This window comes from Paraburkholderia sp. IMGN_8, from assembly GCF_038050405.1.
Taxonomy (GTDB): domain Bacteria; phylum Pseudomonadota; class Gammaproteobacteria; order Burkholderiales; family Burkholderiaceae; genus Paraburkholderia.
Genome location: NZ_CP150901.1, coordinates 2,703,084 through 2,759,233 on the forward strand (window position 1 = coordinate 2,703,084; position 56,150 = coordinate 2,759,233).

Annotated in this window: 54 protein-coding genes and 2 pseudogenes (2 of these 56 cut by a window edge); 28 read left to right on the forward strand and 28 right to left on the reverse strand. The window is 61.9% G+C overall.

Annotated features, from left to right (window positions below):
* From WN982_RS33285 to WN982_RS33295, 3 genes are all read left to right on the forward strand, one after another.
* On the forward strand, positions 1-774 hold the 3' portion of the coding sequence (locus tag WN982_RS33285; protein WP_341316269.1) for a molybdopterin-dependent oxidoreductase. 468 nt of this gene lie to the left of the window's left edge; the window shows 774 of its 1,242 coding nt (coding positions 469-1,242); the start codon falls outside the window, past its left edge; the stop codon is at positions 772-774.
* Positions 775-789: 15 nt separating this feature from the next.
* Positions 790-1,224, forward strand: a complete 435-nt coding sequence (locus tag WN982_RS33290) for a cytochrome c (protein WP_341316270.1) — start codon at positions 790-792, stop codon at positions 1,222-1,224.
* A 67-nt stretch (positions 1,225-1,291) separates the two neighbouring features.
* Positions 1,292-1,726: a hypothetical protein gene (locus WN982_RS33295; protein WP_341316271.1), complete on the forward strand. Its 435-nt coding sequence runs from the start codon at positions 1,292-1,294 to the stop codon at positions 1,724-1,726.
* A 68-nt stretch (positions 1,727-1,794) separates the two neighbouring features.
* On the opposite strand, the gene WN982_RS33300 is transcribed toward WN982_RS33295, so the two are convergent.
* On the reverse strand, positions 1,795-2,691 hold the full coding sequence (locus WN982_RS33300; protein ID WP_341316272.1) for a LysR family transcriptional regulator: 897 nt from the start codon (positions 2,689-2,691) through the stop codon (positions 1,795-1,797).
* A gap of 107 nt (positions 2,692-2,798) precedes the next feature.
* On the opposite strand from WN982_RS33300, the gene WN982_RS33305 reads away from it, so the two are divergent.
* Positions 2,799-3,932 carry a TDT family transporter gene (locus WN982_RS33305; protein ID WP_341316273.1) on the forward strand — a complete coding sequence of 378 codons (1,134 nt, stop codon included), beginning with the start codon at positions 2,799-2,801 and terminating at the stop codon, positions 3,930-3,932.
* 203 nt (positions 3,933-4,135) lie between these two features.
* Here the strand turns inward: WN982_RS33305 and WN982_RS33310 are convergent, their stop codons facing one another.
* Entirely contained in the window at positions 4,136-4,426 is a 291-nt protein-coding gene (locus WN982_RS33310) for a hypothetical protein (protein ID WP_341319496.1), read from the reverse strand.
* 335 nt (positions 4,427-4,761) lie between these two features.
* Between WN982_RS33310 and WN982_RS33315 the strand changes: the two genes are divergently transcribed.
* The gene (locus tag WN982_RS33315) at positions 4,762-5,076 is read left to right on the forward strand and encodes a DUF1275 family protein (RefSeq protein ID WP_341319497.1); all 315 of its coding nucleotides are present in this window, start codon (positions 4,762-4,764) and stop codon (positions 5,074-5,076) included.
* Positions 5,077-5,179: 103 nt separating this feature from the next.
* Here WN982_RS33315 and WN982_RS33320 read toward each other — a convergent pair whose 3' ends face one another.
* On the reverse strand, positions 5,180-5,935 hold the full coding sequence (locus WN982_RS33320) for an SDR family NAD(P)-dependent oxidoreductase (RefSeq protein ID WP_341316274.1): 756 nt from the start codon (positions 5,933-5,935) through the stop codon (positions 5,180-5,182).
* A 43-nt stretch (positions 5,936-5,978) separates the two neighbouring features.
* Complete coding sequence (locus tag WN982_RS33325) at positions 5,979-6,380, reverse strand: ester cyclase (protein ID WP_341316275.1); 402 nt, start codon at positions 6,378-6,380, stop codon at positions 5,979-5,981.
* A 228-nt stretch (positions 6,381-6,608) separates the two neighbouring features.
* On the opposite strand from WN982_RS33325, the gene WN982_RS33330 reads away from it, so the two are divergent.
* Complete coding sequence (locus WN982_RS33330) at positions 6,609-7,247, forward strand: TetR/AcrR family transcriptional regulator (RefSeq protein ID WP_341316276.1); 639 nt, start codon at positions 6,609-6,611, stop codon at positions 7,245-7,247.
* 49 nt (positions 7,248-7,296) lie between these two features.
* On the opposite strand, the gene WN982_RS33335 is transcribed toward WN982_RS33330, so the two are convergent.
* Together WN982_RS33335 and WN982_RS33340 are read right to left on the reverse strand one after the other, a co-directional pair.
* Positions 7,297-8,028 (reverse strand): isochorismatase family cysteine hydrolase, encoded by a 732-nt coding sequence (locus WN982_RS33335; protein ID WP_341316277.1) that lies wholly within the window; start codon positions 8,026-8,028, stop codon positions 7,297-7,299.
* 325 nt (positions 8,029-8,353) lie between these two features.
* Positions 8,354-9,619, reverse strand: a complete 1,266-nt coding sequence (locus WN982_RS33340) for an MFS transporter (protein ID WP_341316278.1) — start codon at positions 9,617-9,619, stop codon at positions 8,354-8,356.
* Between the two features lie 97 nt (positions 9,620-9,716).
* Here WN982_RS33340 and WN982_RS33345 point away from each other — a divergent pair, with 97 nt between their 5' ends.
* Positions 9,717-10,667, forward strand: coding sequence for a LysR family transcriptional regulator (locus WN982_RS33345; RefSeq protein WP_341316279.1), 951 nt, complete (start codon positions 9,717-9,719; stop codon positions 10,665-10,667).
* A gap of 168 nt (positions 10,668-10,835) precedes the next feature.
* Positions 10,836-11,600 (forward strand): hypothetical protein, encoded by a 765-nt coding sequence (locus WN982_RS33350; RefSeq protein WP_341316280.1) that lies wholly within the window; start codon positions 10,836-10,838, stop codon positions 11,598-11,600.
* 208 nt (positions 11,601-11,808) lie between these two features.
* On the opposite strand, the gene WN982_RS33355 is transcribed toward WN982_RS33350, so the two are convergent.
* On the reverse strand, positions 11,809-12,264 hold the full coding sequence (locus tag WN982_RS33355; protein ID WP_341316281.1) for an Ohr family peroxiredoxin: 456 nt from the start codon (positions 12,262-12,264) through the stop codon (positions 11,809-11,811).
* A 371-nt stretch (positions 12,265-12,635) separates the two neighbouring features.
* On the opposite strand from WN982_RS33355, the gene WN982_RS33360 reads away from it, so the two are divergent.
* From WN982_RS33360 to WN982_RS33375, 4 genes are all read left to right on the forward strand, one after another.
* Positions 12,636-12,959, forward strand: coding sequence for a hypothetical protein (locus WN982_RS33360; protein WP_341316282.1), 324 nt, complete (start codon positions 12,636-12,638; stop codon positions 12,957-12,959).
* A gap of 234 nt (positions 12,960-13,193) precedes the next feature.
* Entirely contained in the window at positions 13,194-13,769 is a 576-nt protein-coding gene (locus tag WN982_RS33365) for a sigma-70 family RNA polymerase sigma factor (RefSeq protein ID WP_341316283.1), read from the forward strand.
* A gap of 12 nt (positions 13,770-13,781) precedes the next feature.
* Positions 13,782-14,096, forward strand: coding sequence for a hypothetical protein (locus WN982_RS33370; RefSeq protein ID WP_341316284.1), 315 nt, complete (start codon positions 13,782-13,784; stop codon positions 14,094-14,096).
* Positions 14,093-14,395 (forward strand): ferredoxin family protein, encoded by a 303-nt coding sequence (locus WN982_RS33375; RefSeq protein WP_341316285.1) that lies wholly within the window; start codon positions 14,093-14,095, stop codon positions 14,393-14,395. The genes WN982_RS33370 and WN982_RS33375 overlap by 4 nt, the downstream gene beginning before the upstream one ends.
* Before the next feature lie 106 nt (positions 14,396-14,501).
* On the opposite strand, the gene bla is transcribed toward WN982_RS33375, so the two are convergent.
* Positions 14,502-15,551 carry a class A beta-lactamase gene (gene bla, locus WN982_RS33380; protein WP_341316286.1) on the reverse strand — a complete coding sequence of 350 codons (1,050 nt, stop codon included), beginning with the start codon at positions 15,549-15,551 and terminating at the stop codon, positions 14,502-14,504.
* Between the two features lie 358 nt (positions 15,552-15,909).
* Between bla and WN982_RS33385 the strand changes: the two genes are divergently transcribed.
* Positions 15,910-16,311 carry a hypothetical protein gene (locus tag WN982_RS33385; protein WP_341316287.1) on the forward strand — a complete coding sequence of 134 codons (402 nt, stop codon included), beginning with the start codon at positions 15,910-15,912 and terminating at the stop codon, positions 16,309-16,311.
* Positions 16,312-16,719: 408 nt separating this feature from the next.
* On the forward strand, positions 16,720-17,895 hold the full coding sequence (locus WN982_RS33390; RefSeq protein ID WP_341316288.1) for a hypothetical protein: 1,176 nt from the start codon (positions 16,720-16,722) through the stop codon (positions 17,893-17,895).
* Positions 17,896-18,065: 170 nt separating this feature from the next.
* Here WN982_RS33390 and WN982_RS33395 read toward each other — a convergent pair whose 3' ends face one another.
* The 5 genes from WN982_RS33395 to WN982_RS33415 all read right to left on the reverse strand — a co-directional run bounded on the left by WN982_RS33395 (position 18,066) and on the right by WN982_RS33415 (position 24,812).
* On the reverse strand, positions 18,066-19,553 hold the full coding sequence (locus WN982_RS33395; protein ID WP_341316289.1) for an MdtP family multidrug efflux transporter outer membrane subunit: 1,488 nt from the start codon (positions 19,551-19,553) through the stop codon (positions 18,066-18,068).
* Complete coding sequence (locus WN982_RS33400; protein ID WP_341316290.1) at positions 19,546-21,642, reverse strand: FUSC family protein; 2,097 nt, start codon at positions 21,640-21,642, stop codon at positions 19,546-19,548. Before WN982_RS33400 ends, WN982_RS33395 begins: the two co-directional genes overlap by 8 nt.
* Before the next feature lie 9 nt (positions 21,643-21,651).
* Positions 21,652-22,710 carry a multidrug transporter subunit MdtN gene (gene mdtN / locus WN982_RS33405; protein ID WP_341316291.1) on the reverse strand — a complete coding sequence of 353 codons (1,059 nt, stop codon included), beginning with the start codon at positions 22,708-22,710 and terminating at the stop codon, positions 21,652-21,654.
* 21 nt (positions 22,711-22,731) lie between these two features.
* On the reverse strand, positions 22,732-22,983 hold the full coding sequence (locus WN982_RS33410; RefSeq protein WP_341316292.1) for a YtcA family lipoprotein: 252 nt from the start codon (positions 22,981-22,983) through the stop codon (positions 22,732-22,734).
* A 116-nt stretch (positions 22,984-23,099) separates the two neighbouring features.
* Positions 23,100-24,812 (reverse strand): thiamine pyrophosphate-dependent enzyme, encoded by a 1,713-nt coding sequence (locus WN982_RS33415; protein WP_341316293.1) that lies wholly within the window; start codon positions 24,810-24,812, stop codon positions 23,100-23,102.
* 424 nt (positions 24,813-25,236) lie between these two features.
* On the opposite strand from WN982_RS33415, the pseudogene WN982_RS33420 reads away from it, so the two are divergent.
* Together WN982_RS33420 and WN982_RS33425 are read left to right on the forward strand one after the other, a co-directional pair.
* Positions 25,237-25,338: pseudogene (locus WN982_RS33420) on the forward strand (cytochrome BD ubiquinol oxidase subunit II); the annotation flags it as partial.
* A 68-nt stretch (positions 25,339-25,406) separates the two neighbouring features.
* Positions 25,407-25,853: a hypothetical protein gene (locus WN982_RS33425; RefSeq protein WP_341316294.1), complete on the forward strand. Its 447-nt coding sequence runs from the start codon at positions 25,407-25,409 to the stop codon at positions 25,851-25,853.
* Positions 25,854-26,106: 253 nt separating this feature from the next.
* Here the strand turns inward: WN982_RS33425 and WN982_RS33430 are convergent, their stop codons facing one another.
* The 3 genes from WN982_RS33430 to WN982_RS33440 all read right to left on the reverse strand — a co-directional run bounded on the left by WN982_RS33430 (position 26,107) and on the right by WN982_RS33440 (position 31,934).
* Positions 26,107-28,707: a 2-oxoglutarate dehydrogenase E1 component gene (locus WN982_RS33430; RefSeq protein WP_341316295.1), complete on the reverse strand. Its 2,601-nt coding sequence runs from the start codon at positions 28,705-28,707 to the stop codon at positions 26,107-26,109.
* A gap of 230 nt (positions 28,708-28,937) precedes the next feature.
* On the reverse strand, positions 28,938-30,590 hold the full coding sequence (locus WN982_RS33435; RefSeq protein ID WP_341316296.1) for a methyl-accepting chemotaxis protein: 1,653 nt from the start codon (positions 30,588-30,590) through the stop codon (positions 28,938-28,940).
* A 432-nt stretch (positions 30,591-31,022) separates the two neighbouring features.
* Positions 31,023-31,934: a LysR family transcriptional regulator gene (locus WN982_RS33440; RefSeq protein WP_341316297.1), complete on the reverse strand. Its 912-nt coding sequence runs from the start codon at positions 31,932-31,934 to the stop codon at positions 31,023-31,025.
* A 179-nt stretch (positions 31,935-32,113) separates the two neighbouring features.
* On the opposite strand from WN982_RS33440, the gene WN982_RS33445 reads away from it, so the two are divergent.
* The gene (locus WN982_RS33445) at positions 32,114-33,112 is read left to right on the forward strand and encodes an alkene reductase (protein ID WP_341319498.1); all 999 of its coding nucleotides are present in this window, start codon (positions 32,114-32,116) and stop codon (positions 33,110-33,112) included.
* A gap of 513 nt (positions 33,113-33,625) precedes the next feature.
* Complete coding sequence (locus WN982_RS33450) at positions 33,626-33,973, forward strand: LysR family transcriptional regulator (RefSeq protein WP_341316298.1); 348 nt, start codon at positions 33,626-33,628, stop codon at positions 33,971-33,973.
* A gap of 458 nt (positions 33,974-34,431) precedes the next feature.
* Here the strand turns inward: WN982_RS33450 and WN982_RS33455 are convergent, their stop codons facing one another.
* From WN982_RS33455 to WN982_RS33475, 5 genes are all read right to left on the reverse strand, one after another.
* Positions 34,432-35,628 (reverse strand): porin, encoded by a 1,197-nt coding sequence (locus WN982_RS33455; RefSeq protein ID WP_341316299.1) that lies wholly within the window; start codon positions 35,626-35,628, stop codon positions 34,432-34,434.
* 88 nt (positions 35,629-35,716) lie between these two features.
* Positions 35,717-36,385, reverse strand: a complete 669-nt coding sequence (locus tag WN982_RS33460; protein WP_341316300.1) for a YoaK family protein — start codon at positions 36,383-36,385, stop codon at positions 35,717-35,719.
* A gap of 127 nt (positions 36,386-36,512) precedes the next feature.
* Complete coding sequence (locus WN982_RS33465; protein ID WP_341316301.1) at positions 36,513-36,989, reverse strand: DoxX family protein; 477 nt, start codon at positions 36,987-36,989, stop codon at positions 36,513-36,515.
* Between the two features lies 1 nt (position 36,990).
* Positions 36,991-38,880 carry an amidohydrolase gene (locus WN982_RS33470; RefSeq protein ID WP_341316302.1) on the reverse strand — a complete coding sequence of 630 codons (1,890 nt, stop codon included), beginning with the start codon at positions 38,878-38,880 and terminating at the stop codon, positions 36,991-36,993.
* Positions 38,877-39,167 carry a XapX domain-containing protein gene (locus WN982_RS33475; protein ID WP_341316303.1) on the reverse strand — a complete coding sequence of 97 codons (291 nt, stop codon included), beginning with the start codon at positions 39,165-39,167 and terminating at the stop codon, positions 38,877-38,879. The genes WN982_RS33470 and WN982_RS33475 overlap by 4 nt, the downstream gene beginning before the upstream one ends.
* Before the next feature lie 459 nt (positions 39,168-39,626).
* Here WN982_RS33475 and WN982_RS33480 point away from each other — a divergent pair, with 459 nt between their 5' ends.
* Together WN982_RS33480 and WN982_RS33485 are read left to right on the forward strand one after the other, a co-directional pair.
* Positions 39,627-40,313: a hydrolase gene (locus WN982_RS33480; RefSeq protein WP_341316304.1), complete on the forward strand. Its 687-nt coding sequence runs from the start codon at positions 39,627-39,629 to the stop codon at positions 40,311-40,313.
* 117 nt (positions 40,314-40,430) lie between these two features.
* Positions 40,431-40,625 (forward strand): annotated as a pseudogene (locus WN982_RS33485) (OsmC family peroxiredoxin); the annotation flags it as partial.
* Positions 40,626-41,002: 377 nt separating this feature from the next.
* Here WN982_RS33485 and WN982_RS33490 read toward each other — a convergent pair.
* The 4 genes from WN982_RS33490 to WN982_RS33505 form a co-directional block, all read right to left on the reverse strand.
* A complete protein-coding gene (locus WN982_RS33490; protein WP_341316305.1) occupies positions 41,003-42,223 on the reverse strand; it encodes a hypothetical protein in 1,221 nt (406 codons plus the stop codon).
* A 684-nt stretch (positions 42,224-42,907) separates the two neighbouring features.
* Positions 42,908-43,291, reverse strand: a complete 384-nt coding sequence (locus tag WN982_RS33495) for a hypothetical protein (RefSeq protein WP_341316306.1) — start codon at positions 43,289-43,291, stop codon at positions 42,908-42,910.
* Between the two features lie 288 nt (positions 43,292-43,579).
* The gene (locus tag WN982_RS33500) at positions 43,580-44,410 is read right to left on the reverse strand and encodes an MFS transporter (protein ID WP_341316307.1); all 831 of its coding nucleotides are present in this window, start codon (positions 44,408-44,410) and stop codon (positions 43,580-43,582) included.
* The gene (locus tag WN982_RS33505) at positions 44,410-45,261 is read right to left on the reverse strand and encodes a class I SAM-dependent methyltransferase (protein WP_341316308.1); all 852 of its coding nucleotides are present in this window, start codon (positions 45,259-45,261) and stop codon (positions 44,410-44,412) included. The genes WN982_RS33500 and WN982_RS33505 overlap by 1 nt, the downstream gene beginning before the upstream one ends.
* 131 nt (positions 45,262-45,392) lie before the next feature.
* Between WN982_RS33505 and WN982_RS33510 the strand changes: the two genes are divergently transcribed.
* Positions 45,393-46,331, forward strand: a complete 939-nt coding sequence (locus WN982_RS33510) for a LysR family transcriptional regulator (RefSeq protein ID WP_341316309.1) — start codon at positions 45,393-45,395, stop codon at positions 46,329-46,331.
* A 115-nt stretch (positions 46,332-46,446) separates the two neighbouring features.
* Here WN982_RS33510 and WN982_RS33515 read toward each other — a convergent pair whose 3' ends face one another.
* Both WN982_RS33515 and WN982_RS33520 read right to left on the reverse strand, forming a co-directional pair.
* Positions 46,447-47,331, reverse strand: coding sequence for a methyltransferase domain-containing protein (locus tag WN982_RS33515; RefSeq protein ID WP_341316310.1), 885 nt, complete (start codon positions 47,329-47,331; stop codon positions 46,447-46,449).
* A gap of 694 nt (positions 47,332-48,025) precedes the next feature.
* Complete coding sequence (locus WN982_RS33520; protein WP_341316311.1) at positions 48,026-48,985, reverse strand: GlxA family transcriptional regulator; 960 nt, start codon at positions 48,983-48,985, stop codon at positions 48,026-48,028.
* A gap of 144 nt (positions 48,986-49,129) precedes the next feature.
* Here WN982_RS33520 and WN982_RS33525 point away from each other — a divergent pair, with 144 nt between their 5' ends.
* From WN982_RS33525 to WN982_RS33555, 7 genes are all read left to right on the forward strand, one after another.
* The gene (locus WN982_RS33525; protein WP_341316312.1) at positions 49,130-49,942 is read left to right on the forward strand and encodes an SDR family oxidoreductase; all 813 of its coding nucleotides are present in this window, start codon (positions 49,130-49,132) and stop codon (positions 49,940-49,942) included.
* Positions 49,943-50,052: 110 nt separating this feature from the next.
* Positions 50,053-51,396, forward strand: coding sequence for an epoxide hydrolase family protein (locus WN982_RS33530; RefSeq protein ID WP_341316313.1), 1,344 nt, complete (start codon positions 50,053-50,055; stop codon positions 51,394-51,396).
* A gap of 301 nt (positions 51,397-51,697) precedes the next feature.
* Positions 51,698-51,922, forward strand: a complete 225-nt coding sequence (locus WN982_RS33535; protein WP_341316314.1) for a DUF4148 domain-containing protein — start codon at positions 51,698-51,700, stop codon at positions 51,920-51,922.
* Between the two features lie 35 nt (positions 51,923-51,957).
* Positions 51,958-52,233: a hypothetical protein gene (locus WN982_RS33540; protein ID WP_341316315.1), complete on the forward strand. Its 276-nt coding sequence runs from the start codon at positions 51,958-51,960 to the stop codon at positions 52,231-52,233.
* A gap of 24 nt (positions 52,234-52,257) precedes the next feature.
* Positions 52,258-52,674 carry an organic hydroperoxide resistance protein gene (locus tag WN982_RS33545; protein WP_341316316.1) on the forward strand — a complete coding sequence of 139 codons (417 nt, stop codon included), beginning with the start codon at positions 52,258-52,260 and terminating at the stop codon, positions 52,672-52,674.
* A gap of 186 nt (positions 52,675-52,860) precedes the next feature.
* The gene (locus WN982_RS33550) at positions 52,861-53,910 is read left to right on the forward strand and encodes an alpha/beta hydrolase (RefSeq protein ID WP_341316317.1); all 1,050 of its coding nucleotides are present in this window, start codon (positions 52,861-52,863) and stop codon (positions 53,908-53,910) included.
* 145 nt (positions 53,911-54,055) lie between these two features.
* Positions 54,056-54,835: an alpha/beta hydrolase gene (locus WN982_RS33555; RefSeq protein ID WP_341316318.1), complete on the forward strand. Its 780-nt coding sequence runs from the start codon at positions 54,056-54,058 to the stop codon at positions 54,833-54,835.
* Between the two features lie 421 nt (positions 54,836-55,256).
* Here the strand turns inward: WN982_RS33555 and WN982_RS33560 are convergent, their stop codons facing one another.
* Positions 55,257-56,150: the 3' portion of an AraC family transcriptional regulator gene (locus tag WN982_RS33560; protein ID WP_341319499.1), read on the reverse strand. The gene runs 15 nt beyond the window's last position; the window shows 894 of its 909 coding nt (coding positions 16-909); its start codon lies off the right edge, out of view — the gene reads right to left on this strand; the stop codon is at positions 55,257-55,259.

Genomic DNA, 56,150 nt, shown 5'->3' on the forward strand with positions numbered 1-56,150 from the left:
GGTCAATGGGCGAACGGTGCGATGGGCAACGCTCGATGGACGGGCGTGCGGCTGAAGGATTTGCTGACACATGCCGGTGTCGGCGCAAACGCGGTACAGGTACGCTTGAACGGCCTCGAAACCGGCGTAATTCCGCAGACGCCGAAATTCATGAAGTCGCTCGCGATCGACCACGCGCTCGACGGCGAAGTAATGGTCGCCTATGCGATGAACGGAGAGCCGCTGCCGCTGCTCAACGGCTATCCGTTGCGGCTTGTCGTGCCCGGCTGGTATGCAACCTATTGGATCAAGATGCTGCACGATATCGAGGTGCTGGACAAGCCCGACGATAACTTCTGGACCGCCAAGGCCTACCTCGTCCCCGATAACCATTTTGCCAACGTGCATCCCGGCGACAAGGACTTCAAGCAGGTGCCCATCAATACCATGCTGCCCCGGTCGTTCTTCACCAATCTGCGCTCTGCGGGCACGGTACAGCGCGGTCAGCCAATGCTCGTACGCGGCATTGCGTTCGGCGGTCTCAACGCGCTCGCGAAGGTGCAGTTTTCGTCCGACGGCGGCCGCAACTGGACCGATGCCGCGATGGGCCGCGATTACGGCCGCTACAGTTTCCGGCAGTGGCAGACGACGGTCAGCTTCCCGCAAACGGGCAGCCGGACACTGATGGTCCGCGCGATCGACTCGACCGGACAGGCGCAGCCGGATACACCGAACTGGAACGGCGCGGGCTTCATGCGCAACGTCATTGAATCCGTCGATATCAACGTAGTCTGACACGAGGCGAAAACCATGAACTTGAAGCTGGCTCGTATCGCGGCGGTCTGGGCCGTTCCTGTCGCCGTCGGTGCCATTGCCGCGCTGACCGGCAGTCACTACCTGCCTGAATCGATCGCCGGACAGGCGCAGCGGCAGGCCGCCGTGGTGCCTCCGGTGCATTTCGCCCCGCTCGACGTTTCTTTGCCGGCAGGCAGCACGCTCTTTCCACCCGGCGAAGGCGCAGCGATCGCGAACGCCAATTGCGTGATGTGTCATTCGACCGGAATGGTGCTGCGCCAGCCACCGCTGACCGCTCCCGAGTGGAAGACCGAGATCATGAAGATGCGCAACGGCTTTGGCGCACCGATTCCTCTCGATCAGGTCGACCAGCTTGCCCACTATCTTGGCCTTATCAACGGGAAGAAGAATGAAACGGGCCCCTCCGGTGTCGACAACCAGGCCAGCTGACGCACAAGCATCGCACCTGGGAACGCGCGGCTGCGACTGTGTTCCTGCCCAGGGACTCGACGCTTGCATGCCGCCAATCCGCATGCGGCCTGGTATCGAGACAGCCGCACGATTCGCCGCCGTCGGGTTGCAGATCTTCGCACCGAAATGCGCGCTTTGCTGGACCACCTACGCTGGCCTCTTTAACGCAGGCTGGTTCGTCGCAACGAACATTCATCCGATCTGGGCGTCGCTTGCAGCGCTGTCCTCGACGCTTGCCGTGTGCATCAGCCTGCTCGCGGCGAGGCGAACGCGCCGCTATCGAGCCTGGTTGTGGACGGCAGCTTCGTGGTCGTTCCTCATTGCCGGCTGGTTGCTGGACTGTTTGCCCGTCAGGTGCCTGGGATTCGGTTTGCTCGCAGCCGGCTTTGCCTACGATGGGCTTACCCGCAGCGTACGCGCCCGTACGTCAACGGGGTCGGTGCCCGGTTCGCTGGAAGCGGCCCCGGCGCGATCCGGCTAGCAGCCTGCCGACGGACGCCAAGTAACCGTTACGTCGAAGCGAGGCGCCACGATGACGCCCCTCGCCCGCTAGACGATCACGTGTTCGAACATCTGATCGGCGAGCGTGCGAAAGGCGCTCGCGCTCGGGCTCAACGCACGCGCCTTGCGCCAGATCATGTTCAGGTCCCGCTCGATCTTCAGGTCGTGCACCCGCAACTGCACCAGAACGCCTGCGGCGAGTTCGTCGGCGACCGTTTGGCGCGACACCCACGCGACCGCATTGCCAAGGCGCAGCATCCGTTTGATCGCCTCCGGGCTGGCCACCGACAGCTTCGGCGACAGCTCATAGCCGTGCCGGGCATACGCGTCCTCGATCACCATGCGTGTGCCGGACCCGGGTTCGCGCATCACGAGTTCGGCAATGCCGACCTCTGCTGCGCTGACGCGGCGCTTACGCGTCAGCGGGTGGCTGGCGCCGGCGACCGCAATCAGTTCGTCACGACCAATGACGGCCGCGTCGAACACCGATGCGTCGTACGGTCCTTCGACCAGCCCAAGCTGCCGCTCATGCGCCAGCACCGTCTCCTCGACGTGTTCGGTGTTCGACACCGCGAGGTCGATCGTGATGCCTGGATATAACCGCCGGAACTCGTCCAGAACGGGAGGCAGCAGATAAACGCCAATCGTGCGGCTTGAGGCGAGCCCAAGGTGCCCGCGCGTCAAACCCGCGAACTCGCCGATCGCGGTTTCGGCTGCGTCCGCCAGCGAGAAAATCTGCGCGGCGTAATCGGCAAGCAGACGGCCTGCCTCGGTAGGCTGCATGCCGCGCGGGAGCCGGTCGAACAACGGCACGCCGACCCGTTCCTCCAGTTCGCGGATCTCGCGCGTGAGCGCCGGCTGGCTAACGTGAAGCCGCTCCGACGCGGCGGTGACGCTGCCGGTCTCCACGACAGAAAAAAACGCTGCGAGATGGGTGAAGTTCATGGTCTTATGTATATCAAATAGGCATCGACTCCATATTAAGGATGTATTTTCAATATGGATAGCAAATCCGCACAATCAGTTCATCCCGATTCCCTGTGGAGACGACCATGTCCAGCCAGTTTGGTGCACGCGAGGCAACATCCTTGCAGCACTTCTCCGACAAGATTCGCCAGTTCACGCCGAACTGGTTCGCGATGACGATGGGCAACGGCATCGTGTCGCTCGTGCTCGCCGCGTTGCCCCAGAGCATTCCGGGCCAGCACGCACTCGCCGTTTCGTTGTGGTGCGTGGATATCGTGCTCTATGCGGTGTTCACGGCGATGTTCGCCGCGCGCTGGATCTTCTATCCAGAAACGATCAAACCCCTGCTGCATCACCCGCTTCAATCGATGTTCCTGGGCACCTTGCCTATGGGTCTCGCGCCGATCATCAACGGCATCGTGCTGTTCGCGGGACCGCATTTCGGCGCAAGTGCCTACTCGCTTGCGTATGCGTTGTGGTGCTGTGACGCACTGCTGGCCGTCGTTGTCGCGGTGGGCGTGCCGTACCTGATGTTCACCGAGCAAAGCCATGCCTTCGAGCGCGTTACAGCCGTGCTGCTGCTGCCGATTGTGGCGCCCGAAGTGGCGGCGTCAAGCGCCGCGACGCTTGCCCCGCACCTGGTCGAACGAACCGCGCAGCTCGTCGTCGGCGCAGGCTATCTGCTGTGGGCGATTTCGGTGCCGCTCGCCTTCTCGGTGCTGACCGTCGTCTTCTTCCGGCTGGTCATACATAAGCTACCGCATCGTGATCTGGGCCCATCCGGCTGGCTAACTCTCGGCCCGATCGGCACTGGCGCGTTGGGACTGCTTACGCTCGGCCAGGCTGCGCCCGGCGCATTCGCCGGCACTACACTCGCGAGCGTTGCCGCTATCGCACGCGACTTCGGCCTGATCGGCTCGCTGATCCTGTGGGGTGCGGGCCTGTGGTGGTTTGCGGTCGCGCTTCTCTTCACATTGCGCTACCGCCGCGAAGGCTTGCCGTTCAACCTCGGCTGGTGGGGCTTCACGTTCCCGCTCGGCGTCTACACTACGGCAACGCTGAGCCTGTATCGGGTGACCGGGTTCGAGGCGTTCGCCGTGGCCGGCGTGCTGTTCGCAATTCTGCTGGGCGGACTCTGGAGCGTCGTGCTGTCGCGGACGTTGCGGGAAGTGGCGCGCGGTCACCTGTTCTACGCACCTTGCCTTGCCAATGCGCGCTAGTTGTCAATTTTCGGCCGGCGGCCCCGCTTCTACGGGCCGCCGCATCGAGGACCGTCACTGCATAGTTTCGTGACACGGCAGGCGATAAACGCATGCTCGAAAGCGGGCTCTGGAACGTCGGCTTTCGGCGGTACGCGACCCGCTCCGGCCGGTCAGTTCTCTCCGAAGCAGCCGTGCAACGTTTGGCAAGTCGCAAGGCAAAGTTACTTCAGGTGAATGAGGACTGATCCCTCCGATATCTCCGGCGCGCCCACGCCCGTGCTTCCGGCGTTTTTCGCGATCCAGTCCTTCGCCTTCTGCACGCTTTCGTCAGTGCCTGTCTTGTCCTGGCAAACAGTCACCGAGAATCCGCCATCGCCGCTGCGTGCGAGGGTATAGCTGACAAAGCCTTTGACCGAACGCATCAGTTCTTCGACGTCAGCCGTGCGCTTCTCCAGCAGATCGAACAACTCCTTTGCCCCCTTTCCGGAAAATCTCCTTATAACAGTTTGCATGATTGCATCCTCCTGTTTGACCAGCGAAACGAGCATGCCGCACGAACAATGTGTGCAGCGTGTAACGGCTCTTTCCGACAGCGTGTAGTGCGTGGAAGTAATCGAGAAGGCCACGCACCTGACCTCCGCGACCCATACCAAGTGTAGTAACTGTACCGCCGTAGTAAACCTGAGAAGCGGTGCAAAATCCGGGTGCCGTCAGTCGCCGCCCGCAACAGCCGTCATTCAATCTCAGCGTCCGCAAAATCGGCACTAGCCTAGGGTCTGTTCACATATGAAACGTGCCTGCAAACGATGTTCTTTATGCAATCCGGAACGGTGACCTATACGTTGTGATGACCACCGGCAATTTGCGGCGGAGCGTCCAGCTATTTTTCGAATCGACGATACCGAAACGCGACCCCGCCGCGTTACACGACGCGGCCGTGCTGGGTGCGATCAGCCTCAGTTTCGCGCTCGGTGCGGTGGTGGGCGGCTTGACCACACGCCGTCTGCACGATGCCGCGTTAGGCGTGCCGGCCATCTTTCTTTTCACAGCGTTGCTCGACATCTGCCGGCGGGTCTTATCAAGCCGTTTGTCAGGCACCACAGCAGATGACCGCGGCACCGCATCCGCGCCTCGCGGCCAAATTTCAAACCGCGATCGTTGATCCCGGTTACTTCAACATCTCGACACGAGGGGCGGCGAGAGGGGGTTTCGTGTCGAGACCTGCCTTGAAGTAGTTCGCCCGCCCCTATCGGGCACACAGCAATTCACCCACCCAGCACTTCCAGCATCTGTGCATTCAAGCCATTGACGAAAGCGTGCTCACCGGGTCCCGGGTTCTCGCGGAACTGCTTCGCACCTTCAACCAGAACCTCATCCACATCCGTTCCGAGGACAGCGATCGTTTCGTCGATGAAGGCGTCAAGCGGCATCGCCTGTTCGGCCTCGCGGCTGTTCATGAGGTCCGTGCGCACCCAGGGCGGTGCGATCTCGAGTACGCGAACCTTCGTGTCCCACAGCATGAAGCGTTGCGACAGAATGTACGAATGCAGCGCCGCCTTGGTCGACGAATACACTGCCGTCATGGCCAGCGGAACGAAAGCCAGCACCGAGCTGGTATAGGCGACGACGGCGTCGTTCCTGGTCTTGAGGTGATCGATCAGTGCAGACGTCATACGGATCGGCCCCATGAGGTTGGTCGTGATGGTGGACACCATCAGCGCGTCGTCGATGTGGCCGCCCGCCTGATCAGGCTGCATGATTCCTGCGTTGTTGATCAGCACGTTGAGATCGGGATAGTCCGCGATCAGCTGCGCCGCCACCCTGCTAATGCTGGCCGGGTCGGCAATGTCGAGCTCGATGGCAGCCATACCGGGATTCGCCGCCACCACCTCGTCGAGATGGCTGCGCCGTCGGCCGCTGATGATGACCTTGTTGCCGCGCTTGTGGAGTGCCTCGGCTAGACCGCGGCCAATGCCCGAACCGCCGCCCGTGATGAAGATCGTGTTTCCGGTGAGTTTCATGATCGTTTTCCTGTTGATGTTGCCGTAGTTGGGGTTTGCGTGCTCAGGCAGGGAACCGGTCGCCGAACATCGGCAGGCCGCTCGCGGATTCGGCCCTGGTCGCTTCGTCCTGAAGGACGTCCCAGTGCTCGGCAAGCTTGCCGTCTTCAAAGCGGACGACGTCGGCTGCAATCCACGCTGCGGGCCTCCCGATCCCACTGAAGCGCCCATGCGCAATGACATAGTCGCCCTCGGCCACGATCAGCTGGTTCTCGTAGCGCGCGGTGTCAGGCAGCGCGCGAACCAGCCCGAACAGGCCGTCGCGTCCCGGCGCAATATGGGCGCTATGCTGAATGTAGCGGTCGGACCAGAAGCGCTCGGCTGCAGCGTAGTCGCGCTTGTTGAACAGGGTCTCGAATGCTTCCAGCACGAGCGCCTTGTTCTGTTCAGGAGTTGTCTTCGTCATGTTGAGGTCCTCTTTGGAGATTCAGGTGACGACGCGCTCAGGCGTCAGATGGCCGTTGTGCCCCCTGCTGCCTGAACGTTCAGGTAAAGAAGGCTATACTTAAGACAATGGTGAATGACATTGTCAGTGCAGCAGATTGTGGGCACATGCCCTACCAATGTCAATGGTGATCGACATTGTATTTTTCGATGGGTCTTATTGGGTCGTTGTCGGCCGAAGAGAGGGGGAATGGGTGTTTCCAGGCAGCAGGCGGTTGAAAACCGGCGCGCAATCGTGGCAGCCGCCGAGAAGCTGTTTCGCGAGCGCGGCGTCGACGCAGTCGGGCTCGCCGAGCTGATGAAGGCGGCGGGCTTTACGCAGGGCGGTTTCTACAACCACTTCAAATCAAAAGACGCGCTGGTCGCCGCCGTGATGGAAAAGGCCATGGAAGATGGTGGAGAAGCTTTTGTCTCCATAATCGAAAACGCCAGGTCGGCTGGTGCCGACCCGGTCAGGCAAAACATTCAGTGGTACCTGTCCCCCGAGCATCGCGGGAATATCGATGCGGGTTGCCCGTGGTCGGGTTTTGTAGGCGACGCCCGCCGGCTTGGTGATGTGGCGCGCGACTCTTACGCAGAAGGTCTCGCGGTGAACCTCGAGCGATTCGCCAAGGTCATCGAAGAGACGGAGGGGATCGGTGAAGGCAGCCGCAGGAAGGCGATCACTTTGTTCAGCCAGATGGTCGGTACGCTGCTGCTTTCGCGTGCTGTTGCAGACATTGACCCGGCGCTCGCCGATGAAATTCTTGACGAGGGCCGCCAGCATCTCCTCACCGCCGTCGACACGCAACCCGGAATTCAATCACGCGGACACTCGCGCCGACGGTAGCCCGACGTCCTTTTGATCGCCGTTGGCGACGCATCTGCGGACACGGCGATCAACTCAATGCGCCCTTCCCGGACAACGTCCTGACGAGGTCATCCGCAGTGGGCACAATCTTGCCGAAGTAAAGCCCGAAGTTCGACAGCGCAGCGTCATGCATGACCGGATCGCAGTCGGCACATGCGTCCGAAACCAGCATGCAGCCGAAGCCCCGGTCAGCAGCATCCCGTGCTGTCGTCTCGACGCAGCAACTCGTCACAACCCCGGCGAATACCAGGTTTTTGATCCCCATACGATCCAGCACGTTCTGAATCTCGCTACCGTTAAACGCGCCTTGCGTTGTCTTGCGAATCACCGTTTCTCCATCCAGGGGGGCGACCTCCTCACGGAACGCGTAATCCGGATTTCCCGTCCACCATAAGTCCTCGATGCCGCAAGACCTTTCCAGCATGCGCGACCATTCGCGAAACCTGACCGGGCAATCGCGCATATCCCGGTACGCCGAACCAATTGCCAGGTGAATGACCGGTCTTCCTGTAGAGCGGAACACATCGAGCAATGTGCGAATGGCGGGGATGGTCGTGCGCTCGAGCCTTTCGAGGTAGTAACGCATCGAGCCGGGCTCGATCGTTTCGCATGCCTTGACCCAGCCACGATCGGGCGCAGCATCGCTGTACTGAACGTCGACCACGACTAGCGCCGTGGCCGCGCGGTCCGTGAAGTCGATGGCCGGAATCGTCAATGACAGGCTTTCAAACGCGGCCTGCGCGGGTGCATGCTCGTGCATCTTGGAGTCCTCGATTCAGGTTGAACGCACCGCCACCTGACGAGGCAGTACGCGTTTGGCCGTCCATGCGGGACACTTGGCCATCGCTGCCATTGTGGATATGTCAGTTGACGCAGGCATGTGTAAAAGCGACGGCCAATTACGTTGCAGCGACGCCTGCATCGGCCGGTTTTGATGATCGATTACGTCATCCCCGCGTTGCGGCACGAACTGGAGGTGAGCCGACAAAGCCGGGGCGTGTCCGGCACCAGTGCGGACCCGACCGACACGCCGCGTATTTGAACGAAGAGTGGCGGACGTTTCGCGACACATCGGGGCGTGCAGGTCAGACGTCGGAACCGTCAGCCAGCTTCATCAGCCTGAGAACAACAGCGAGGCCGGTGAACGCGAATCCCACTGCACAGACACCGCTCCAGCCTGCCAACGCCCACGCAACGCCCGAAAGCACCGCACCCAACGCGCCGCCGACGAAAAACACCCCGACGAACAGGCCGTTCAGCCTTCCGCGCGCGGCAGGATTCATCAGGTTGATCGCACGCCGGCCGAGTGTCTGGTCGGTGACGACGCCGGCGTCGAGTGCGCCTGCTCCCGCGACGAGCATCGCAACCGCAAGGACCGGATGGGCGCTCGCCGAAAAGCCTCCCCAGCCAGCACCCGCCACGCCGATTGCCACAAGCGCGACGAGCATCGTCAGGTGGCCGGCGAACAGCGCCGTGCGACCGGCCCCACGATCGCCTGCGCGACCGGCGAGCGGCGTCACGATCGCACCCGCCGCGCCGGCAAGCGCGAACAGCGCGATGCCATTCATACCGAAGCTGAACGGGGCCTGCACGAGCCGCAGGCCGATCGCGGTCCAGAACGCGCTGAACGCGCCCATCACCAACGCAGCCGATGCGGCGTTCCGTTGCAACACGCGCTCGGTGCGCAGCAGGGACCACAGCGAGCCCAGCAGCGCCGGATAGCGCGTCGTGACGGACGGCTGACGCGCGGGCAGCTTCATGTAGAGGACAGCGGCGAGTAGCGCGTCTATCAGCGCCGCAACGCCGTAAAAAGCACGCCAGCCGACCGACCCGGCAATGACGCTCGCAGCCGGACGCGACAACAGGATGCCGAGCATCAGACCGCTCATCACGTTGCCGACTGCACGTCCGCGGTGACTCTCCGGTGCCATCGAAGCCGCCATCGGCACCAGCATCTGGATCACGCTGGATGCCGCACCGGCCAGAAACACAGCGACCAGAAACACTTCCCGTGAATCGGTGAGCATCGCGATCGCGAGAAAACCAGCGCAGCACACCAGTGTGCGCACGATCAACCGGCGGTTCTCCAGTAGATCGCACAATGGCACCAGCAGCATCAGGCCGGCCGCGTAGCCGAGTTGCGGAAGCATAGCTACGAGGCCCGCGAATTCAGGGGCGAGATACAGACTGCGGCTGATCGCCCCGGTCAGCGGTTGCGCGGCAAACAGATTCATCACAATCACGCCGACTGCCGTCGCGAAGAAGACAGTCATCAGCGCGGTGAGTCTGTGCGGGGTCTCGGCCTCGCGCGCCGTGATGGCGCTGGCGGGACCTTCGGCGGATGGATTCATCGAACGGGCTCTCACGACGGTATCGGAGAAGCCATCCTAATGACGCGCCCAATATGCGACAATTGAAATATGTTGATAATGATTATGCGAGATAAATTTGAATACGCGTGATCTACAGGCGTTCGTTGCGGTCGTCGAAAGCGGCTCGATGGTGCGCGCCGCAGAACGACTCCACCTCACGCAGCCTGGCCTGACCCGGCGCGTGCAAAACCTTGAAACCACGCTGGGTGTCGAATTGCTCGATCGCCAGGGCAAGCCGCTCAAGCCTACCGCTGCGGGCAATGAGGTCTACGCGCTCGCGCGCACTGTGTTGCGTGCGGTTGACGATTTATTGTCGGTGGCGTCCCCCGACAGCGAGCCGGCCGGCGAGCTGAGAATCGGCATGCCGCCTTTTCTGGCCGACGTTGCGCTGGAAAAGCCAGTCGACCTCCTGCGCAGTGTTTTTCCGCGCCTGACGCTGCGAGTCACGGCGGGTTGGTCGCCAGGTCTCCTGCAAAGCGTCGAGCAGGCGGCGCTCGACGCGTCGATCGTGCTGATGCCGTCCGGGTTCGCACCACCCGAGACGTTGCACGCTACACCCCTCGCGTTCCTGCCGACCGTGATCGTCGCGGCGCGCTCCCTCGATCTGCCTGATGCGCCTTTGACGCTGGCGGATCTGGCGCGTTACGAATGGGTACTCAATCAGGACGGCTGCGGGATGCGCTCAGCGTTGAGACGTGCGCTGGAGGCGGCGGGACTACCGTTCAATGTCGCCGTCGAAGCGTTTGGCTCCGAGCTGCAATTGTCTCTTGTCGCGCGTGGCCTCGGTATCGGGCTCGTCACGGCGGACATACTGGAACGCACTGCGCATCGCGCGGCGCTCAGGATCATCGAAGCCACTGACTTCCGCACGGGAGTCGACGTATGGTTCGTTCATGGTTCCCTCCCCGGCCGGCTTATGCGGCCTGTCGATCTGTTGCGCTCATCGCTCACCGACGCGATGGCCGAAGGCGGAATGGCGGTGCATAGGGAAGGCGCAGAACGCGCGCCGATAACGCGCCTGACATAGGCGCGCGAACCCAATCACGGTCTCATTCGACTTTCCGACGCGCAGGCCTGCTTGCCCCGCGTAAGGGCCGCTCGAGCTGGACCCTGCCGCAACAGCGCGCTCGAGAAATGGAATATTCCTCTGCAACTGGCCGTTTACACGTCGTATCGGAATCAGGGGCACCTTTCCATGAACACTCGGCCGAATTACATCATTCGATCCAGTGGCGGCGTGCTGCTGGCGACCTTCTTTGCGTTGCTCGCCGCCTGTGGCGGAGGTGGCGGCAGTGGTAGCGCGAGCAACATGTCCACGACGATCGCGTTTGCCGGTACGACGGCAACCGGCAAGGCGCTAGCGAACGCGACGATCACGATCAATTGCGTGCAAGGCTCGATGTCGGTGGCTGCCGATTCGAACGGGAACTACCACGCGACGCTTGGCGCGGTGACGCCTTGCCTGATCACCTCGACCTCAGGTGCAACCGTGCTGCTTTCGACCGCATTCGCCGGCGGCACATACAACGTCACGCCAGAAACGGATCTTTTGCTGTCGTATCTGGCCGCCCAGTTGGGCACGACCGAAAGCATACTCGTCACTGCCTTCGCAACAAACACGCGATTTCAGCAAGTGCTGGCGAATCAGAACGATGTGCTGACCGCGCAAAGCGCTGTTGTACAAAATCTTCAGCAAAAATATGGATTGACGCTGACCACGCCCAATTTTCTGACCGCTTCGTTCGCAGTCGGTCAACCAGGCGTGGACAGCGATCTCGAAGCACTCCGCGCCAAAGGCGCAATCGATGCTAATGGGCAGCCGGACCTTGCCGCCATCACGCTCATGACGACGACGGGAGCCGCGCATCCGATCGCAACATCGCCAGCCTCCGGCACGGGCGGAAGTGGCGCAACTGGCGGAATCGGGGCGGGTACCGGAAGCATGGGCGGCATGATGTGATGCGATGCGATGCGACACCACGGGATGTTGTCGCCACGTGGTGCGTCACGTAACAGCCTGATGCCGGCCCTTTTCTCCCGTTCGCACATTTCTTAGGGCAACGACGGCTTCCGGAAACCGTGCATCCATCGAGTCGCGGCGCGAGATACGTTCCGCGCGCGCCTTGCCGGATCGCGCCCCCGAATGCCAGGTCAGTTACCGTTTCGGGTTAAATCAGCTTGATGACGACGTCGATGTTGCCTCGCGTGGCTTTTGAGTACGGGCACATTTCGTCCGCGGCATGCACGATCGCCTCGGCGACTTCGCGCGCCACGCCCGGCACGCTGACGTCGATCCGGGCCTGGAGGAAGTAGGCGCCACCGGTCATGCCCAGATCGACCTCGACATCGAGGGCCAGATCGGGCGGAAGCACCACCCTTCTCTCCTTGGCCGCGAGGCCGATCGCGGCGCTGAAACAGGCCGACCATGCGCCCGCGAACAGTTGCTCCGCGGTCGGATGCGGCTGGACGGCCGCGAACAGGTGCTCCGCAGCCGCGCCGTTGCTGGCGATGCCGGGCGAGAGCTTGATGTCGAGGCGGCCGTCATGACTGCGCGAAGCGCTGTCACCGCCGCTTGCCGTCGTATGTGCCTTGCCTGTGAACAGGACAGTTTCGATCTTGGTCATCATGAATTCCTTGTTGGATATGGGATGCTATGTTTTCATCTCATGCGATTTATTCGCATGCGTCGCATATTGACGGAGAAATCTGGCCGCGTCAATCGCAAACGATTTAATCTCATGCGATTTTTAATAGCAAGGAACGAAGACTTGGCGATGGCCATCATGTCGTCGATGTCAAATTAGCTCGCTGCCGTGACTGGCTCGCCGACAAGACGTACCCCATGGCGTTCTACCCATGACTTCGACCATGACGTCCGGTCGATTTAACGCCGGGCTCACGCGCCCTACTCTTCCACTGACGATCGCTTCGACGGCTCGCGCCAGCCGGCTATCGAAGCGGTGACGTCCACCTGGCAACGACATAAGGAACACAGATGAAACCCACGATCGATGTTTCAAAGGTAGCGAACGATAAAGCGTTCGTCGAACTCGACAGGCTGTTCGGCCTTTCCCCTCGGTTGAATGCTTACCATTCGGCCATCGACAAAAATGTGGCCATCAATCTGCTAGAAAGCGTGAGAGGTGTGTTGGACGGACACGAATCAAAGCGGGAAGCAATCGTGGCCGGCGGACTCGAAGCCGCCGCCGGCTCGGTCCTCGCTGCCGTCGAATATGCGCTCCGCGTCATTAACGGAGACCCGCCCGGCTTCATGTTCAATAGCGATTCGTCTCAAGACAAAATCGTCTTGACGCCATGACGATACGTAGCGGTGCTTGACCGGCGGGTCGCCGAAATCAAGGCCTGGAACCGCCAGAGCGATCTGTGCCGCAAGCTGGAGAAGATATCGGGAATCGGACCGGTTGCCGCCACAGCGCTGGTGGCAATCCAAAGATCCTGCAACGTCACATACACTGGACGCCCGCCAGCGGCCAGTAACGCCGCTTTTTTCCGTCGCCGACAATATTTCCGATCGTGAATCGTCTACAGATGTATGGAACCGCCGCGCACCCCGGACTCGATGATCGAACGAGATAGCGACATCACTGCAACTGTTTTGCGTGAGCGTACGAAGCTCGGCAATTTCATCCGGCGTCGTGTGCACGATCCGAGTGAAGCTGAAGACATCTTGCAGGATGTATTTCACGAGTTCGTGCAAGCCTATCGGCTCCCCGCGCCGATTGAACAAGTGAGTGCGTGGCTGTTTCGCGTGGCGCGAAACCGCATCATCGACCGCTTTCGCAAGAAGCGAGAGCAACCGCTGACCGAGATGGTCGACGCCCCCGACGAGGCCGAGTACCGACTGGATCTCGCGCTGCCGGCAACCGACGCCGGCCCGGAAGCCGTCTATGCAAGGTCCGTGCTGCTCGAAGCCCTGCAAGACGCGCTCAACGAATTGCCAATGAATCAGCGCGACGTCTTCGTCGCTCACGAACTCGAAGGGCGCAGCTTCAAGGAGCTGGCCTCCGAGAGCGGTGTCGGCGTGAACACGCTGTTGGCACGCAAGCGTTACGCGGTACTGCATCTGCGCGTTCGCTTGCAAGCCGTGTATGACGAACTGGATATCTAAAGGAGCAGGTAGATGAGTTTCAGACTGAGATGCTTCGGCAAAGCACTGTTGGTTCTGGTGGGCATTGCCGTGCTGGGATGGATGGTGATGGCGCTATGGAATTGGGTTATCCCGGCGCTATTCATCGGCGGCCGTTCGATCGACTATCCGCACGCGATGGGCCTGTTGATCCTGAGCCGAATTCTCTTTGGCGGATTTCGAGGTCATGGCGGTTGGCACGGCCGCCGGCATTGGCGTCGGTGGGAACGGATGACGCCGGAGGAGCGCGAATATTTTCAGAAAAACATATCGCCCGCTAACGGCAAGCCCCAAGAGGATCGAGCATGAGCAACGCATCGACATCCGCTTGCAAGAAAACCGCAGGCGTGATCGCTCCTGTCGTCAATTTGAAGCGGTGTGAAGGCAAGGGCGATTGCGCGGTAGTTTGTCCCGAGCACGTTTTCGAAATCCGCCGCATCGACACGGCTGACTATCAGCTGTTGGGAGCGCTGCAGAAATTCAAGCTGCGTGTACACGGCATGAAGGTCGCATACACGCCAAACGCCGATGCATGCCGGGCTTGCGGCTTGTGCGTGACAGCATGCCCCGAGCGTGCCATTACGTTAGCCAGGATCGGGATGCCATAACGCAGAAAGCCCTCACCAGGAGGGCTTTCATGTGTGCTCCGGTCACATCGGCCGCAAAGCCGCAAATCCGGCGAGTTGTGACGGCGCACCCAGGCTTATTCCCTCCTTAGAACCTGGAGGCAATCCGACCAGACCCGCTTCGCTGCTGCACAAGGTTCGCAACATCCCGGCCAAGATCGGCGTAAATCGCGTCCATGTCGGGCTGCGAACGGTGCGACGCCATGAGGAATGCCGCAACGACAATCGTGTGCCCATCTGGTCCCGTTACGATGCCGATATCGTTATATGCAGCAGTCATTCCAGCGACGCTTTCCGATGTCCCGCAATTGTCGGCCAATCGGATGCCATCGGGAATTCCATTTCTCAAACGGCGAGGGATCGTTTGTGCATATAGCAGCCCAAGCAAGTATTGCGTTGACTCGGCAGAAAGCAACCGGCCGTGCCAGAGTGAGCGAAGAAAACTGACCGCGGCCTGCGGCGTTGTTCGGTTGCGCGGATCGGCCAGATAAGCCGCGTAGCCGTCTTTCAACCTCCGGTCACGCTCGGCGGCAGTCTCATGCGCCGGCGGCCTGCCGGCAGTGCCGAGGTTATTGAAGATACTCGACACCGTCCCCTCGTCGATGTCGATGTGCATGCCTGTGATGCCGTGCCCGGTCAGAAAATCCGTCGCTACCTGCGGGCCACCTATGAGCCTGACCAACGCGTCAGCGGCCGTATTATCGCTATGGCTCACTGCATCCACCAGCAACTGCCTCACGGTAAAAGACATTCGGTCACCCTTGAAGCTGTCGCGGATGGCACTCGCGCCGTTGCGCAGGTCGGTACGTGTCAACGTTACTGACTGATCCAACGAAAGCCGCCCACGCTCGATCTGATGGAGAACAGCCGCGCCAAGAGGCGCCTTAAAGACGCTCATCATCGGATACGCGCGATCCGCGTTCACCTCCCAATGGGCACCACTCTGCAAATCAACAACCGAAACACCCAACACGCCAGGTTCCGCGCGCTGGGCAAGTGCGTCGAGTCGACTCTGCATGCTCCCATCCGCGCTTGTTTCAACGTGCTGGGTCAAAGTCTGTGCGGCCTCGCCGATAGGCGACAAGCAGGACAAAACAGCAGATACAGCTATGGCTACCTTGATCAATTTTCCATTCATGTCATCTCCTCTTTGCGGATCATTTTGTTCCGCGGCGCGCAATTGAAGACGAGACCAAACGCTCTGCAGGGAAACAGGTCCTCGCTAGCCACCATCGTTGGAACGTTTTGTGCCGGATATCACCGGCAACACCTCGGAGATTCTGGTCACCCTGTGGATGAAGGACGACACGGCCTTACCGGCCGGCTTAGGTTCGCAGGATGCCTGCCTTCGACCACGGGCATAAGCAGGCGCCACAGGCGCATGCGGGCAGGCGTCCTACAAACCTGAACAATAGCGGCCGTTCTTCGCTTTCAGACCCCTTGGGCAAGATGCCATTACAATCCAGCACTTCGATCCGACAACCGTGATTTGCGCCATGAGATACCTCCTCGCATCGACACTCGCCGCGGTCATCGCTGCCACAAGCACGGCCGCGAAAGCCGAAACATCCGGGGGCAGCGATACATCCAGACAGCAGTGCGCCATTGGTTATGTCACCGGCGTCGGTGGATCGGCACCGAGCTTTCGTGAATACCTTGCGAGCTCCGACAGAGACAAATATCGCTACCTTGCAGACCACCCGATCCAATGCCGAGTCTCCGACGAGGGTCGCGCGTCTGCCTGTACCGGCATCACAAACCTCCGGCATGAAAAAGTCAGCGTGTACGACGACATCGACAGCGCGACGATGGCCGTGGTCGCGCGCGTGGAACTCGACCAGGGGACATACCCGGTGATTATCGTCGTGCGAAAGCAGGATGTGCAATGCGAGGAGTGAATGCCCTCACGGCGCGAAGCGAAAACGACTTTGGTGGGTCGTTTGGCCTGTCGGGCCGGGCGAATCCATCGTGGGATCTGGGATGGCTGGAATATTTGTTCCTGCCAGCCGTTTACTGCTCACGCTTCGTCCCCATTCGCGTTTGCTATCGGACGATCCGGTTCCGCAGTTCATGAAATGACGCACGCCTCGCTTGCCACGCACCCGTCGGCAAGGGGTGTGTGTTTGCCTGGTTTGCAGGATTCGCCCCACTGTTGCCGACGCTGCGCGACGCGCGTTCGAGTCGCAGGACAGCGGTGCTGGTGCCCGTCGCGCGGGCACGGGCGAAGTTCGCTAGCGGCGGCCGGCACGCATTGCGTGCAGCGACAACAACGCGCCCGCCCCGCGGCCTTCTTGGAGAGCCCAGTCATGAACCCCGTCATACACGGCTTCAATCCGACAATCGACCGACAACCCTGTCAGCGCGTTGCCCGTTCAAAAGGCCGCACGCTGAAACACCTGCTGCTGGCCATGCTGTACGGCGCCAGTGTCGCCCTTTCCCCAGCGGGCTCCGCCCTTGCCGGCGAGCTCACACCGCTGCTCCCGCCGGCGTTCGTCACCTCATCGACTGTACCTGCCAACGGTGACCTCAATCCGTACGGCGCCGCCTTCGTGCCCGACGGATTCCCCCGTTTCGGCACGATCGCTGCCGGCGACCTGCTCGTGTCGAATTTCAACAACGCGCAGAACCTTCAAGGTACCGGTACGACAATCGTCAAGATCGTGCCGAACGACAAGCCGGCCACGTTCTTCCAGGGCGCCCCCGGTCTCGGCCTGAGCACCGCGCTCGGTGTGCTCAGGGGCGGCTTTGTGCTGGTCGGCAGCGTACCGACCACGGATGGCACCTCCAACACGATCAAACCGGGCGTGCTGCTGGTGCTGAATCGAACCGGCGGCATCGTCGCACAATGGACGCCTGCAACGGCGAAGATCGACGGCCCCTGGGATCTGACGATATTCGATCAGGGCGACCATGCGAAGGTGTTCGTATCGAACGTGCTAAACGGGACGGTCGTGCGCCTCGATGTGAGCGTCGACGACAACGGCGTCCATCTCAACCGCGCCACGCAGATCGCCTCTGGTTACCCGTTTCGCAGCGATCCGGCGGCACTGGTCGTCGGCCCGACCGGACTCGCCTACGATCCGCAGCGTGACGTACTCTATGTCGCGTCCACCGTCGATAACGCGATCTTCGCGGTATTCGGTGCGGGCCACTCGCAGCACGACGGTGGCAAAGGCGTGTTGATCTATGCGGACAACGCTCATCTACACGGCCCGATAGCGCTAACCCTCGGACCGAACGGCCATCTGTTCGTCGCGAACGGCGACGCGATCAACAGCGATCCGAACCAGCCGAGCGAAATCGTCGAATTCACGCCGCAAGGCCGCTTCGTCGCGCAGCTTCCCATCGACCCGGCTCCAGACGGTGCATTCGGACTGGCGTTCACGCAGCCGCGTCGAGAGTTCGTGCGCTTTGCGGCGGTCGACGACAACACGAACACCGTGACCGTCTGGACGCTGCCTTTCGAGAATGGTGGGCAATAATGCGCGATGGTACGACGTGCAAAGCTGTCGGAAACGACTCCATGCGCGATAGCAGGACTGGCCCGGTCTATGCAGGCGCTCGAAATTCCAGCGCATGCTGCGAATCGCGAGGCCGGTCGCGCGCGTGAGGTATATGACCGCTTTGGATCGAAGAGCCGCCGGTGTACGCTTTAGCGAGGTGTAGGGTCAGCCGGCGGCTCGGCGCGGTAGCCGCCGCCGAGCGCCTTCACCAGCGCGATTTCCTGACTGAGGCGCTGCCCGTCGAGTTTGACGAGTGCGACCTGCTCGGTAATCACCGGTTCGCGCGCCTCCATCGCGACGAGGCGGCTGGCGAGTCCGCGCTGGTAGTGCGCTTCGGCGCTGTCCTTCGCGAACGAAACGGCATGCACCTTCTGCGTCTGCAACTGTGCTTCAGCGTCCAGGTCCTGCAGCCGGCTGCCGGTCTGCGCGACATCGCGCACCGCATCGAGCACCGCCTGGTTGTACTGTTCGATAAGCGTATTGCTCGCCACGCGCGCGCCGCTGAGATTTGCGTTCAGGCGGCCGCCGTCGAAAATCGGCAGGTACAGGCCGGGAATGAGATTGATCTGCTGGCTTGCATGGGTGAACAGATCCGCCATGTGCAGCGCATTGAAGCCGAAAAACGCCTTGATGTCGAAGGTCGGATAGAAGGCGGCTTTGGCGACATCGATCCGGTCGAACGACGATTCCACATACCACCGCATCGCCTGCAGGTCGGGACGCCGCGCCAGCAATTCGTAGGACAGTGTCGACGGCAAGCCGGTACGCAGCTGCGGCAGAGGCACGGGCTCGATATCGGGCAGGTTGTCCGGTGAAGCACCGGTCAGCGCCCGCAACGACTCGCGAAACTGCTTCACCTGCCCTTGTGACGCGACGATCTGACGTTGCACGGCCAATTGCTGCGCACGGGCTTCTTCCACACCTGTCCGCGCCTCCAGCCCGCGGTCAGCGCGAGCCGTGCGCGTTTCCACCGCGAATGCCGCCACTCGCATCGACTGCTCCAGCAAATCGATCAACTGATAGGTGGTCTGAATGCCGTAGTACAGTTGCGCAACGTCGGTCGAGATCTCGAGTTCGACCGCCGAAGCTTCGGCAAGGCGCGCATTGTGCACGCCGAGCGCTGCCGCCACCTGCGCGCGCTGCTTGCCCCAGATATCGACATCGAGACTGGCGCCGAGCCCGACGGTCCCCTCGGTGTACCACGGGCCGGTGAGGCCGAGCGCTGGTTCGTTCTTCGCGAACGGGCCGATGAACCCGTTCGCCGACACGTGCTCGCGATCGGCCAGACCGAGCGCCACCACCTGCAGACTGGACCCGGCCTTCACGAGTTCGACGTCCGATTTCGCTTGCGCCACCCGGGAGCGCGCGATCAGCATGGTCGGCGAATCGGCGAGCGCGCGATCGATCAGGGCGTCGAGCTGCGGGTCGCCGTAAGCCGTCCACCAGCGTGCGGACGGCCAGCCGTCGCGCGCCAGATGGATGTCGTCGGCGAGACGGATCTGCTCGGGCTGGATCTGCGCATCGGGTTTGCCGTTTTCATGGATCAGCGCACAGCCCGACAGCGCGCAGACGAGCCACGCGACGAGCGCGCCGCCACGGCGAAACGAAGATGCGCAGAAGCTCGGTCGCCTAGCCATGTTCAGGAGACTCCCGCAGGGTCCCGGCAAGCGGCGCGGGAATGTGCCAGTCCGGCAGTGCCGACACTTCGCGCACCAGATCGCGCACACTGGCAAGAATCGCCCCCTCGGGCGGTTCGCCAGCCAGCACGGGGATCTCGATACGTCGCGGGGCGCGTGCGACGGGCGGATTGGTTGCCAGGTCGTCCGTATAGCGGTTGAGATCCGCGGCTGCCTGTTCCTGAACGGCCCGCACCGCGTCGAACGTTTCTTTGCTAACCCGGGTATCACCTGCGTCAAGCGCATTGTGAAGCGCATTTCCGGCAATCATGATTTCCCGTCCCTGGGCGAGCACCGCTTGCGCGCGCAACGTCAATTGCGTCTGCTCCCCTTCCTGCCAGCCCGGTTCGAGCGCAACGCGGGCGAGCATCGCCTCGCAGTCGGCCAGTACCGCCCAGGTCTGCAACTGCTGCTGCGCGTACGGCAACTGCTCCGCGGATGCCGCGCCGGCGAGCGGCGCGCGGAGCAGCGCGCTGACGGGACGCAGCATGGACGCGAGCTTCTGCCGCAGCATATCGCCCTCGCCTTCCCGCCAGAACGCCATCTGGACCAGCGTCGATACGCCGACACCCAGCAGAATCCCGACCATCCGGTCGCGGATTTCGGTGAGATTCGTGGTCGGCCCGAACTGTTCGAGCAGCGCGAGCGAGAACGTGAACAGCACTTGAATGCCGGCGTAGCCGATACGCTCGGATCCTGCCGCAATCCACGCGGCGAGCGCGACGACGGGCAGCGTCATCAGCAGGAGATCGACAATGCTTTCCAGATGGGGAATCACGAATACCACCATGCACAGCGCGAGCACACTGCCGGCCAGCGCTCCGCCGACGCGCAGCACCGCCCGCTGCGTCGACGCGCCGAGACTCGGCAACGCGACGATCACGCAGGTCAGCATGATCGTATGAATCCCCTGCCAGTCGACCGCGTTGTAGAACACATAGCAGAGCATCACCGCGAGCAGTGTCTTGAGCGAAAAGCGCGCGTAAGCGGGGTTGGTGAACGCGTTCGGCACGACCATCGGCGCTTCCTCAGCCGGCTTGCCGGCAACGGCTCCGTGCGCGCCGAGGTGGCCGAATGCGTGCAGCGCCCGGTACAGTTCCCCAGTTGCGTGAGCCATGTCCGCGGCGTAGCGTTGCTCCGCAGTCGTGGTGCTCACGAATCGGTACGGCTGGTCCGCGGCGATCGCCTCATCCAGCGCGCGGCAGTTCGCGCGCAGCTCGCGCAGTACCGGCAGCTGCGCCGCGGCCGGATGACCAGCCACCAGTTCGCCTGTACCGCGATAAAGGCGCGACACGGTCGCAATACAGGCGAGCAGCGACGCCTGGTTCTCGCGATATCGGGCATCGCGCATCGTCGCAAACCGGAGCAGCTTTTGCAGCGTCAGAGCGCCTTGCTGGACCGCCATCGGTGTGACCGGCTCGGGTGCGCGCGCCCCGCCGATCAAATGGGTCAGACCAGCGTCGACCACAGCTAACTGCCGGTGGATTTCCTCCTTCAGCTGAATCTGGGGTTCCGCCGGCAGCAGCAAGGTGTTGACCACGAGCGTCACCGCGATCGGATAGTTCACGGCGACCCAGATCCACAGCACGGCACGGATCAGGACGTCCGCCTGATCGGTCTGGTCGACGAAGCTCTGCACGTAGATGATGACGATCGCGACGATGAAGAACACGACGCCGATCTTCAGGATGCGCATCAGGTAGACGCTGGCGAAGAACAGCACACTGGCCACGACGATGCGGATCAGCGGGTAGTCGAACGTGAACTTCAGCAGCAGGATCGAGCCGCCGATCGCCAATGTCGATCCGAGGATGAACATGATGCCCACCAGCCGCGTGAGCACCACATTCGATTGTGTGACGTAGAACACGACCAGCAGCGAGAGCGCCAGCGACGGCACTTCGAGCGCCATCGAAGCGACGATGACGATCGCACTCGTCAGCATGCAGCGCAGCATCACGTTGGCCCGCCCCGGATACGGCGCAAGCTCGGCTCGCAGGAATGAACCTGCTTCGCATAGGGTATCCGGCAGGTAGTCGGCGACGCTCATATGGATTCCTCAGTGGCGTTCGGCATCGTTATCGCGCCCAGGATGCAGCACGGCAACGGCGGACGTGCCGACGCGGAACAGCTCGGGGTTCGGATTCTCGACGTGGATCTTGACCGGAAAGCGCTGCGAGACATGTACCCAGTTCAGCGTGCGTTGGATGCGCGGCAATCCGCCAGGGAGCGCCAGGCCGCCTTCGTCGGGCGCCACGCCATAGCTCACCGAGTCGACCGTGCCGCGAAAGCGCTGGCTGGTGTCGCTCATCAGATAAACGGTGGCAGACGTGCCGGGCCGAACGCCCTTCAGTTCGGTTTCGCGGTAATTCGCCACCACATACCAATGGCGGGTATCGATGAGCATAAACACCGGCTTGAGCGCGGAAGCGTATTGTCCCGTCGACGTTTTCAGCGACACGACCCGGCCGTCGAATGGCGCTCGCACCGTCGCAAACTCAAGGTTCAGTTCCGCAATAGCGATCTCGGCCTGGATGACCGCACGCTGCGCGACGAGCGCATCCACGCCGCTCACGGCCGCCGCGGCTTGCTGCGCCTGCAGCTGGGCCGCGTTGAGTTCGGCCTGAGCGGCCCGCTGCGCGGTCCGGGCGCGGTCGACGTCTTCCGCGGACACGTAGCCCTGCGGCAATAGCGGCGCGGTGCGGTGCAGCGTATCCGTCGCCTGGTTCGAGGCTGCTCGCGCGCGCTCGACAGCCGCGCGCACGGATTCGGCGTTGTACTGCTGTGCATTGACGCTGCGCTGAGTCAGCTCGATTTGTTTGTCGAGGGCGACGAGGGAGGCCTTTCCTCGCGCCAGCGCATCCTCATAAGGGCGCGGATCGATCTGGAACAGCAGATCGCCCTGCTTCACAACCTGATTGTCGTGCACCGCAAGGTCGACGATGCGCCCGTTGACTTCCGGCACGACGTCGATTGTGTCCGCGTACGCATAGGCATCGTCGGTGCGCGGCGCGCGGTCCAGCCGCCAGATCACGAAGATCAGCAGCGCCGCGGTCACCAACACCAGCACGATGGCCGGCCATTTCTTCTTCGGTGTCTTGCTGGCGGGCGTCGTCAATTCAGCCACCTGTCAGGAGGTTTAATGTTGGAAGAAGATCAACCAGACAATGAGTGCAAAGAAGGTCACGAGCGCGGGATAGACCACCGCCGCCGGACCTACGCGGTCACTGTACTGCGTGCGCCCGAGAATCAGATAGACGGCGATTGCAAGCACCACGCCCGCGACAAGGCAGAACAGCCAGTCAGGAAAGTACGCGCCGACCACGCTGACCGATGGCGCACTGGCACAGCCCGCCGTCAGGATCACGGTCGCGACGGCTACTGCGGTCATCCCCACAGCACATCCTTTTCTGAAGCAGCGCATGTGATTGCTCCAATGTCTTACGTAGCCTGCTGCGGGCGACGAAGGACCGCGCGGAAGCGGCCCCTTTCTGATCAAGCCAGGCATCATAGGAAGTTTTCACGCACCATTTCCAGCACATCCGCCCCGCGGCCGTTAAGTACGGCGCGAACGGAGTACAGCGCCATGCCGATCACAGGCTTTGCTTCAAAGAACGGCGGTTTGACCAGTTCCAGCGGGTTGACGACGACATTGAGAAGCGCGGGGCCGGGTTGGGACAGCCACTCTTGCACGGCCGTTGGAAGCTCGGAGGCGGTTCGAACCGTTTTCCCCCACAGGCCAATTGCTGCGGCCACTTTGCCGAAGTCCGGGTTTTTCAGGTGCGTGAATGTGTCGAGCATGCCCTCAGACTTCTGTTCGATTTCCACAAAGCCCAGCTTGCTGTTGTCGAATACGACAATCTTGATCGGCACGTTTTCCTGGATCGTGGTGAGCAGCTCGCCGAAGAGCATGGAGAGCCCACCGTCTCCGCACATGGCTATCACCTGACGGTCGGGACATGCCTTTTGTAATCCTAATGCGCTCGGGAGGGCGGTCGCCATCGTGCCGTGCAGAAGGCTGCCGAAGATCTGGCGTTTGCCGTTGGCCTCGAGCAAGCGCAGCGCCCACACCACCGGCGTGCCATCGTCCGCGGAAAAGAGCGCATCATCGGTGGCGTATTGGTTGATCACCGAGGTCAGGTACGAGCCGGGGATGGTGTCGTTGTGCCCTGGCACGAGATGCTTTTTCGTCGACGCTACGGCCTCGGCATAGCGCTTGACGTATTTTTCCTGGAACGAGGCGTCGGCGTTGCCTTCCAGGTGCGGCAGCAACGCCTGCAGCGTGGACTGAATGTCGCCAACCGCACCAAGGGTGACGTGATGGCGCCGCCCCAGATGGGTCGGGTCGATGTCGATCTGAACAATCCTGGCCTGGTCGGGATAGAACTGACGCCACGCGAAGTCGGCGCCCAGCAGCAACAGGGTGTCGCATTCGAGCACGGCGTTATAGCCGGCCTCGTTGCCGAGGATGCCCGTCATACCGATGTTGTAGGGGTTGTTCGGCTCGAGGAAACATTTTGCGCGAGACGTGTGAGCGACGGGTGCCTTAAGCCGATCGGCAACCGCCACAATTTCGTCGAGCGCGCCTTCGCAACCCGAACCTGCATAAATAGCAATTTTTTCGCCGGAGTTGAGGATCTGCGCAATCGCTTCGATCTCTACATCGCCAGGGCGGATCGTTGGGCGACTGTGGTGAACGCGGTAAGGGAAGTCTTCATGCACTTCGCCGTGGGATACGTCGACCGGCACGATCAGCACGGCGACACCTCGCCTGGCCAATGCGGTCTGGCAAGCCATCACCACTTTTTTCCTGGCCTGTTCGGGCGTCAGGATCATTTCGCAGAAGACCGAGCATTCCTTGAAAACGGACTTGAAGTCCACCTCCTGGATGAACTCAAAACCCATCTCACTCATCGCCACCTGACTTGCGATCAGGACGACAGGGGCGCGATTACGATTGGCTTCATACAATCCGTTGATGAAGTGCAAGCTGCCGGGACCGCAGCTACCCGCACACGCCGCGAGATTATTCGTGTACAACGCCTCCGTGCCCGCCGCAAAGGCACCCGCTTCTTCGTGGCGAACGCTGACCCACTCAATGGAGCTGCGCTCCAGATTCTCAGCAAACAGATTTAGCGTGTCGCCCACGATGCCGTAGCAGCGCTTTACGCCAGCTTGTTCGAGGACTTCCACAATAATTTCCGCGACTTTCTTGCCCATGTACGTCTCCGAAACGTGAAGTGATGGAGATGAATGCCCTGTGGGATACGCGACGGATTCAGGTTCGCGCATCGAGCTGCTCCAGTACGTAGCGTGACACTTGTGCGGCTTTGCTGTTTGCTGATATGAACGGCAACGTTCCGTTTCGCACGATGATTCTTCGCCGCCGAAGGCCCGTCGAAATCGCTTCCCTGGTCCGCATCGCGTGCCCTTCAAGCGATGCGCGCATCAGCATGCAATTGCACAATTTCCGTGCGATCGCGCAAGTCCGTGAACAGCAGCAGACCTAAGCTTTGCCATACGCGTTCCCGTTCTCTGGACGAACTATGCTCAAGGAGAGAAACGATGGCGAAAGTGCTGTACGTGCATTATCCCGAGCGGCCTCGCTTCCCCGATCACGCGCTATCGGAGCGCCCCGCCTGATATCGGGATCGGCCTCGTGTTCCCGGTGATGATCGGCTACAACCTCTACCAGTACTCGATTTTCCGCGGTAAGGTGATCGGCAACGCCCGCGCGGGAGAGTAGCCGGCGCTGTGCTTCAGCGTCGTTCCGATATGCGTTCCTCACTTCAATCGCGTCTGAAAGGAATCGGCATGGCAACCCGTCTTCTAAAAGCACTCGCTGTGCTGCTCGTGTCAGGCGCAGGCTTCTGCCCCGTCGTGGTGCACGCGTACGCGCTTGATGCGCAATTCGACTGCAGGGCGCGTCCGCACGCGTTCATTGGGCAGCTCATCAACAGCCAGTACATCGACCCGCATCCGATGCACGTCGAGGCGAATTCGGTCAACGCGTTTCGGCCAGCGCACGGCAGCGACATAACCGCCTTCGGCTTTCGTGTCTACGCCGTTATCGGGTACGAGCAGGACGACGGATTGTTCAGGAAAGGCCCCGGCCAGGCGCTCATGGGCCCGCTGTACGGCGCGGTTCTGTCCGCTCCCAGCGAGGCGGTCGAATCGCGCTTGCGCGAGGCAGGCAGCAACGCTGCCGTGCGCACGGTGATTCCGTTGTTGCTGACCGCGGTGGTCTGCAGCGCAGCTTGACGCGCGGCGTCGTATCCGTCACGGTGCAAGGCTTTCTGCCTGCTACGCCACTTCGGCGCCCACGTCAGGCTGGAAGCCTGGTGGAGCGGCCCCTTGAATCGCCGGACACAGTCTCCCACTTAAAATAGCGGGTCGGCATACGACTGTGTTTTTGACTAACAACAAGCAAGAAGTGATGGAAGTGTTAACGGGACCGGAGCGCCGGCGAGGAAGTAGTGCCGGCGTTCCAGAGCCAAACTCTTCGTGACTGCTTTCAGCAAGCCTTGCAAGACAACGCCGCCGCCACCAGACGGCATTGTTCATGCCGATGCGCTCTGATCGACGAATGCGCACCCGATGCGGTGGAGGCCCGGCATACATCGCGCAAGCGGCAGCCCGGCGGCAGCACCTGTTCGAGCGCCTCGCGCACGAAGCGCCACGCGCCCTGGTTCTTGTCCTCCTCCTGTGCCCACACCACTTCGGCCAGGTTCTCGAACGTGCCAAGCACAGCCGCCAGCGCGTCATGCGGAAACGGATACAGCTGTTCGACGCGAACCAGTGCTACCGATGCATCTCGCGATTCGTCGCGTGTCCGCTGCAGGTCGTAAAAGAGCTTGCCGCTACAGAGAACGACCCGGGTAACGGCACGCCGATCTGCGATGCCCGGATCTGACTGGACTGGCTCGAACGAACCGTCGATGAACGCCTCCAGCGGCGAATGCGAGGCGGGGTTGCCGTAAAGCTGCGACTTCGGCGACATGACGACGAGCGGCTTGGGTCGAGCCGCCATCGCCTGCTCGCGCAACAGGTGGAACCATTGCGCCGACGTGGACGGAACGACGACGCGCAGGTTGTCGTCGGCGCACAGTTGAAGGAAGCGTCCCAGGTAACCGTTCGAATGTTCCGGGCCAACGCCTTCGTGACCATGCGGCAACAGGACAGTCAACGCAGACTGATAGCCCCACTTGTATTCGCCAGACGCAATGTACTGGTCGATGATGACTTGTGCCCCGTTCACGAAATCGCCGAACTGCGCCTCCCAGATCGTCAGCCGCTTCTTCGTCTGAACGCTGTACCCATATTCGAAGCCAAGTGCGGCTTCTTCCGTAAGGGGTGAATTGACGATATCGAACACGCCCTGATGCGCGGCGATATGTCTGAGCGGGATATGAACGCCGCCGACGGCAGGGTGAACCTCCTGTGCGTGCAAGACCGCATGCCGGTGCATGAACGTGCCGCGCCCCACGTCCATGCCCGAAAGACGAATGCTGTGCCCCTCTTCCAGCAGCGACGCGTAAGCGATGTTTTCGGCAAAGCACCAGTCCGCGGCATGACGTGGGCTGGTCGCCGTCGCCTGCCACCTTGCGATGAGGTTGCCGACGAATTCATGCAGACGGAAGCCGTCCGGCACGCGGGTCGCCGCTGCCGTCAACGATCGGATTCGCTCTGCCGATATCGGATGGAACGGTGTCGTTGCAGCGTTCTCAGGCGTACCTGGCGCGCGAACAGGAGCATTCGCATCGACCGGTTGCGCCTGCAAGGTCCGCAGCGCGTTGGCACGCAAATCAGCGAGTGGCTCAGCGGCGCCGATTGCTGCGTGATAGAGCTCCGTTACCGTGGGGTGGACCGCGACGGCTGTCTGCACCCGCGGCTGCGTGAGGGCCGGAATGTCGTGCTCCGAGTGTCCGAGGCGCCGGTAACCGATCAGGTCGATGACAACGTCGGCTTCGTGTTTCATCCGGTAGTCGAACGCGATCCGAGCGGCGCGAATGACATCGTCCGGGTGGTCGGCATTGACGTGAATGACGGGCGCGTCGATCATGCGCGCGATGTCTGTGCAATACGTGTTCTCGCACACATCCATGAGATTGGGCGTCGTGAAGCCAATCTGATTGTTGACGATGACATGAATGGTGCCGCCCAGCGTGTAGCCGCTCTTGCGAGTCAGGTTCAGCGTCTCCATGACGATGCCCTGACCGGCAAATGCGGCGTCGCCGTGAACGACGATCGGCACGCAAGCCGCATCCGGGTGTTCATCCTGCCATGCGCGTGCCATGCCGCTGACGACGGGGTACACGCTCTGCAGATGCGACGGGTTATGTGCCAGCCACAGCGCGACTTCGCCATGCTGGGTCTGCTTGCGCGCCGTGCCGCCCAGGTGGTAGGGCAGATCGGTCTGCACGGCGGCAATGTCGGATTCGTGGTCCAGGCAGGCCAACATCTTCGCAGCGGGGAAGTCCATCACATTGACGAGCGCGTTGAGACGTCCGCGGTGAGGCATGCCCAGAAAGATCTGCTGCACACCGTCGATGGCCGCGCTGTCGATCAACGCGTCCAGCAGCGGTACGAGGCTGTCGCATCCTTCCAGAGAAAAGCGCTTTGCATGTTCGTGGCGAGAAACCACAAGGCGTTCCCACATTTCCGCTGCCAGCAGGCGGCCCAGTACCGCGTCGCGCTGTTGCGGCGTCGGCGCGGGACATACGAGCTCGGACTCCATGCGGTTGAAGAGCCATCGCCGGCGCGACTCGCTGCGCATACCGCTGCAGTCGAGTCCGAGCGCGCCACAGTAGACGCGTTTGAGTTGCTGCTCCAGCTCAGCCACGGTGGACGCGAAGGGAAATCCCGCCTGATCGGTTGGGCGCATCTGGGCCACATCGAGCCCGTAGAATTGCGGCGAGAGTTCGGGCATCGCGACGCGCGGTGCGAGCGCAAGCGGATCGAGACACGCGATCCGGTAGCCGTCGCGCCGATGCGCCTCGACGAAGCGGGTGATCTGCAACGAGGAGACTGTCGGCACATCGGCCGGAGTCTGCTGCGTGGAGATGCCGGAAGAATGCTGCGGGACGGCGACATGCGCGGAATAATCGTTGGACATGTTGTTTAGGCGTATCGAGAGAAACCGTTAGTCGGATCTCGCCGCCCACTCCCCGATAGCCCCTCGTCCAGGTAGTGCCCAGGCTGATGCAGCAGGACGGGCGCCGTCGAGCAGGCGGCGAGTTGGCCCGGAACGCGAGTTGCGCACACCTTCAGTCGCGTTCCATTGCTTCTTTCATCGAGCCGCTTTGCCGAACCGGCTCGTGTCTCCGTCCTTTATGCCTATGTGCTTCAGGGACAGCCGCTTTCACCTGCCGAGCAGTAGCGGCCGTCGACCATGTGACGCGGGTCGCTCGCGCGTACCGCGGGCGATTGCAGACGCAGATCGCGAGACACCGCCTCGTCCAGGGTGAACTCAGCGACCATTTCGGTGAGCTGGGCAGCCTGCTCGCGCAAGGCCTGCGCTGCAGCGGCGCTTTCTTCGACCAGTGCCGCATTTTCCTGTGTAACCTGGTCCATCTGTGTGACTGCACGGCTGATCTGCTCGATGCCGTCGCTCTGTTCCCGACTGGACGAACTCATCTCCCCGACGATTGCCGTTACCTGCGAGATGCTGCTCACGACTTCGCGAATGATCTGCCCGGCTTCCTCGACGATCTTGCTGCCGTTGTCGACGTGGCCGACCGAGTCGTCGATGAGCGCCTTGATTTCTTTCGCAGCCACCGCACTGCGCTGGGCGAGGCTGCGTACTTCCGCCGCCACCACGGCGAAGCCCCGGCCGTGTTCGCCGGCGCGCGCGGCCTCCACAGCTGCGTTCAGCGCGAGGATGTTGGTCTGGAACGCAATGCCCTCGATTACGCCGATGATGTCGACGATCTTGCGCGACGAGTCGTTGATCGCGCTCATCGTGTCCACCACGCGGTTGACGGCCTCCCCGCCCTTTGCCGCAATGACGGACGCGTTCGATGCAACCCGGTTTGCCTCGAGCGCGTTGTCCGCGTTCTGTCTGACTGTGGACGTGAGTTGCTCCATGGCGGCCGCCGTTTGCTCGAGGGCGCTTGCCTGCTGCTCCGTACGGCTGGACAGATCCATGTTTCCGCTTGCGACTTCGCGTGACGCATGGGTGATCGTTTCGGTTCCCTTGCGTACCCGGACTACGATGCCATGCAGGTTCCCGATCATGTGCCTCAGTGCGTCCAGCAGCCTGCCGACCTCGTCTTTCGATTCGAACTCAAGACGATGAGTCAGGTCGCCTTGTGCCACTGCTTCGGCGAGGCTCACTGCACGGTTGATCGGCCGTGTGATGCCTCGCGTGATGAAGAAGGCTGTTGCCACCGCAGCCAATATCGCGCCGATGGATAGCAGAACCATCTGGATCTTGGCGTTGTTCCCTTCGTCGGCCACTCGCACGACGTCCCTTTGCATCTGGGCCGCCTGGTAGTCGACCATCTTGTCGACCAATACGTAATACTCGTCCTGCTGACGCGCAAGGCCGCCGAGATAGAGCTCGCGAGCTTCCTGCTGCCGGTTCTCCTTCACGAGGTCGAAGAACTTGCGGACACTGCTGCCGTAAGCGGTGCGCGCCTGGAACTGCTCCTTGAAGAGCGCCTTGCTGTCGTCGCTCTTCAGCAGATTTTCGAGCCTCGCGTACGCGTCGGCATTGGTTTTTCTGATGACGGCATAATCGTCCATGTATTTCTTCGCCTGCTCCTCGGAGCTGGCCAGCAACAGGTTGCTCAGAATGCCATTGGCCTTGTAGCCGTTGTTCTTGATCTGGTTACTCAAGGCGATCAGCGAGTAGCGCTCACTGACGATGCTGTCCATCTTTGCGTTGCTGGAGTCGAGGTGCTCGATGCCGACGACCGCCGTTCCTATCAACAGCGCCACGACGAGGCCGAACGCCGAACTGAGGCGAGCCCCGATTTTCAGGTTTGCGTTCCACATTTGTTCGTAACTCCTATATCCACAGTGTTTCAGACGCTAATGCGACGCCCCAATGGGATTTCAGCGATCGGGCCAAGGCACGTGCGGAGGCGAAAGCGAATCGCGGCACGTTGCAATACGCACACTGCGAGGCGGCCGACGCTTCGGCAACGGATGCGCAGCCTGAGCGGCGCAAAGGGGCTCGATGCGGCAAGCTTCGAGCCGCTGGAACCTGATTGCCAATCGTTTTCCCGTTCCGGCTGGGAGGGTCTCGAACGGGTTAACGACAATTTGTCAGAGGAATTAAGGGTTCACCTTAATACTGAATATCTGAGCGCAGATCGAACTGGAAGGAGCGATAAGGGTTGCGCGGCTGCTCGCTTGTCGGCGGCTGTAAGCTTCGGAAGCGAGACAATCCGCAGCCGGGGCGAAGCGCCCAGGGTGGGACGGCGGCTACGTTGCCCGATCGAATTTGTGTGCAAACCGCTCCGTCGCCCATTCGATGAAGACGCGCAACCGCTGGCTCATGTGCCTGTCCGGTGGATACACGAGGAAGAAGGGGTATGGATCCGGTTGCCACGCCGACAGAACAGGCAGAAGCTCGCCACGCGCGATCGCGTCCTTCGCGGCAAAAGAGAAGGTTTGAATCACACCGAGGCCGGCCAGCCCGGCCGCCACATGTGCGTTGCCGTGGTTGACACCCATGCCTTCCAAGCCGCCGATTTCGATTCGCTCGCTGCCCTTCTGAAAACGCATCGGCATGACGCGTCCGGTCCGTGCCGAAACGTAGCTCACGATGCGATGGCCGCTTTTCAGCTGGTCGGGGTGCGTCGGCCTGCCGTGCTGTTTCAGATAATCGGGCGTCGCGCATGTCACCCACGCTGCACGGCCAAGCGGACGTGCGACTAGCGAGAGCGCGTCAGCGTTGCCGCCGCGGACGACGCAATCCACATTCTCGCCGATGAGATCGACCTGCCGGTCGCTCACGCCGAGATCGACCCGTATGTCGGGATATCGCGCAATGAAGTCAGGCAGTGCGGGGATTAACACGCCGCTTGCGCTCACCGAGCCGATGTCGATGCGCAGCCGTCCGCGCGGACGCTGATGTGCGCTGGCGAAACCCGTGTCGATGTCTTCGAGCTCCTTCAGCACGCGCGAGGTGCGCTCGTAGTACGCGGCACCGTCGGGCGTGACCGTGACGCGTCGCGTCGTTCGCTGGAGCAGCTTGACGCCGAGATGCTGCTCCAGCGAACGCACGAGTTTGCTCACCGTGGCGAGCGGCATATCGAGCGAGCCGGCGGCACGCGTGAATGCGCCCGCTTCGACAACGCGGGCGAACACGCGAATGGCAAGGAGCTGGTCCATGTCGATTATCTATCCATGTAGATAAAGTTATCGGATTTAGCCACTTTCTCAACAATCCCCTAGTTTGTACAGTAGCTCTCACATCTTTGAAAGGGAAGTTGATCGTGACTACAACCGCACTTGAACGCTTGCTGGCGCCCGTTCGCCTCGGCAGGCTGGAACTGAAAAACCGCCTGGTCATGGCGCCGATGACCCGCAGCCGCGCGAAGGCCGACGGTAAGCCGGGAGAGTTGGCCGCCGAGTACTACGCGCAGCGCGCGAGCGTCGGCCTGATCGTGACTGAAGGAACTCAACCCTCGGACGATGGGCAGGGTTATCTCGCCACCCCGGGCATCTATTCCGACGCGCATGTCGCCGGCTGGAAGAAGGTCGCCTCTGCCGTGCGTGACCGCGGTGGCCACCTCTTCATCCAGCTCATGCACGCTGGGCGCATGTCGCACCCGGACAACACGCCGCATCGACGCCCGGGCGTCGCGCCTTCGGCCATCGCGCCCGGTGTGCCGATGTTCACGGCCAAGGGGATGCAGGACATTCCCGCACCGCGTGCGCTAACGACCGAGGAGGTGCGCCAGACGGTGGCCGACTTCCGCTTCGCGGCACGCCGCGCAATCGAGGCCGGCGCCGATGGCGTCGAGATCCACGGTGCTAATGCCTACCTGATCCAGCAGTTCTTCGCACCAAACGCCAATACGCGCCCCGACGAATACGGCGGCCCGATCGAAAACCGCGCCCGCTTCGCCATCGAGGTGGCCACTGCGATTGCCGAGGAAATCGGAGCTGACAGGACGGCCATTCGCCTCTCCCCCGGCATGACGATGTGGGGCATCGACGAAGGCGCCGAAGGACCAGCGCTCTACCGCTATCTGATGGGTGCGCTGGATAAGCTCGGTCTGGCATACCTGCACGTTGCGCACCGGGGCAACGAACCGCTGCTGGCCGACATTCGCAAGCGCTGGACGGGCACGCTGATCCTGAACCGGCCGGGCCGCCCCCGTGACGAGATTGGAGCCGATGTTGCCTCGGGGCTCGCCGATCTGGAAGCCTATGGCCAGATGGTGCTGGCCAACCCGGATTTCGTCGTGCGCCTGAAGACCGGTGCAGCGATGAACGAGGCGAACCCCAATGCCTTCTTCGGCGGCGACGGCCAGGGCTATATCGACTATCCGGCGCTGGCCTGAGCCGGAGAAGCCTGAGGGAACGCGCCATGCCAATACCGCCGGCCGCGAGCCCGCTTCGCATCATCGGCACAATGCGGCTCGCGCTGGTCGTCTTGATCGACAGCGTTGCATGGGACCGGCGTAAGCGCTAAAGCGCTAGCTCCGGATCGACAGCGTTGCATGGGACCGGAGTAAGCGCTAAAGCGCTAGCTCCGGATCGACCGCGTTGCATGGGACCGGAGTAAGCGCTAAAGCGCTAGCTCCGGATCGACCGCGTTGCATGGGACCGGAGTAAGCGCTAAAGCGCTAACTCCGGATCGACAGCGTTGCATGGGACCGGAGTAAGCGCTAAAGCGCTAACTCCGGATCGACAGCGTTGCATGGGACCGGAGTAAGCGCTAAAGCGCTAACTCCGGATCGACAGCGTTGCATGGGACCGGAGTAAGCGCTAAAGCGCTAACTCCGGATCGACAGCGTTGCATGGGACCGGAGTAAGCGCTAAAGCGCTAACTCCGGATCGACAGGCGATATACCGTGACACGACAGACAGGCAGTCACTCGTCCATGATCGAGGCAAACCGGTTTGTGTACTTCGCGTGCGTAGTCAGGCACGGAAGCTTCAGCGAAGCCGCGAAGGAAATTCGCGTAAGCAAGTCGACGTTGAGTCGTGTCGTCGCCGACCTGGAACAGGAACTTGGGGCGCAACTTCTCAGGAGAACGACCCGACGCGTGGATGTGACGCACGCGGGCGAGCAGCTATACATACGCTGCCTCGCCGTCTACAAGGCCGTACTGGCGGCGCAAAAGGCACTCGATAATATCGAGGCAGAGTGCGGTATCACTCCAACCGCTTATCGGGAAACGAGCGCGGTTGCCCCCTGACCTGAAAGTCCGCTATTCGAGCCGTAGCGACATTTGAGTGACTATCCTCGCCTTCGGTCGAAAGACCACTCGTGGCCGGAGAACGGTCCTACGGCCAACTTCCGCTGCTTGCCGAACCCGGAAGTTCAGAATCGAACCGTAACCGGCTAACTCGGGCCTGCATCGAACTTCCGTAGTCGACCCGCAAGCGACGGCGACCGCAGTGCAATGAAAGGCCGTTTGCCAGCGAATAGCGGCCGATTACCCCGCCGCGTGATCGCGGCCCGGTGCCGGCACTCCGTTAACTAATCGTTCTCCCGCGAGATCCTGCGACCACCATGGCTCGCTCTGCAGCAAGCGCAACGGCAGGCATTTTCTGCCACGTGTTGACTGACGTGCACGCGCCAATGAGCCGAACTCATGGCGTAGAGTGGAGGCCAATAAACGTTGATCGCCGAAGGCTCGGCCTCACTCGATGATCAGAAGTTATGGATCAGGCCGATGCCCGCACCAAACTGGCTACGCGATGACGACGGCGAGTTGTTGAAACCGTTGCCGATCGATGCCGTTGCGTCGATGATCTCCCCGCCATTGAGCGTCATGCCGTTTGCGCGCTGGTAAGCCTCGACTGCGTAGAGGCCCGTGCGCTTCGACAGGTTGTAGAACTGTGACAGCGTAAACTGGTGGTACTGCGCTGCGCTCGTGATGCCGTTCGACCGGGTTGCGCGTGTGTAGCTGTAGCCACCCGCGAGGGCCCACCGGCCCGCAGGCTTCCATCGAAGCACGGCGCCTGCCGTGTTGAATGTCGCCTCGTTGCGGAATGTCGAGCCGGCGCCCGGGATGTACTGCACGTTCGAGTACGATGCTGTGACGTCCCACTCGGATGTGAGGTAGCCCGCCGTCACAGCCGCGCGCTGCTGCGCTTGCGCCGTCTTATACCCGTTGTTGATCGCCGACACGGCTGTCTGGGCGCCGCCGTTCGACAGCGTGGATTCCGCACCCCAGGCACCGCCGCCCGGCGTCGAGTTATTCACACGCTGGAAGCCGGCAGCGACGCCATAGGGACCGTGGACATACCGGACGCCCGCGCTCCAGGTCGAGCCGTCGTTCAGGCTGCCCGGCACGCCACCAAACGCGTACGAGCCTCCAACCGTGAAGCCGTAAAAATCCGGCGACATGTAGACGAGCGAATTGTTAGCGCGGTAGTCGACGTCGAGCGCGTCGATGTCGCCAGGGTGTGCGCCGAAGTAGCCGGTCAGCCAGTTGTTCGGCGTGTACGGCGACAGCAGCGTGTAGTACGCCGTGTACTGGCGGCCTGCCGTCAGCACGCCGTATTGCGGGTCGGACAGCCCCACCCACGACTGACGCGTGAACATGCCGCCGCTGAATTGTGAGGTACCGTTATTGGTGTTCACGCCCGCTTCGAGCTGAAAGACGGCCTTCAAGCCACCGCCCAGGTCCTCAGCACCCTTCAGACCGAACCGGCTTCCTAGCCAGACGCCCGTCGACATCTTCACCGCCGAGCGACCGCCGGTCGTCGAGCCGAGCGACGTGCTACTGCTTTGATAGGTGATGCCGTTATCGACGAGCCCGTAGAGGATCACGCTGCTTTGAGCGCAAACAGTGCCGGACACAAGACCTGCGGCCGTCGTGGCGATCGCGACGCATTTCTTCATCGATTTTCTCCGTCTTCAAATTCTTCCCTGGCGCGGCCGTACACCCAGGACGTGAAACCAAAGTCCTCAACGTGGTACCGCTTGCACGCTAGCCTTGCTCCTTTCCGGCAAGGAACAGCCCGACGGCGATGAGCACCGGTGGCACGGCAAAACTCCAGTGACCGGCAAGCCGGAGCATGCCTGCCGCTGCACCGCATCCTGCTGCGAAGCTCGCGACACTTTCCGCCATCCGCGCGAGCGGCGACGGTCCGCCGGACGCCGCAGGCTGAACCTTCCAGAAGCGGTCGGCCAGCTGCAGCATGAACTGGGTGACGGTCCCCGTCATGAGCGTCGATGGCGGCGCATCCGACAGATGGAGCCGATGGAGCGCATTCTGGATCGACATTGCGGCGACAAGCGTAAGGCCAGTAGCAACTGCCCTCCAGTCGTCTCCGTCGGTGAGCGGACCAAGACGGATCGCAAGCGCCGCGCCGAGCGCGAGCAACAGCACCTGAACGCCGAGCATCACGCGCAGTACCGGCGCGCCGGCCTCCGACAGCCGATAGCTCATAGCGCCCGCCAGCATGACCGCCAGGCAAAACACCGGCAACGCCAGCAGCTTCGCGACAGCGCCCGTCGTGCCGAAAACGACCGTTGCCCCCAACGTGACGAAGTTTCCGGTAACGTGCGCCGTAAACAAGCCGTGCAGCGCGAGAAAGCCAGCCGTGTCGACATAGCCGCCATTGAAGCTCAGCAACGTCGGTAAATTCCGCCTCATCGCGCGATCCTTCATGATCTGCATTCGTTTTGCAATCGCCGCGAGCATTGCATGCGAACAGCTTCTCCGCAAGCCTCGAGAAAGATGGATCAAATTCGCATTGAGCGCAATCCGCTGAGAATGATCATCAGTCTTGCCGGGCATCCGGCCGACGGACACGCTTATCGGCGAAGTCGTGCCAGGCGACCAGCAGAAATCCGCCCACGAGACCGAGGTGTTCGAAGAACGCATTAGCTGTCGGCGTGCGGTTGGGCGGCGCCATTTCCCAGAACCGGTTGACGAGGAACGTCGCCATCAGCGTGAACGCAGCCAGCGCGAGCGCTCCGAGCCAGCGAAAACGGCCTGTGAGGATCGCGATCGGCGCGGCCAACTCCAGCACGATGGTCGCGGCGGCCAACGGTGCGGCAGGCGCAAGTCCGGCATGAGCCATCTCCGCCACCGCCCCGCTGAAATCCAGGGCCTTCACAAGGCCGCCCTGCAGATAGGCCGAGCAAAGCCCGAGCAATGCGATCCATCTCACCGCAAGGACGCTCTTTGACGAGCGTGTCCATTCGACGGACGTCGAGCGGGAGCGCCGCGCCGTTGCCTCTTCGTCGCGCCCCATCTCATACCGCCCAGCAAGCGCATCCGAGCGCACCCCAGAAGTCTTTCAGATCCGATACCGGTATCTTGCTTGACCACGCACGCGCGTGCGCGTGGCCGTGCACGCTACATGCGTTCGCGCAACCGCAAAGCTGCGCAGCGACGCGCTGCAGCGGCGCGCCATTGCCGCCTTGCGGCGCGGCCCAGCCGGCGTAGCCACCGTACGTACGCACCGGCGACCAGTCGGGCATGGCAGGCGGTATCGGTGAATCAAACTCCGCAAAAGGTCCGGCGGCAAACACGATCTTGCCGCCTACCAGAGTCAGCAGCGACGTCGTGTCGGGGATGTCGGCTTCGGGGCACGACATGTAGTCGCGATCGGGCACGATCAGGTCCGCGAACTGCCCGGCTTCGATTCGGCCTTTTCTGCCTTCTTCGTTCGAGAACCACGTGACGTTCTCGGTCCACATACGCAGGGCAGTCTCACGGTCAAGGCAGTTACGTTGCGGGTAGAGCCTCATGCCCGCAACGGTCCGTCCCGTTACGAGCCAGGCAAGCGACACCCACGGGTTGTACGAGGCGACACGCGTCGCGTCGGTGCCCGCCGACACCCTGACGCCCTTTTCGATCATGCGTGCAATCGGTGGCGTTGCTTCGGCCGCCTGCGCGCCGTAACGTTCGACGAAGTATTCACCCTGGTACGCCATCCGATGCTGGACGGCAATGCCGCCGCCCAAGGCGGCGATGCGATCGATCGAGCGGTCCGTGATGGTTTCCGCGTGATCGAAGAACCAGTTCAGGCCTTTGAGAGGAATATCGCGGTCCACGCGCTCGAACACGTCCAGGGCGCGGCTGATCGTTTCGTCGTAGGTGGCGTGCAGTCGCCACGGCCAGCGGTTCTGCGCGAGAACGCGCACGATCTCTTCCAGTTCGCCTTCCATTTCGGCGGGCATGTCCGGGCGCGGCTGGCGGAAGTCCTCGAAGTCGGCGGCCGAGAACACCAGCATCTCGCCCGCGCCGTTGTGCCTGAAGTAATCGTTACCCTGTTTGTAGGTCGATGTCTTCGTCCAGTTCAGGAAGTCTTCTTTTTCCCCCTTCGGCTTCTGCGTAAACAGGTTGTAGGCAAGCCGGATCGTGAGCTGGCCGTCGTCGGACAGCTTCTGGACTACCGCGTAGTCTTCGGGATAGTTCTGGTAGCCGCCGCCGGCGTCGATCGCGCCAGTCACGCCCAGGCGGTTCAGTTCCCGCATGAAATGGCGCGTGGAATTGAGCTGGTACTCGAATGGCAGCTTCGGGCCTTTGGCAAGCGTTGCGTACAAAATGGCGGCGTTCGGTTTGGCGAGCAGCAGGCCTGTCGGGTTGCCAGCCCGGTCACGCACAATTTCGCCTCCCGGTGGCTCGGGTGTGTCCTTCGTGTAGCCCACCACGCGCAGCGCCGCAGCATTGAGGATCGCGCGATCATACAGATGCAGGATGAACACCGGCGTGTCCGGTGCAATAGCGTTGATCTCGTCGATCGTGGGAAGGCGCTTTTCGTCGAACTGATGCTCCGTGAACCCACCCACCACGCGCACCCACTGCGGCGGCGGGGTGATCGCCACCTGGTGCTTGAGCATCGCCATGGCCGTGGCGAGCGAGCGCACGCCTTCCCAGCGTAGCTCCATGTTGAAATTGAGGCCGCCGCGAATGATATGCAGATGATTGTCGATGAGACCCGGCAGCACGGGCTGCCCCTTCAGATCGATCACCTGTGTGGTATCGCCCGCGAGCGGCAGGATGTCGGCGTCATTGCCTACCGCCGTGAAGACACCATCCCGGATCGCCACCGCGCTGGCCTCGGGCTTGCTTCGGTCGAGCGTCGTACAGCGGCCGTGATGAAGAATCAGTTCCACTGTGTCGGCGTGCTGGTTCATGAGCGCTTCTCCGGTGAGGTCGTGGTGGCGCCAATCGTCGTGTTGCCTGTATGACGTCCCGGCAATGAGCCGAACATGTGCTGGGTGCACTTCGACTCCTGCCAGGCAGTGTGGAAGGCGTTGCCCGAGAGCATCTGCCTCGCGACCGGGACGATCTGCTCGCCAGCGAGAATGCCGAGTAACCCCACCAGCGCGACGAGTGGCGGCGCTGGCGAGCGCACGTGAAGCAGGCTATAGATCACGCCCACCAGCACACCGGCGAGCAGTGAAAAAAGATAGAGCTTCATCGGCTTGCCTCCTTGACGTTGCGGCTTGGAAGGATCTCAAAAATCGGGACAAGGCGGTTGGCAGGAAGCCACGGCCCAGAGTTCTGCAATACGCCGCCTCAGCATGAATGAAAAGTAGTTCATTTGAACCAGTCCCGCCAGCAATCTGGGCTGTCCACGCATGCGTGTTTGTATGCAGGAAGCTACAAATTCGCGAGGTAGCTCGATGCCGCCATGCGTTGGCAGCGAGAACCGCTTGATTTTTCACCGCTGGATTTCTAGTCTTCTCCGTACACCCGCCATGGTGCCAATAGCATTCGCGCACGTTGATCCTCGCGACACGACTTGCGCTGTGCAACATGCACGGTTTCTCACCGATGAGGTCCTTACCCCCGGCACTTCTTTCTAGATGCCGTTCATGATCGGATGTCCGACCATTTGAAGATGTCCGACCTATCGATTGATTGGATGAGTCAAATCATGAGCAACCCAAAACTTGAAGTGCTGACACCTGAAAACTGTCAGTTGATTTTTATCGATCAGCAGCCGCAGATGGCGTTCGGCGTCCAGTCGATCGACCGCCAGGTGCTGAAGAACAACGTGGTAGGCCTCGCCAAGGCGGCAAAGGTCTTCAACATTCCCACCACCATCACGACGGTGGAGTCTGAGAGCTTCTCCGGCTTCACGTACCCGGAACTGCTGGATGTGTTTCCGGGGCAGAAGGTGCTCGAACGTACGTCGATGAATTCGTGGGATGACCAGAAGGTGCGTGACGCGCTGGCCGGCAATGGACGCAAGAAGGTTGTAGTCTCGGGCCTGTGGACTGAAGTCTGCAACAACACTTTCGCGTTGTGCGCCATGGACGAAGGCGGTTACGAAATCTATATGGTGGCCGACGCGTCAGGCGGCACGTCGAAAGACGGGCACGACTTTGCGATGCAGCGCATGATCCAGGCGGGCGTCGTACCGATGACGTGGCAACAGGTGTTGCTGGAGTGGCAACGCGACTGGGCTCGCAAGGAGACATACGATGCGGTAATGGCCATCGTCAGGGAGCATTCCGGCGCGTACGGCATGGGCGTGGACTATGCGTACACGATGGTTCACAAGGCGCCGCAGCGCACGGCGGGTGCGCATGAGGCACTTGCACCCGTGCACGCCGGATAGCCTGCCGCAAACGCGCTTCACCATGCTGGGTCACGCCGGCTATCCGGCGCCACCTTTTAAGGTGTGACGCAGTACAAAGTGACGTTGGTCCGTGGACGGCGCTGGGAGGCCCGCGGCCGCATCGTCGTCGATGTGGAATTGCACGTCGACCGGGACCGTAGCCGATATGTCCGGCGTATCGTGTCCGTCGATGCCGCCTTCGATGAGAGCCAGCGCGCCCGCCTCGCCGAAATCTGCGAGAAAACCCCCGTCAGGCTGCTCATCAAGCGAGGTACGCGTATTGACACCACCATGCAAACATATTTTGATTGATGCGCGGCATTGCAGACTCACTCGCACGATGCAGGACGTGCAACCCGATGGTCTGCTCCCAGACGGAGCCGGATGACGACCGGCTCAGGTCGCCCCCCAGCCGCCGTTGGAGCCGGCACCGCGTCAACGGCAGCTTTCGAGGTCCAACGGTCATTCGTGCCGCCGCGGCCGCCGGCACGTTCTCGACCATTGCGGTCATCAGCAGCCCATCGAGTTCCGTGCTCACCGAATGGCTGTCTGGATGGGGGGCTTTCAGCGGGTTGAGGTGGTGAACAAACGCGCGGGCGCCGTCACGTTGAGATGTTCGCCCGATGTAGACGTGGGAGAACCACTGGCGCGTATAAGGCAACGCCAGTGGTACAACGGCAATGATTGGATTACATCTGGAAGGCCAGCACTCCGCCGTTTGTAAAGTTGTTGGCGACGCAGGTCGCGCATCCTGCCGGAGTGCCGGCCGCGGAGTACGGCATGAAGATGAGACCGGACACAGGGTCAACCGCCACCGAATGGGTGTTGTTTCCCGTTGCCACTCGAGCGACCACCGTGCGCGCTGTCGCATCGATAACGGTCAGGACCGGCGTACAGGGAGCCGCAGCCGAGCAGCCTGCGGAGCCGACCGAGTTACCCGTCGCCGTCCAGCGATAGCTAGCGTTATAGTAGCGATTGGACTTTGCATCATATTGGATTTCATCTCCTCCGCCAGCATTGAGAGACGCCACCAAAGCACCTGACGAGCGATTCAGGATCTGTACGAGGAGCGGTGCTCCCGCCGTCGCCTCGCGGCAGCCTACCGCGGCGTCGGTACCCGGTCCGAGCGCAAGCCCGGTGGGATCGCAATTGCCGAGAGGATACGCGGCAGCGCCAGCGAGGTCGGTGTAATTGACCGTTGCGCCGCGCGGAATCGCTCGGATCGAGGCCGCGGGAACCTTGATGAGTTCACCATGCGGATTGGCAGTGCTTCCGTCGTTGTTGACGAAGAATGTATCGCTTGCGGCGTCATATCGGCACTGTTCAAGACCTGCCGAAGGCGCTCCTCCTGCGTCCGAGAAGGTGACCTTAGCCAAAATCGTCTGCGTCTGTGTGTCGATGAACGTCGCGAATGGCGTTGCTTCCTCCGGACTCGAGATCATGTAAACATTGTGGACCGAGTCCAGACATCCTTCGTCTGCCCGGACGCCACCCGTGCTCACGGTGATGCTCTTGACGATTGTGTTTGTCGCCGGATCGGCAATCTTCACCGAATTCACATCGCCAACGTACAGAAGGTTTCCCACGGCGTTGATTCCATCAGGTCCGGACAGCGCTGGCCTCGCACCTGCACCTGCAAAGGCCAACGCCCCGCTCCCCTTGATCTGGGCAACGAGTTTCTGGCTCGCGATGTCGATCACATCCACTGCCGCGTTATTGCGGTCCGTAAAGAAGAAGCGCCCCCCGCTGATATCGCCCAGGTCAAACGAAAAGTTAACGCCTGGACCTGCGCCGGGTATCGCGATGTCTGCGACGACATGCGGCACTCCTGAAGAATTGACGCTGCCTCCGCAAGCGGTCAGAAGTGACGCACTCAGCACGGTAATACCTAACATTCTCTGCAACTTCATTTTCGTCTCCAAACGTTCTAATGGTTGTGGGAATAAAGCGTGGCAAACAACCTTTGGCTAGTGAAGCCCTACTACCCAGCCAGGTCTACTTACGAGCTTGACGACAAATGACCTCACCGTTGATGACGCTAGCAGAGAGATCCTCAGAAGTACCGTAGAAGTACGTATTGCATGTCGCAATCACTCGTGCCGTCGAAATGCTCCATAAAACCTTACGTTTCGCCGCAATCAAACGGATCACTTGCGTCCTGCCGGCGACCGGGTCCTGCGGGCATGAATTGTTGCAAAGTTGATGCCAGGTTCGACCGTTCGCCGGTGGATTGATTACAAAGGCGTCGTTGAACGGCGAGGCGCGTGCGCGTCTGCATTTCCAGAAAATCGCGCAATGGACTGTCTGGATTTCCGGACTTGCATCCACGTCGATGAGTGCTGCGTATGCTGAGGGCGGCCGATAAAAGTAGACCCCCGCGTTTCGTAGAATTGCGCAGCGAAGGCAGGGACGGGGCTCAGGGGGTCCGTCGGAAGGCCATCCGCGACTTTCAGAATGCCATCTCGCGAAACAGCGACTACGCCGAAGCGCATATCAACCTCGGGAAGGCGTACAGGCTGGACCCAACGGAATATTCCCTGGCCCGCATCTGTCAAAGCCATTCTGAAAGATCAATAGCTCCGGGCCGCCTTGAGCTAAGGGCGCAGCAGCAGATAGAAGGCGGCAACATGCGTAATCATCAGCACAGGCACGTAGATGATCGGAATCGCGTACGTAGCGCCCAGCTCTCCCGCACGCGCAGGAAGACCGGCCTGGGTAGCGTGGTAGTAGTCGAGGATGAGGTCGGTCGCTCCCACAAGATTGAAGGCTACGACGAACAACCAAAAGAGTGGGCGTATTCGTGCTGTGAGTAGCGCCAGCATCGCCAGAACTCCCGTTGCGAAGTCACCGTATGCGGCGAACACGGCGAAGCTGGCAGGCAGATCGGGACTGACGATGCCCGGCAGGATGAAGACCAGCCCGAAGAAACGGAAGCTATGCAAGGTGGCGATGGCGCGTTGCGCTTCGAATGGGTCCATCGACTTGAGCCTGGGCCAGACGTATACGCGGAATCAAAGCAGCCACGCGACATACCCGAGAACGAGATGCAATTGGAAGAGAAGTTCCGGTGACATGTTGCCTCCTGTCGACCAGAGTTGGCGCTTTAGCTGTCGACCGGAGTTCGCGTGTCGACCAGAGTTGGCGCTTTAGCGCTTACTCTGGTCCCATAGCGCGTTACTCCGGTCCCATGCAGAGCACTTACTCTGGTCTCATGCAAGATGGTTGCGCTCCGGTGTTGTCTGGCGCATTGAAGGATAGGAAGGAGATCATGCGGCGCGTCGTCGGATCAGCTGGCGCAGCGACAGCGCGTGCAGCAGGATCGAGCTTGGCACCACGAAAGCAGGGGTCAGCACATCCGGATAAGCGCCGGCGCCAATGCTCGACACGCTCGGAACGATCAACTGGAACCGGCCGGGCGAGGTGATCAACCCCAAGGTAATCGCGACGGCGAAGTCGGCGAGGCCGAAAAGGTTCCAGGCGATCGCCGCCTTCCGCCCTTGAGCTGTACCGCTCGCCACGGCGATTGCCGCCGGCACGGCGAACAGGCCGGTCAACACATCGCCAATTCCCGCCGGCAACGCGAACACGCCGGGCACCACCCCATGCAGCCAGGCAGCGAGAGCCCAGCTGCCGAATACCCGGTAAAGCTGAAGAGCGACAAGCCAGGTCGCCGGCATTGCATCGAGCACCTGCCCCACCCGCTTCGACAACAGCAACAGCGGCGCGCCGATCATCACCGGCAGGAAGATCGCCAACGGCAACAACGGCAAGGGTGAGGCGCCCGTGCGGAAGACGCCATTGATCGCTGCGCTCCAGGCGACAGCGAACCAAAGCGTGTCTGGGATCATGACCGCCAGCCAGGTCGTGCGGCGTTGGCCCGGAGTCAGGTCCGTGCTTTCGAGGCCGAGCCACAAACCGACCGCGATAAGCCCATGGGCTGTCAGCTGGTGGGCCGTGGTCGGAACGCCGCTAGCCGGGATAATCGGCTGCCAGTAGATCGACACAATCCACAGGACCGTCAGCGGGACGATCCAAAGCAGGCTGCGCCAGGCGGGACGCGGCGGGACGATACCAGCAGGAATAGGGGCGGCGGCCATCAGCGGTTCTCCATGTGAATCCGGGTCTTCGTGGGCGCGGCCTCGAACACCGCAGTGAGAATGCCGAGTCGGCCTTCCAGGAAATTTCGCCCCAGGTTGTTGGTAAGCTGTGCGAAATCCGGCCCCATCACCACGCCGAGATTTGGCGAGGGCGGGGGCCCCGACGCACGCAGTTGGGTAATCCAGGCCTTGGCGGCCTCGGTGTCGTTTTGCCATGCCAGCGTGCGGAAACCTGCTTGTTCGATCGCCTCGCGCGTTGCATCGGCCGTCAGGAGAAAGCTTGTTGTCGGCGTTCGCGCCCAGGGAACGGGGTAGTACGGTTCGCTGCCGTTTGCGACGACGTCGAACGTCGCAAACCTGCCGCATGGCTTCAGCACGCGTTCGATCTCCCGGTAAAGCCGTGCGCGGTCGGCGATGTTCATCGCCACGTGCTGCAGCAATACGGCGTCGAAACGGCTGCCGTCGAAGGGAAGTTCCAGCGCGCTGGCGGTATGAAACGACACCTGTTCGCTCTGCCCTGTGCGCTGGGTGAGATAGCGTGCGGCATCCACGAACGGTTCGCTGAGGTCGATACCCGTCACCCGGCAGCCATAGGTTGCAGCCAGAAAACGGGCCGGCCCGCCTACGCCCGAACCGACGTCCAGCACCGACATGTCGGCGGTGATCCCGGCCAATCTGGCAAGCTCGGCAGTGGCAGCAAGCCCACGGGTGTGAAACTGGTCGAGGGCGCCCAGTTGCTGCGGTGTGAGCCGCTGATCCTCCGGCCCAAGGACCGTGAGCGCGATCTTCAGCCGCTCGGTCAGGCCGGTCGCGCGATAGTGATCGCGCACGCCATCAAGTGCATCAGTCATTGCAAGGTTCCTCCACGGTCTTAGCGGATTGCTCAGGGCTTGCGAGTCGACATCGGCGTGACTCCTCATCTGCAGGCGTAGGTGTACCATGGCCTCTCGCGAGCGACTATTCATCACAATGTTGACGGGCTATGAAGCAGAACTTCACAGTCAGGCAGGGCGCGCTCGATGGCGTGGAGGTGTTCCTGAGCGTTGCCCAGCATCGCAGTTTTCGCCGGGCAGCCGCGGAACTCGGGGTGACACCGTCGGCCGTCAGCCAGACAGTGCGCGTACTTGAAGCGCGCATTGGCGCAGCGCTCTTCATACGCACCACACGTAGTGTCGGCTTGACCGAAGCCGGCGAACGGTTTCTTTCGCACGCAAAGCCTGCCTTCGAGGAGCTTGTCGCCGCTAGTGAGGTTGCGCGCGGACTTGGCCAGCGGCCCGCCGGATTGTTGCGGCTTTCCGTGCCGCGCGCGGTGGTGCCAATCCTGCTGGAACCACTGATTGCATCCTTCTGCCGGGCTTATCCAGAGGTCGAAGTGGAGATCGCCGCAAGCGAGGAGCTGATCGATCTTGCAGCGGAAGGGTTCGACGCCGGTATCCGGCTGGGTCAGTTCGTCGACGCCGACATGGTCGCCGTACCGTTGACGCCCCCGTTTCGTCTCATCGTCGTCGGCAGCCCGGCCTACTTCGCAGGGCGCAGCCGGCCCAGGCACACGGACGATCTGCGCCAACACGCATGCTTGCGATGGCGGCGATCCAGCGGCGCGCTCGCGCTATGGTCGTTCAACGACAACGGCCACGCGATCGAGATCGCCGTATCCGGCCCCCTCATCGCCAACGATTTTCCCACCATGCTTGGCGCGGCAGTCGAAGGTATAGGCCTTGCCCAGCTACCTGAGCCGATGGCCGCTGAAGGGTTGAGAGCGGGAAAACTGGTGCACGTGCTGGAACCGTTCGCGCCGGTGATACCGGGAGTGTTTCTCTACTATCCAAGCCGCCGGCAGATCATGCCGAAGCTGCGCGCCTTCATCGATCACGTGAAGAGCCGCCCGGCAGGCCATGGCAAAGTCCCGGGTACAAGATGACTATTGGCGTGCCGGGTTGCGGAAAAGAGGGTGATGTTTTCCTGTCGTCGCCGACGCGTCATCTGGCGACATTTGCGCCCCCGCGGAGACATTGTGAAATCGAAGACGGAGCCGATCACGGTTTGTCCGCACGTAGTGAGACGCTCCTGACGCCGAATTTCTCTATTGCCCGCTGGGCGTTGTCAGACAGGAAGCGATACTGGTCGTTGACGTGTTGCGCGACGACGTGCAGGCCGGCTGCCTCGATCGCCTGCCTGTAGCGGTCGACTTGCCACGCACCACCGATGCAGGCTGCCCACAGGGTCGTGTTGCATGAAATGCTTTCGGGCAGATCGACATCGGTCACGATGTCGGCAATCGCATGCCGGCCTCCCGGGCGCCGCAGCCGCGCCACCTCGCGGAACACATGGGGCTTGTCCACGGCAAGGTTGATCACGCCATTGCTGATCACTACGTCGAAGCAGCCATCTTCAAACGGCGCGGCGTCGATGTAGCCCTTGACATAAGTGATGTTGCGCACGCCGTGGCGTCGGCGAAGCGCTTCGGCCTTGGCGCGCTGGGCATCGGTCATATCCAGTCCGATCACCATACCCGTCGGTCCGGTCAACAGACTGGCGACGAAGGTGTCCATGCCCGAGCCACTGCCGAGATCGAGCACGCGCGCGTCCTCCATCTCGTCGAGCAGATAAAAGAAGTAGCCGACGCCGGCGAACGAATCGATGGCCTCGGCGGGGACGAGGTCCAGGTCGGCCGTCGGGTAGCCGAGCCGCTCGGCCAGCGCACGGCCCATTTCGAAGTGGAATTCGCCGTGCGGATTCTCGGCGACGTCGCAGTACATCGCCTGGACCTTGCTTTCGAGCTCGCTGCGATCGACCTGGGTGGACATGGCGACCTCCAGTTCGGCAGGCACCGTCCCGTTGCAAACGGCATTCAAAGCGTCCGGGTCGATGGCGCTCCTTTGGGAAGGATAGGTCAACCGACCGAAGCGTGCCATGTCCATTATGGCTGATCGCACGCGCCCTCGCAGGCTGGCTGCAGGGTCGCTTCGCTGCGTCGGGGTTGTCTTGCACAGCCGCGCCGCCCGTCTCCGCGTAGCTGATCATGTGCGTCTTCGCACCGTGGCCAGCGACGCGTGGCGCCTGGTCCTTTCGTCTTCATCATTAGACGTTGCGATGACAGTAGCCGTGCAAGACTCCGACTACAGCGGGGCACTCCGCGGCTTACTTCATCAGGTTGTTCGTTGCCTGCCCGCACGCGTCACGACGGGCTCACGGTCGTGCGTACAACGGCAGGCATTGAACAAACTTCAACGCCCTCGGACGATCATCGCCGGTCCGGAGTCGCCCCATTCCGGACGGTCGACCGCGCGCCTCTTAGATGGCAGCCTCCTGGTGCCAAGCCGACATTCGAGTGTCTGTCGCCAGACACTTTTGGACGGCAGCAGATAGCTACGTCCAGCAAGTAGAACTCAGGCGCATGTTAAGGTCGCCAATCGCTTTCTGCCCATTCTGGCGATGATGGACAACGTAGTAATCGACGATGCGCCGCCGGCGTGATCAAACTGGAGCAGGCGGCATGATGGCGCAACAGAAGGGCGGTGCACCCGCCGAGCTTGTCGGCAGGGTTTCTCCGCCTGCTATCTGCGCATGCCGAAATTCAATGAGGAGGGGTGGGGGGCGCTTTCCCACACCCACCTAAACACCGATCCGATCACCGGCGCGAGCCTCACGCCGCACCTCCTGCGGCGGTAGGCCAAACCCGCGCATGAACGCTTCGCGCATATGCCGACGATCGCGAAACCCCGTCTCTTTCGCGATCACTTCCAGCGTGTGCCGGCTCTTCTCGATCATCAGCCGCGCGGCTTCGAGCCGCAGCCCTTCGATCGCCTTCGCGGGCGACTGTCCCGTCTCCAGGGCGAACACCCGGCTGAACTGCCGCGGGCTCAGATGCGCCGTACTCGCGAGCTCCTCGACGGTGAGCGGCCGGCCCAGGTTCTTGCGCGCATAGTTCAGCGCATTCTGGATGCGGTCGGACTTTGGCGCGAGATCGAGCATTTCCGAATGCTGCGACTGGCCACCCGAGCGCCGCTGATGCATCACGAGCTTGTGCGCGACCGAACGCGCCACATCGGCGCCGAGGTCCTTCTCGACCATCCCGAGCGCGAGGTCGAGGCCGGCGGTCATGCCCGCCGATGTCCAGATTGGCCCATCGACAATGTAGATGCGATCTTCCTCGACACGGATGTCCGGAAACCGGCTCATCATCTCGCGGGCATAGGCCCAATGTGTGGTCGCGCGCCGGTTCGCGAGCAGCCCCGCTTCAGCCAGTACAAAACCGCCTGTGCAGATGCCGGCGATGCGTCGCGCGCGCATAGCCGCCTTGCGCAGGAACGCGAGCACTTCGGCGGACGGCGGCGAGGTAAGCGGCGTGTCGACGCCTGCCGCGATCCACGTGTCGATCGCGGCGCGACCGCCAAGCGGCCGCGTGCCGACAGACATGCCGAGCGAGGAGCGCACGTCGCCGCCCGCCACCGAAAAGGTCTGGACGCTGTAGAAGGCTTCGCCCGCCACAACGTTCGCGTATTCGAAAACCGACTGTGAAGCGAGCGCCATCACCTGGAAGCCATCGCTCAGCAAATATCCGATCCGGTGCACGTCGGCCCTCCGCTGTTCATCAAGTCAAACATCCGCTGCGAAGAGATGTCCTGAATCACGACCATATACGTCATTTGCGTCGGCGTCAATCCGGACCACAATTGCCTTACGCAATCACCAACGAACTTCCAACCGGAGTACATCATGACGCAAGCACATCAGGGTACGGCGCTCATTACGGGCGCATCCACGGGCATCGGCGCGGTCTATGCCGAGCGGCTCGCAAAACGCGGCTACGATCTGATCCTGGTTGCGCGCAGCCGCGACCGGCTCGTGAGTCTCGCCGAACGCATCACGAACGGAACGCGCCGGTCCGTCGAGATCCTCGACGCCGATCTCAATGCCCCGGCTTCACTCGCCACGGTGGAAGCGAAGCTGACGGAAGACGCGAGCATCGCGCTGCTCGTGAACAACGCGGGTGTCGGCACGCATACACCGTTGCTCGACAGCGATGTCGACGCCATGACGCGGATGATCGATCTGAACGTGACCGCACTCACCCGCCTCACGTACGCCGCGGTGCCGGGCTTCGTCTCCCGTGGCAAGGGCGCGATCATCAACATCTCGTCGATCGTCGGCATCGCGCCGGAGATCCTGAACGGCGTGTATGGCGGCACCAAGGCCTTCGTGCTGGCGTTCAGCCAGTCGCTGCATCACGAGCTCGCCATCAAGGGCGTAAAGGTACAGGCGGTGCTGCCCGGCGCCACGGCCACCGATTTCTGGCAGACCGGCGGCTTGCCGCTCGAGAACCTCAATCCGGCCATCGTCATGTCCGCAGGCGACATGGTTGACGCGGCGCTCAGCGGCTTCGATCGGGGCGAGCTCGTCACGATTCCGTCCCTGCACGACGGCGCGAAGTGGGACGCCTTCGAAGCCGCGCGCCAGGCGATGTTGCCGGAACTGTCGACCAACACGCCCGCACGCCGCTACACCGCTGATAACGAAAGAACCGCCTAGGACGCATAGAAACGAACGCGCGAATAAAGCGGTATCGACACGCTGACGCAGACGGTGCACGTAACCGTGGGCGCCGCAAAGTCGCGCACTATTTTTCAAGGAGTATCCCCATGTCAATAGTTTCGACGGCGCAAAGCCGGCGCAGCTCGTTCGCCACTGCAGCCGCGGCTGCCCTCGCCCTTTCTCTGGCCGCTGCTGTCAGTTACGCCCAGCCCGTTCCGGCTTCGGATCAGCCTTCCGCGATACCACACGCAGCGACTCAAGACGACTCGATCCGTCCCTTCCACATCCACGTTCCGGACGAAACACTCGTCGACCTGCGCCGCCGCATCGCTGCGACGCGGTGGCCTGACAAGGAGACGGTCGCCGATCAATCCCAAGGCGTGCAGGAGGCCAAGATCCAGGCGCTGGTACAGCACTGGGGGACGGACTACGACTGGCGTAAGGCGGAGGCCAGGCTGAACGCCCTGCCGATGTTCGTGACCACGATCGACGGCGTCGATATTCAGTTCATCCACGTGAAATCCCGTCACCCGAACGCCCTGCCGCTGATCATCACCCACGGCTGGCCTGGCTCGCCTCTGGAACTGGTGAAGACTATCGGTCCGCTCACCGATCCCACGGCTTATGGCGGCCGTGCGGAAGACGCCTTCGATGTCGTCATCCCCTCGATGCCCGGCTATGGCTTCTCAGGCAAACCGACGGGCACCGGCTGGGGTCCCGATCGCATCGGGCGGGCGTGGGACGTGCTGATGAAGCGTCTGGGCTACAAGCACTATGTGTCTCAAGGCGGCGATTGGGGTTCGGTGGTCGCGGATGCGATGGGGCGTCAGGCTCCGGCGGGGCTGCTGGGCATTCACGTCAATATGCCTGCGACGGTGCCACCGGAGGTCGCGAAGGCACTCAACAATGGCGAACCGGTGCCGGCCAGGCTGTCCGGGGTGGAAAAGGCAGCGTACGAATCACTCACCAACTTGTACAAAAAGGGCGGCGGCTATGCCGCCATGATGGTCACTCGCCCGCAAACCGAGGGCTACGGCCTGGCTGATTCGCCCGCGGGCCAGGCGGCCTGGATGTACGACAAGTTCGCGGCCTGGACCTATAGCGGCGGCGACCCCGAGCGCTCACTCACCAAGGATGAGATGCTCGACGACATCACGCTGTACTGGGTCACGAACACTTCGACCTCGTCGGCGCGGCTCTACTGGGAGAACAACAACAACAACTTCAACGCGGTAGAACAGAAGACCGCCGAGATTTCGGTCCCGGTTGCAGTGACGGTCTTTCCCGGCGAGATCTATCGGGCGCCGCGGAGCTGGACCGAGCGCAGTTATCCCAAACTCACCTATTTCCATGAGGTGAACAAGGGCGGCCACTTCGCAGCATGGGAACAACCGCAGCTCTTCGCCGAGGAGCTCCGCGCGGCGTTCAGACCGTTGCGCCGACAACTATGAGGTCCCGCCGGTTGCTGTCGCACGAATGCGCGGCAGCAACCGGCTTCAGGAGTCCACATTTCAGCACGCTCCTGACATGAAGCGCCTGGTATTGGCAGAAATAGTGCGCCGTTCGCGGGCTTTTCGTATCGCAATGTATCCACGAAGCCGCCGATACACAGGCTTGCAAAACGCCCGGTTCACGACACACGCCAGATACGTCGGCGCGCTCAAATGCATCAACGACGGATTGCGACGGGCTGCCACGAAGCCGATGCGTCCCGGGCGTTTCCCAAACCTTCATCGTTTCAAGGAGAACAGCATGAAAACTTCGATCATCGCTTTGGCTTTTGCCGCATTCGCCGCTTCGGGCGCAGCTCAGGCCGCCGAGAGCGCCACGACCTCCACTGTCGCGCAGACGGAGCAATCCGGTACGAGCCGCATCGGCGCGTCGCCGAAGACGCGTGCCGACGTGCGCCACGAATTGGTGCAGGCGCAGCAGGACGGCCAGCTCGCCAGTCTCAGCACGCTCTATCGCGGAAGCTGAACCGGCTCATTTACACACTTATCCGAGGATCCATCATGAACAAGCATCTCATCGCCGCCCTCCTCATCGCAGCCAGTGCAGCGGCTACGGGCTCCGCCTTCGCCAGCAGCGGCTACGGTCCGGCCCCGCACTACGACCCGATCGCAGGCGCGCCCGCATCGCAACGCGGTCCGAATAGCCAGACCATCGTCATCGATCAGGACGGCGCCGATCTCGGCACGCGGGCGTTCGGCGGCATGTCCGATACGACATCGCAGTCGGGTACCCGGCTCGCGGCCCGCGATCCTTTTTCCACCTACTCGCGTCACTGATGCCGCCGCGGCAAGGAGTTCATCATGAATCGAATCGACAAAGTGTTGTACACGGGCAAGACCCACACCACGGGCGGACGCGACGGCGCATCGCGCAGTTCCGACGGACGCCTCGACGTCAGGCTCTCGGCACCGGGATCGACGGGCAGCGGGACGAATCCCGAGCAGATGTTCGCGGCCGGCTGGTCCGCCTGTTTCATCGGCGCGATGGGATTGGCGGCCGCGAAGATGAAGGTCGCGCTGCCCCCCGATACGGCCGTCGACGCCGAGGTCGATCTGCGCACCACCGATGGCGCTTACTTTCTGCAGGCTCGGCTGAACGTCAGCCTGCCAGGTGTGGAGCGCGAAGTCGCCGAGGCGCTGGCGCGCACTGCGCACGAGACCTGCCCGTACTCGAAGGCGACACGCGGGAACATCGATGTGGTCATCAGGGTGGTCTGAATGCGGCGATGCGGGCGGTGAAACTTCCGCCTGACGAATGAGCGGCGGTCGGCGTGATCTGGGAGGCCAATTCGCGCCGACTTTCACCCGATCGCCGAAGCATCCGCGTGCGTCCCATGGGTCAACCGTTCCACGCGCTGCGCCCCATCGAATACTAATCGACACAATCTCAAAGGAGATACGGCCATGCCAGACGAGATGAATCCTCGCCGTCGCCGCCTGCTGCAGACGACTATTGCAGGCGTCGGCCTGCTCGAACTCGGACTCAGCGGACTCGCCAACGCGCAATCGGCCGGAAACACGAGCCACGCCAAGGTCAGTGCCTCTGCGCGCGTCGCATCATTCGACACCATTCGCCGGGTCAACGCCGGAGCGCTCAGCATCGGCTATGCGGAAGCGGGACCGAGCGACGGCCCGGTCGTGATCCTGCTGCACGGATGGCCCTACGACATCTACAGCTTCGCCGAAGTCGCGCCACTGCTCGCAGCCGCCGGCTATCGCGTGATCGTGCCGTATCTGCGTGGCTACGGCCCGACGCGCTTCCTGTCCGCCGACACCCCGCGCAACGGGCAGCAAGCCGTCGTCGCGGTCGACATCATCGCGCTGATGGACGCGCTGAAGATCGAGAAGGCCGTGTTCGGCGGCTTCGACTGGGGCGCGCGCACGGTCAACATCATCGCCGCGCTGTGGCCGGAACGCTGCAAGGCGATGGTTTCGGTGAGCGGCTATCTGATCGGCAGCCAGGCCGCCAACCGCGCGCCGCTTCCACCGAAGGCGGAGCTTGCATGGTGGTATCAGTTCTATTTCGCCACGGAGCGTGGTCAAGCGGGGTACGAAGCGAACCGCAACGACTTTAACAAGCTCATCTGGCGTCTCGCGTCACCGAAGTGGGACTTCGACGATGCGACCTACGACCGCTCCGCGCAATCGTTCGCGAATCCGGATCATGTCGCCGTGGTGATTCACAACTATCGCTGGCGTCTGGGACTCGCGCAGGGCGAACCGCAATACGACGCGCTCGAACAGCGCCTGGCGGCGGCGCCGACTATCGCGGTGCCGACCATCACGCTCGAAGGCGATGCCAACGGCGCGCCGCATCCCGATCCGTCGGCCTACGCAAAGAAGTTCACGGGCAAATACGCGCACCGGACCATCAAAGGCGGAATCGGCCACAATCTGCCGCAGGAAGCGCCCAAGGTCTTTGCGGACGCAGTGATCGAGGTTGCCGGCTACTAAGCGCCCACGTGTGGCGCATTAAAGACAAGAACCCGGGTGGCTTTGCGACCAACAGCGGTGGCGTCGGTCATTTGACCTCGTCCCGTTCCGCGCGGGCTGCCTGCAATGCTAACGGCTCACTCTCACCTTTGAGGAAAATTCCGTCATGAACCGCCTGTTGAAGAGATATCTCGCATCGGCGTTGTTGCTCGGCAGCGTGTTTTCGTTGAACGCGGCCAATGCTGCCCCGCCGCAGGATCTGAAAGGAACGAACGTCGTCCTTGTGCACGGCGCTTTCGCCGACGGATCGAGCTGGGATAAGGTGATCCCGCTGCTCGAAGCGCGTGGTCTTCACGTGGTGTCGGTTCAGAACCCGCTCAGCTCGCTTGCGGATGATACGGCGGCGACCAAGCGCGTAATAGACCAGCAAACCGGTCCGGTTGTGCTCGTAGGCCATTCGTGGGGCGGCTTTGTGATCACCCAAGCCGGCAACGACAACAAAGTCAAGGCACTCGTGTACGTAGCCGCTCTCGTTCCGGATAGCGGCGCATCGATCAACGACATGATGAAAGGCAAGCCGGCACCGGCCTGGGCAGGCGAACTGAGGAAAGACTCCGCAAACTTCCTGACATTGTCCACCCACGCGGTGGTTAATGATTTCGCCCAGGATTTGCCATCGGCGCAAGCACGCACCCTCGCAGCGACGCAAGGACCGTGGTTCGCGGGTGCTCTGGACGACAAGGTGAGCATCGCTGCGTGGCACACAAAGCCGTCCTGGTTCGTGGTCGCCAACCAGGATCGTATGATCGATCCGCGAGCAGAGGAAGCAACGGCAAAGCAGATCGGCGCAACGACGATACATGTCGATTCGAGTCACGTCGCAATGTTGAGTCATCCGAAGGCGGTTGCCGCCGCAATTATCGCAGCGGCAAGCAAAGTCCAGTAACAGTCGCATTTGGCTCTGACTGGTTGCGGTGTTGCATTGGACTCCATAGCGCAAGGGCATGCCAACAAACAATCCAAACAAGAGTTGACCGATCTACCCAGCGTCATGCGAGGTAGGCCGGTTACGTATCCCGGCACGAAGGTCCGTTGTCTGGGCAAAGCCGACGTTCGAATGTCTGTATGAAAGCGCGGGCCAACGGCCGTAGTTGGCCGAACACGGCAGTTCGATGAACGACCGAGTTCGACCCAACCCTGTCATTTGCGAAGGCTTCACCAATGACACAAGTCCTGCCCAAAGCGGACCGGGTCCCCCCGGTCAAAAGTCGCGCCACAGCGCTTTGAGCAGCCGAAGGGACCGGCGACCCACCCGCCATGACATCCGCACCAGCGCCGTCAACGAGGGCAGCGTACGAAGTCATCAGTCAATGAGACGCGGCGAAATCGTCGATCTTTGCAGCTGGAGATAGCGCGAACGATGCCCGCATATCTCGAGCCTCATCGGCCGGTGAGCGTCCAAAAAAACGCTTGAACTCGCGACTGAACTGCGAGGGACTTTCATAACCGACGCGCGCCGACGCGGAGGCGGCCGTCAAACCGTCGCGAATCATCAGCAAGCGCGCCTGATGCAGACGCGTCGACTTGATGTATTGAATCGGCGAGGTCAGTGTGACGGTTCTGAAGTTGACATGAAACGCGGGAACGCTCATCCCCGCCTCTTCCGCGAGACTACTAACATCTAATGACTGCGCATAGTCGGTATGAATTCGACGCAGCGCTTTCGCCACCCTGCCGAAACGGCCCTGATGCGCGAGCGCAGCCCTCATCGCTCCGCCTCGTTCCCCGATCAATACCCGGTAGCAGATTTCCCGCACGATTGCAGGCCCCAGCACCTCGGCATCCAGGGGCGAGCTCACGGCTTGCAGCAAGCGCAAGGTCGCTTCGGCCAGGTCTCCCTCGAGCGGCGTCGATACGATCCCTAGCGGTGCGCCTTGCTGATGGCGTCCGGAACGATCGATCACCAGAATCAGGTCGGTCAGTTCGATCAGGTCGAGGCGCAACGTCACGGCCAGCATCGGCTCGGCCTCGCTCGCTTCGGTTTCAGTCGAGAACGGCAGGGGCACGGACAGGATCAGATAATGCTGGGCGTCGTAAACGTACACCTCTTCGCCCAGAAAACCCAACTTGCGTCCCTGACACACGATCACGATGCTGGGCTCGTACAGCACGGGCGTACGCCCCAGCGGCCGGTTGGAACGCATGAACCGCACACCCTCCAGCGCGGACTGGGTGTATCCCTCATTCGGCGCCAGACGCTG

Excerpts from the sequence above, each read along its gene's own strand:
- WN982_RS33290 (WP_341316270.1), top strand. The coding sequence starts at position 790 with ATGAACTTGAAGCTGGCTCGTATCGCGGCGGTCTGGGCCGTTCCTGTC.
- WN982_RS33295 (WP_341316271.1), top strand. The coding sequence starts at position 1,292 with ATGCCGCCAATCCGCATGCGGCCTGGTATCGAGACAGCCGCACGATTC.
- WN982_RS33300 (WP_341316272.1), bottom strand. The coding sequence starts at position 2,691 with ATGAACTTCACCCATCTCGCAGCGTTTTTTTCTGTCGTGGAGACCGGC.
- WN982_RS33305 (WP_341316273.1), top strand. The coding sequence starts at position 2,799 with ATGTCCAGCCAGTTTGGTGCACGCGAGGCAACATCCTTGCAGCACTTC.
- WN982_RS33310 (WP_341319496.1), bottom strand. The coding sequence starts at position 4,426 with ATGCAAACTGTTATAAGGAGATTTTCCGGAAAGGGGGCAAAGGAGTTG.
- WN982_RS33315 (WP_341319497.1), top strand. The coding sequence starts at position 4,762 with ATGACCACCGGCAATTTGCGGCGGAGCGTCCAGCTATTTTTCGAATCG.
- WN982_RS33320 (WP_341316274.1), bottom strand. The coding sequence starts at position 5,935 with ATGAAACTCACCGGAAACACGATCTTCATCACGGGCGGCGGTTCGGGC.
- WN982_RS33325 (WP_341316275.1), bottom strand. The coding sequence starts at position 6,380 with ATGACGAAGACAACTCCTGAACAGAACAAGGCGCTCGTGCTGGAAGCA.
- WN982_RS33330 (WP_341316276.1), top strand. The coding sequence starts at position 6,609 with ATGGGTGTTTCCAGGCAGCAGGCGGTTGAAAACCGGCGCGCAATCGTG.
- WN982_RS33335 (WP_341316277.1), bottom strand. The coding sequence starts at position 8,028 with ATGCACGAGCATGCACCCGCGCAGGCCGCGTTTGAAAGCCTGTCATTG.
- WN982_RS33340 (WP_341316278.1), bottom strand. The coding sequence starts at position 9,619 with ATGAATCCATCCGCCGAAGGTCCCGCCAGCGCCATCACGGCGCGCGAG.
- WN982_RS33350 (WP_341316280.1), top strand. The coding sequence starts at position 10,836 with ATGAACACTCGGCCGAATTACATCATTCGATCCAGTGGCGGCGTGCTG.
- WN982_RS33355 (WP_341316281.1), bottom strand. The coding sequence starts at position 12,264 with ATGACCAAGATCGAAACTGTCCTGTTCACAGGCAAGGCACATACGACG.
- WN982_RS33360 (WP_341316282.1), top strand. The coding sequence starts at position 12,636 with ATGAAACCCACGATCGATGTTTCAAAGGTAGCGAACGATAAAGCGTTC.
- WN982_RS33365 (WP_341316283.1), top strand. The coding sequence starts at position 13,194 with ATGGAACCGCCGCGCACCCCGGACTCGATGATCGAACGAGATAGCGAC.
- WN982_RS33370 (WP_341316284.1), top strand. The coding sequence starts at position 13,782 with ATGAGTTTCAGACTGAGATGCTTCGGCAAAGCACTGTTGGTTCTGGTG.
- WN982_RS33375 (WP_341316285.1), top strand. The coding sequence starts at position 14,093 with ATGAGCAACGCATCGACATCCGCTTGCAAGAAAACCGCAGGCGTGATC.
- bla (WP_341316286.1), bottom strand. The coding sequence starts at position 15,551 with ATGAATGGAAAATTGATCAAGGTAGCCATAGCTGTATCTGCTGTTTTG.
- WN982_RS33385 (WP_341316287.1), top strand. The coding sequence starts at position 15,910 with ATGAGATACCTCCTCGCATCGACACTCGCCGCGGTCATCGCTGCCACA.
- WN982_RS33390 (WP_341316288.1), top strand. The coding sequence starts at position 16,720 with ATGAACCCCGTCATACACGGCTTCAATCCGACAATCGACCGACAACCC.
- WN982_RS33395 (WP_341316289.1), bottom strand. The coding sequence starts at position 19,553 with ATGGCTAGGCGACCGAGCTTCTGCGCATCTTCGTTTCGCCGTGGCGGC.
- WN982_RS33400 (WP_341316290.1), bottom strand. The coding sequence starts at position 21,642 with ATGAGCGTCGCCGACTACCTGCCGGATACCCTATGCGAAGCAGGTTCA.
- WN982_RS33410 (WP_341316292.1), bottom strand. The coding sequence starts at position 22,983 with ATGACCGCAGTAGCCGTCGCGACCGTGATCCTGACGGCGGGCTGTGCC.
- WN982_RS33415 (WP_341316293.1), bottom strand. The coding sequence starts at position 24,812 with ATGGGCAAGAAAGTCGCGGAAATTATTGTGGAAGTCCTCGAACAAGCT.
- WN982_RS33425 (WP_341316294.1), top strand. The coding sequence starts at position 25,407 with ATGGCAACCCGTCTTCTAAAAGCACTCGCTGTGCTGCTCGTGTCAGGC.
- WN982_RS33430 (WP_341316295.1), bottom strand. The coding sequence starts at position 28,707 with ATGTCCAACGATTATTCCGCGCATGTCGCCGTCCCGCAGCATTCTTCC.
- WN982_RS33435 (WP_341316296.1), bottom strand. The coding sequence starts at position 30,590 with ATGTGGAACGCAAACCTGAAAATCGGGGCTCGCCTCAGTTCGGCGTTC.
- WN982_RS33440 (WP_341316297.1), bottom strand. The coding sequence starts at position 31,934 with ATGGACCAGCTCCTTGCCATTCGCGTGTTCGCCCGCGTTGTCGAAGCG.
- WN982_RS33445 (WP_341319498.1), top strand. The coding sequence starts at position 32,114 with ATGGCGCCGATGACCCGCAGCCGCGCGAAGGCCGACGGTAAGCCGGGA.
- WN982_RS33455 (WP_341316299.1), bottom strand. The coding sequence starts at position 35,628 with ATGAAGAAATGCGTCGCGATCGCCACGACGGCCGCAGGTCTTGTGTCC.
- WN982_RS33460 (WP_341316300.1), bottom strand. The coding sequence starts at position 36,385 with ATGAGGCGGAATTTACCGACGTTGCTGAGCTTCAATGGCGGCTATGTC.
- WN982_RS33465 (WP_341316301.1), bottom strand. The coding sequence starts at position 36,989 with ATGGGGCGCGACGAAGAGGCAACGGCGCGGCGCTCCCGCTCGACGTCC.
- WN982_RS33470 (WP_341316302.1), bottom strand. The coding sequence starts at position 38,880 with ATGAACCAGCACGCCGACACAGTGGAACTGATTCTTCATCACGGCCGC.
- WN982_RS33475 (WP_341316303.1), bottom strand. The coding sequence starts at position 39,167 with ATGAAGCTCTATCTTTTTTCACTGCTCGCCGGTGTGCTGGTGGGCGTG.
- WN982_RS33480 (WP_341316304.1), top strand. The coding sequence starts at position 39,627 with ATGAGCAACCCAAAACTTGAAGTGCTGACACCTGAAAACTGTCAGTTG.
- WN982_RS33490 (WP_341316305.1), bottom strand. The coding sequence starts at position 42,223 with ATGAAGTTGCAGAGAATGTTAGGTATTACCGTGCTGAGTGCGTCACTT.
- WN982_RS33495 (WP_341316306.1), bottom strand. The coding sequence starts at position 43,291 with ATGGACCCATTCGAAGCGCAACGCGCCATCGCCACCTTGCATAGCTTC.
- WN982_RS33500 (WP_341316307.1), bottom strand. The coding sequence starts at position 44,410 with ATGGCCGCCGCCCCTATTCCTGCTGGTATCGTCCCGCCGCGTCCCGCC.
- WN982_RS33505 (WP_341316308.1), bottom strand. The coding sequence starts at position 45,261 with ATGACTGATGCACTTGATGGCGTGCGCGATCACTATCGCGCGACCGGC.
- WN982_RS33510 (WP_341316309.1), top strand. The coding sequence starts at position 45,393 with ATGAAGCAGAACTTCACAGTCAGGCAGGGCGCGCTCGATGGCGTGGAG.
- WN982_RS33515 (WP_341316310.1), bottom strand. The coding sequence starts at position 47,331 with ATGGACATGGCACGCTTCGGTCGGTTGACCTATCCTTCCCAAAGGAGC.
- WN982_RS33525 (WP_341316312.1), top strand. The coding sequence starts at position 49,130 with ATGACGCAAGCACATCAGGGTACGGCGCTCATTACGGGCGCATCCACG.
- WN982_RS33530 (WP_341316313.1), top strand. The coding sequence starts at position 50,053 with ATGTCAATAGTTTCGACGGCGCAAAGCCGGCGCAGCTCGTTCGCCACT.
- WN982_RS33535 (WP_341316314.1), top strand. The coding sequence starts at position 51,698 with ATGAAAACTTCGATCATCGCTTTGGCTTTTGCCGCATTCGCCGCTTCG.
- WN982_RS33540 (WP_341316315.1), top strand. The coding sequence starts at position 51,958 with ATGAACAAGCATCTCATCGCCGCCCTCCTCATCGCAGCCAGTGCAGCG.
- WN982_RS33545 (WP_341316316.1), top strand. The coding sequence starts at position 52,258 with ATGAATCGAATCGACAAAGTGTTGTACACGGGCAAGACCCACACCACG.
- WN982_RS33550 (WP_341316317.1), top strand. The coding sequence starts at position 52,861 with ATGCCAGACGAGATGAATCCTCGCCGTCGCCGCCTGCTGCAGACGACT.
- WN982_RS33555 (WP_341316318.1), top strand. The coding sequence starts at position 54,056 with ATGAACCGCCTGTTGAAGAGATATCTCGCATCGGCGTTGTTGCTCGGC.